We start from the raw sequence: 57,671 nt of genomic DNA on the forward strand, positions 1-57,671 counted from the left end.
GGACGCCTGGCCTGCCGCACTGCCCTCCCCCAGTGACGCCGGACGGGATATACTGTATATTCATACAGTTATCGCCGCCGCTGTCATTGCGCCCGCAGTGCCCTGGCCAGGCGTTCCAACCACTGTCTTTACTTAGCTTGAACACGTATGGCCACTAAAAAACCAGCATCCGACTACAGCGAATCATCCATCCGTGTCCTGAAAGGACTGGAACCCGTCAAGCAGCGCCCGGGGATGTACACCCGCACTGAAAATCCGCTGCACATCATTCAGGAAGTGATCGACAATGCCTCCGACGAGGCGCTGGGCGGTCATTGCACGCATATCGCCGTCACGCAAAACACGGATGGCAGCATCACCGTGGAAGACAATGGCCGCGGCATCCCCGTCGGCCTGCACCCGGAAGAAGGCGTGCCGACCGTGGAAATCGTGTTTACAAGGCTGCATGCGGGCGGCAAGTTCGACAAGGGTTCGGGCGGCGCCTACGCGTTCTCGGGCGGCTTGCATGGCGTCGGCGTATCCGTCACCAATGCGCTGTCCTCGCGCCTGGAAATCACCGTCTGGCGCAAGGAAAGCGACGGCAATGGCTTGCACCACATGGTGTTTGCGCATGGCGACGTGATCGAACCCCTGAATTCCCGTCCCGCCCCGCGCGACGGGAAGAAGTCGGGCACGCGCGTCACGGCCTGGCCCGATGCAAAATACTTTGATTCGCCGAACATCTCGCAAACGGAACTGCAACGCCTGCTGCGCTCGAAAGCCGTGCTGCTGCCGGGCGTCACCGTCACCTTGACCAACGCGAAAACGGGCGACACGCAGACCTGGCAGTATGCGGAAGGCTTGCGCGGCTACCTGACCGAAACGCTGGCGCAGGTATCGAATGGCGAAACCCTGATTCCCCTGTTCGAAGGCGCGCAGTACGCGGGCCCGGACTCGGAAGGCTTTGCCGAAGGCGAAGGCGCGGCCTGGGTGGTCGCATGGACGGAAGAAGGCGCCATCGTGCGCGAATCGTACGTCAACCTCATTCCCACCTCGAATGGCGGCACGCACGAATCGGGCTTGCGCGACGGCCTGTTCGGCGCCGTGAAAAACTTCGTCGAAATGCACTCGCTGCTGCCCAAGGGCGTGAAGCTGCTGCCCGAAGACGTGTTTGCGCGCGCCTCCTTCGTGCTGTCGGCGAAAGTGCTGGACCCGCAATTCCAGGGCCAGATCAAGGAGCGCCTGAACTCGCGCGACGCCGTGCGCCTCGTCTCGACCTTCACCAAGCCGCCGCTGGAACTGTGGCTGAACCAGCACGTCGACTACGGCAAGAAGCTGGCCGAACTCGTGATCAAGCAGGCGCAGTCGCGCCAGCGTTCGCTGCAAAAAGTGGAAAAGAAAAAATCGTCGGGCGTCGCCGTCCTGCCCGGCAAGCTGACCGACTGCGAATCGTCGGACATCGCGCGCAATGAACTGTTCCTCGTCGAGGGCGACTCGGCGGGCGGTTCGGCCAAGATGGGCCGCGACAAGGAATTCCAGGCGATTCTGCCCCTGCGCGGCAAGGTCTTGAACTCGTGGGAGACGGACCGCGACCGCCTGTTCGCCAATAACGAAATCCACGATATCGCCGTGGCCATCGGCGTCGATCCGCACAGCGTGGGCGATACACCCGACCTGTCCGGCCTGCGCTACGGCAAGATCTGCATCCTGTCCGACGCGGACGTGGACGGCTCGCACATCCAGGTACTGCTGCTGACCTTGTTCTTCAAGCACTTCCCTGCCCTGATCAACAAGGGCCACATCTGCATCGCCCGCCCGCCTTTGTACCGGGTCGACGCGCCCGCGCGCGGCAAGAAGCCGATCCAGAAAATCTATGCGCTCGACGATGGCGAACTGGTGGCCATCGAGGACAAGCTGCGCAAGGAAGGCGTGAAACAGGGCGCCTGGTCGATCTCGCGCTTCAAGGGCCTGGGCGAGATGAACGCGGAGCAGCTGTGGGAAACGACGATGAACCCGGACACGCGCCGTTTGCTGCCCGTGACCTTGGGTGAAGTCGACCACATGGCTTCGGCTTCCCGTTTCAATATGTTGATGGGCAAGGGCGAGGCGGCCGGACGCCGCGCCTGGATCGAGGAACACGGCAATGAGGCGGAGGCGGATATCTGATGATCATCGGCATCGACCTGGGCACCACCAACAGCCTGGTCGCCATCTGGCGCGACGGCAAGGCTGCCATCATCCCGAATGCGCTCGGCGAGCACCTGACGCCATCGTGCGTGAGCATCGATGACGACGGCACCGTGCTGGTGGGCCGCCCCGCGCGCGAACGCCTGCAGACGCACCCGCAGCTGACGGCGGCCGTCTTCAAGCGCTACATGGGCAGTGAAAAGAAGATCGCCCTCGGCACGCAGCAATTCCGCCCGGAAGAACTGTCGTCGATGGTGCTGCGCGCGCTGAAGGAAGATGCCGAAGCCTTTTTGGGTCACAAGGTCGAGGAAGCCATCATCACCGTGCCTGCGTATTTCAGCGATGCGCAGCGCAAGGCCACGCGCATCGCCGGCCAGTTGGCGGGCTTGCGCGTGGAGCGGTTGCTGAACGAGCCGACGGCCGCCGCGCTGGCCTACGGCATCCGCGACAAGGAACAGGAAAGCAAATTCCTCGTCTTCGACCTGGGCGGCGGCACCTTCGACGTGTCGATCCTGGAACTGTTCGAAGGCGTGATGGAAGTGCGCGCCTCGGCCGGCGACAATTTCCTCGGCGGCGAAGACTTCGTCACCGTGCTGGTCGACGCTTTCATGGAAGGCAGCGGCCTGCGCGACGCCGTCGGCAGCCGCCTGCTCGACCCGCGCCAGCAGCAGCTGCTGCGTGACGAGGCCGAGCGCGTCAAGCGACTGCTGTCGGAGCAGCCGTCCGTGCGCATGGCCACGCGCTACCAGGACAGGGAATACAGCTGGGAGATCGGCGAAGACAAGCTGGCGCAATTGTGCGAGCCGCTGCTGGCGCGCCTGCGCCTGCCCGTGGAACGGGCGCTGCGCGACGCCACCATCCGCGCCGCGGAATTGAATGAAGTGGTACTGGCCGGCGGCGCCACGCGCATGCCGCTGGTGCGCAAACTCGTCTCGCGCATGTTCGGCCGCTTCCCCGCCATCCACTTGGATCCGGACGAAGCCGTGGCGCTGGGCGCCGCCGTGCAGGCGGGCCTGAAAATGCGCGACGCGGCCCTGGACGAAGTGGTCATGACGGATGTGGCGCCGTATTCGCTGGGCATTTCGATCTCACGCCAGGTCGGCCCGAACCAGTATGAAGGCGGCCATTACCTGCCCATCATCGAGCGCAATTCCGTGGTGCCCGTCTCGCGCACGGAAAACATCACCACCATCCACGACAACCAGAAGGAAATCAACGTGGCGATCTTCCAGGGCGAGTCGCGCCTGGTGGCCGACAACGTTTTCCTTGGCAAGATCAGCTTCCCGATCCCCGCGAAAAAGGCGGGCGAGATCGGCATCGACGTGCGCTTCACCTATGACATCAGCGGCGTGCTGGAAGCGGAAGTAACGGTGCTGGCCACGCAGGAGCGCCACAAGATGATCATCAGCGACAACGCGGGCGTGATGACGCCGGAACAGATCGAGCAGCGCTTTGCGGAACTGGCCGACCTGAAGATCCACCCGCGCGAGCAGCTGGAAAACCGCACCCTGGTCACGCGCGCCGACCGCCTGTACGAACAGTCGCTGGGCGACGTGCGCCAGTATCTGGCGGCGCACACGGCCAATTTCCAGGCCGCGCTGGAGACGCAGGACCCGAACACCATCCGCAAGGCCCGCCAGGCGCTCGACGAGGTGCTGCGCCAGGTCGAGAGCGAGAGCTTCCTGTAGATGGACGGCGGCATGGACAAGGGGCAGCGCAGCCTGTGGGCAATCCTGGGCACCGAGCCGACGGGCGACGAGCGCGCCCTCAAGCGCGCGTATGCGAAACGCCTGAAGGTGACGCGTCCCGAAGACAATCCTGCCGCCTTCCAGGAGCTGCGCGACGCGTATGAATACGCGCTGCGCCATGCACACCTGTTTGCCGAGGAGTTTCCGGAAGCGCAAACGGCCGAAGCCGAAACGGTAACGGTGGAAACGCCGGCCATGGAAACGGCCGAGCTGTGGGGCATCGTCGACGAACCCGCGCAGGAAGCGCAGGAGCCGCCTGCGGAACTGTGGGGCGTCATTGCCCGGGAACCCGCGCCACCGCCGGAACTATGGGGCGTGGTCGCCATCGATCCTGTCCAGGAAGCGGCCAATCTGTGGCAAGGCTGCCTGGCGCTCGCGCGGCATGCGGATGCCGGCGAGGTACTGGCCGGCATCCTGCAGGACGACGCCATGCTGAACCTCGACGTGCGCGAGGAATTCGAGCTGTGCGCGCTGCGCTATTGCGCCAGCGCCGGCTATGAGCTGGCGCTGCGCCAGGCCCTGTTCGAGCATCTGGGCTGGGACCGTGATTTTTCCTACCTGGCGCGCAGCCATGGAGACCTGGTGCGCAGCGCCGTGCAGCGCTACCGGGCCGACCGCTCGTTCGCCCATTTCAGCGACAACCGCGACAGCTACCCGGGCTTGGACTGCATCACGTCGCAGCAGCCGCCGTCGGCCTACGCGCGCCAGCTGTTCGACCAAAAATTCACGCTGCAGCTGCGCGAGCTGCTGCACGCGATACGCTGGCAGCACGGCGAGATGCTGGCGTACAAGCTCGATACGGACCTGTTCGAGCGGTGGGAACAGGCCGTCCATGCCAAACGCTACTTCAAGCAGACGGCGCTGGCCTCGGGCGGCCTCGGTTTCGTGCTGCACTTCATGCTCGCGGGCGTGCTCGATGCGGCCGGCTTCAAGCTCGGCGACACGGCGGCCTATACCAGCCTGCTGGGCTTCCAGGCGCTCGCCTTTTCCCTGCTGGCCATGCATGCCTTGCGCTGGCCGGCATCCCTGTTCACCCGATTCGACACGCTGCACGAGGCGCTGCAGGACCGCCTGCCCGTGCTGTGGCAGCGGCCCGGCTTGCGGCAACTGGGCTGGATCGCGCCCTACCTCGTGCTGGCACTGCTGCTGTTCCTGCCCGAGCGCAACGACACCATGCGCCTCGTTACCGCCGCCGGCTTGTGCGCATCCGCCCTGCTCGCGTATGCGATGAACCGCCAGCTGCTGCATGGCATGCTGCTGCTCCTGTGTCTGGGCCTGTCGCTGTTCGCGGCCATGTTCATGAGCGGCAAAGGCCCTTCCGCGCTGGCCATCGGCGATGCCATGCCATTGATATTTTGCCTGGCGGCGCTGGCCTTGCGCAGCGCCACCGGCCTGTATGGCGATTGCGGCTTCCCCGAGGCGCTCTTGCCCCGCTTGCGCGCCGCATGGCTGATCGGCTGTGCGGGCTTGCTGTCCTTGTTGTATGTGCAGCAGTTGCCGGCCGCCCTCGTGGGCGCCGCGCTGTATGCCTGGTCGTGCGCCGGCTTGCTGTTTTCCCCCACCGATTTCAAATGGAAGACGATCTGGCCGGTCGTGCTGGTGCCGTCCCTCGCCAGCTTTGTACTGGCCGGCCACGCCCCTGCCATCCGCGCCATGCCGATGATGCATCACAGCGTCGAACTGACCCTGGCCGTGCTGTATCTGACCTTGCGCTACATGTATCTGACGTACGGCAAGTCCTTTTCCAAATCCAGGCTGTCATAATCGGCCCCACGAATTCAACCGCAACCACTCAACACCGAAACAAGCGCCATGTCCACACAAACCAATTTATTTGACGATGCCCAGCCTGAGCCAATCGAGCCGGATGAACCGGTATTCGACGGCGAAGCGCTGACCCTGTCCACCTTTGCCGAGCGCGCCTATCTCGATTACGCCATCTCCGTCGTCAAGGGCCGCGCCCTGCCCGACGTCTGCGATGGCCAGAAGCCCGTGCAGCGCCGCATCCTGTATGCGATGAACGAGCTGGGTCTGAATTCCACCGCGAAGCCCCGCAAATCGGCGGCCGTCGTCGGCGACGTGCTCGGTAAATTGCATCCGCACGGCGACCAGTCCGTGTACGACGCGCTCGTGCGCATGGCGCAGGATTTCTCGCTGCGCTACCCACTGATCGATGGCCAGGGCAACTTCGGCTCGCGCGACGGCGACGGCGCCGCGGCCATGCGTTACACGGAAGCGCGTCTGACGCCGATCGCCAAGCTGCTGATGGATGAAATCGGCATGGGCACGGTGGATTTCCAGCCCAACTACGACGGTTCGACGGAAGAACCGAAGCTGCTGCCGGCGCGCCTGCCGATGGTGCTGCTGAACGGCGCCTCCGGCATCGCCGTGGGCCTGGCGACGGAAATCCCGTCGCACAACCTGACGGAAGTGGCGAAAGCAGCCGTCGCCATGATCCGCGATCCGAAGATCACGCACGCCGAGCTGATGGCCATCATGCCCGGCCCCGACTTCCCCGGCGGCGGCCAGATCATCACGCCGCCATCGCAAATCCAGGACATGTACGCGAGCGGCCGTGGCAGCATGAAGGTGCGCGCGCGCTGGAAGATCGAGGAACTGGCGCGCGGCCAGTGGCAAGCCGTCGTGACGGAACTGCCGCCGGGCACCTCATCGCAAAAAGTGCTGGAAGAAATCGAGGAACTGACGAATCCGAAGATCAAGCTGGGCAAGAAGGCCCTGTCGCCGGAACAGGTGGCCCTGAAGGCGCTGATCCTCAATTCGCTCGACACCATCCGCGACGAATCGGGCCGCGCCGCGCCCGTACGCCTCGTGTTCGAGCCGAAGTCGAAGAACCAGGACCAGACGGAATTCATGCTGATGCTGCTGGCGCACACCTCGCTCGAATCGTCGACCTCGATCAACCTGGTGATGATAGGCGGCGACGGCCGTCCGCGCCAGAAGGGCCTGGGCGACATCCTGCGCGAGTGGATCGACTTCCGCTTCGAGACCGTCACCCGCCGCACCGGCTACAAACTGGGCAAGGTCAAGGACCGCATCCATATCCTGGAAGGGCGCGAAGCGATCCTGCTCAATATCGACAAGGTGATCCAGATCATCCGCAATTCGGATGAACCGAAGGCGGCCCTGATCGACGCGTTCAATCTGTCCGAACGCCAGGCCGACGACATCCTGGAAATCCGTCTGCGCCAGCTGGCGCGCCTGGAAACGATCAAGATCCAGCAGGAATTGGCCGAGCTGCGCAAGGAAGAAAAATCGCTGCAGGACCTGCTCGACAACCCGGGTTCGATGAAGCGCGCCATCATCCGCGAAATCGAAGCGGATGCCAAGCAATTCGGCGACGCGCGCCGCACCCTGATCGAGGAAGCGCAAAAGGCCGTGGCCGAGCAGAAGGTCGTCGACGAACCCGTCACCGTCATCATTTCGGAAAAAGGCTGGGTGCGCGCGCGTACCGGCATCGGCCACGATGCGGCGCAATTCACGTTCAAGGCGGGCGACAGCCTGCATGGCGCCTTCGAGTGCCGCACGGTCGACACCCTGCTGGGCTTTGGCAACAACGGCAAGATTTACTCGGTTCCCGTCTCGGCGCTGCCCAACGCGCGCGGCGACGGCGTGCCGATCACGACCTTGTGCGACCTGAGCGGCGGCACCCCGGGCAACGCCGTGCGCATCTTGCACTACTTTGCGGGCAATGGCGCCACCAATTTGCTGCTGGCGTCGAGCGCCGGCTACGGCTTCATCGCCAAGGCGGGCGACATGGTCAGCCGCCTGAAAGGGGGCAAGGCCTTCATCACCCTGGACGACGGCGACCTGCCGCTCGAACCGAAGGTCATCCCCGAGGCGGCCAGCGCCCTTGCCTGCCTGACGGAAGGCGCGCGCCTGCTGGTGTTCGGCCTCGATGAAATGAAAACCCTGTCCAAGGGCGGCACCGGCGTCAAGCTGATCGATCTCGACGCCAAGGACAAGCTGCTGGCCGTGCAGCCGATCACCCAGCGCGGCGTGGTCGTCTCGGGCATCGGCCGGGCGTCGAAACCGCAGGATGCGTCGCTGGGCGCCACGGCCCTGGCCGACCACTTCGGCAAGCGCGCCAAGAAGGGCAAGGCGCTGGCGGCCAAGCTGAAACCGGTGTCGATGGCGGCCATCGGCTGACCGGCATCGCGCCATACAAAAAAGACAGGTTCGCCTGTCTTTTTTTTCGCCTATCACCGCGGGAAAAATAGTTTTACAAATACGCGCCGCGTTTTCGTTATCCCTGCAGGCATGCCACCGGCATGCCGTCCACGGACAGGAGAACAGCGATGACAAACAACGTTTCAGGCAGGTCGCCATGCAGCGTTTGACCCCGGCCGAGCGGCTGGTGGCGGCCATGGCGGCCGAAGGTCTGCCCTACAAAAGCATCGCCAGGGAACTGGGCAAGTCGCCGGCCACCGTGCGCAACCAGCTGCACGCGATCTATCAGAAGCTGGACGTGGGCAACCGCACGGCGCTTGCGCACAAGCTGCGCGGCCAGGCTTAACGCCGCGACAGGCGCAGCACGTCGGGCGTCGCTTCGACGATGTCGATCACGTCCTGTGCCCCGGCGCCATCACCGAGCGCATAGCGGCCCATGCCCAGGGGCACGAGCCGGGTCACGGGGCCGGCGCGGGGCCGGTCGTCGGGGCCGGGCAACATCGACGTCAAGGTCGCCGCCCCTTGCGCTTGGGAGCCGGCCGGCGCGCCGAATTCCAGCACCTTGCGCCCCTTGCGGCTGGGAGGAAAGGCAAACGTGGCCGTGGGCCGGTACACCTCGATACCGTCCGCATCCTCCTCGAACGAGTGCGTCCAGCTGCCGCTGGGCAGTGCCGTTGTCATGCCATGCATGGCGATCCCTCCCTCAGAAGCACGATACCACGCCGCCCAGGCTTTCATAACCGCTCACGGAGGGCGACCAGGCCGTGCCGTTCCACGCCTTGTGGAACAGTGCGCCATTCGTGCCCGTGACAAAGACGTCGAGGCGGTTCGGCGCCCAGGCCGTGGCGCGCGGCCGCGAAGTGCACACGCCACCCAGGTTGTCAAAGCCAGTCAGGGACGGAGCCCAGGCGGATCCATTCCACGCCTTGTGATACAGGGCGCTGTCCGTGCCGATGACGAACAGGTCGAGCCGGTCGGGCGCCCACGACACGGCTTCCACCTCGCCCACGCAAACGCTGCCCAGGCGCTCGAAGCCGTCGATGGACGGCCCCCATTTCGCGCCATCCCACCATTTATGATACAGCGCGCCATCGGTGCCCGTGACGAAGACGTCGAGGCGGTTCGGCCCCCACGCCACCGCTTTCGGCGACGAGGTGCAGATGCCGCCCAGCCGCTCATAGCCCGTCAGCGACGGTCCCCAGGCCGTGCCGTTCCACCACTTGTGGTACAGGGCCCGGTCCGTGCCGACGACGAAGACATCGAGGCGGTTCGGCCCCCACGCCACGGCTTCCGGCTGGCCCAGGCACAGACCGCCCATGGCTTCGTACCCCGTCAGCGACGGCCCCCAGGCGGACCCGTTCCACCATTTGTGATACAGGCCACGGTCCGTGCCGACGACAAACACGTCGAGGCGGTTCGGCCCCCAAGCCACGGCGCGCGGGTCGCCCACGCACAAGCCGCCCATCGATTCATAGCCGGTCAGCGACGGTCCCCAGGCCGTACCGTTCCACCATTTGTGGAACAAGCCGCTGTCGGTGCCCGTAACGAACACGTCGAGACGGTTCGGTCCCCACGACACCACCTGCGGCGCACTGGTGCAGATGCCGCCTTGCGCTTCGTAGCCGGTGACGGATGGCCCCCAGGCCGTGCCATTCCAGGCCTTGTGGTACAGGGCGCGGTCGGTGCCCACCACGAACACGTCGAGACGGTTCGCGCCCCAGGCCACGACGGGCGAGGAACTCTGGCGCGGCGTGGCGCCCGTGCCGGCTCCTCCTGTGCCGATGCTGGCGCGCGGGCCATCGAGACAGGCCTGCATGCGCGCCACCTGGCCGGCCGTGAACATGAACATGGCGGGATCGTCGACATAATCCATGTAGTTCATGAACATGTCGCCATTCGGTCCGTTATTGCACGACACCTGGGGAAACGCGGGCTGGCCCGTGTTCGGCCCTCCCTGGTTCGGCGTGTCGGCCACGTTGTCCGTGCCCGAGCATCCGGTGCCGTCGTCGCCCCAGATATGGTTCAGGTTCAGCCAGTGGCCGATTTCATGCGTGGCCGTGCGCCCCAGGTGGAACGGTGGCGCCGCCGTGCCGGTCGTGCCAAACGCTGACTGCAGGATCACGACGCCGTCGGTGGCGGCCGGGCCGCCGGGAAACTGCGCGTAACCGAGCAAGCCGCCGCCGAGCTGGCAGACCCATATATTGAGGTAGCTGTCGGCCGGCCAGGCATCCATGCCGCCCGTCGCCTGCGACTTGACCGCATCGTCGGCGCCAAACGAGGCCACCGTCGTCTGGCGCCGCTCGATGCCGCTGGTGGCCGCGCCATGCGGATCGATCGTCGCCAGCGCGAACTCCACGCGCGCATCGGCCGTCAGCGGCAGGAACGGCGCCGGCGTGCTGTTGACGTCCGGGTTGACGCGCCGGAAGTCACGATTGAGGACATCGATCTGGCTGGCGACCTGCGCATCCGAGATATTCTGCACGGCCGTATTCCACACCACGTGCACCACCACCGGGATGTGCGTCACGCCGGAACGCCCCGCAATGCTGGCATCACCCTCGTAGAGCCCTGCCAGGTTTTCGATATCGGCGCGCACGCTCGCGTACGACGGATCTTCGCTCAGCAAACGGCGGTGCACGTCCATCGTGGCGCAGGTGCGCGTCTGCGGCGTGCCGCCGCCCTGCCCCCCATCACCGCCGCCGCCCATGCCGCCACTGCCGCCACCATCGCCGCCCATGCCACCGCCAACTCCCACCTGCATGCAACTGGCGCCGGCCATGGCCTGCGATGCCTGCTGCATGCCACCACCCGGCATGTCGCCAGCGTTCGCGGCCGTCGCGCCCTGGCCGAGCGCCGCCTGGTCCGCGTACGACACGCCCAGGCGCGGTCCCTGCATGGCGTCGCCGCCCGCCGCCTCGGCGACGGCCTGCACATCGCCCTCGACGGGCATGGCCTGCATGGCGGACATGACCGGCGCGCCTTCCGCCGAACCGGTAGCCGGCGATTTTTTCGTTTTAGCGGTGCTCATGATGTCTCCCTTCGTCTGTTTGCCAATTCACTATGGCACGGCGAAAAGAGGAGCATTTGCGGCAGATCAAGACTGGCAAACGGCGCCAGGGAAAAGTGGCGGACGAAAAAAAAGACAGCCGAAGCTGTCTTTGGGGCTTGCAGGCCGAAGCCCGCAAACGGTGCATTACTTGGCGGCGGCGGCCTTGACTTCAGCGTCGGCCTTGGCCTTGGCTTCTTCCGTCTTGGTGGCGGCAATGGCTTTATCCTGGTTCGCTTCCACTTTTTCCTTGGCCACTTTGGCATCCGCATTCACGGCGGCCTTGTGCGCTTTCGCATCGGCTTTGGCCGCGGCCTTGTCAGCCTTGGCCTGCGCCTTCATTTTGTCTTCCGGATCGGCGTCGACCACTTTGTCGTGGGCCTTGGCCTTGGTTTTATTTGCCTTGTGCTGGGCGTCGGCTTTCTTTTCGTCGGCCTTCATTTCCGCCTTGGCGACGTTCGCGTCAGCCTTGGCATCGACTTTGGCTTCCTTGTTGGCGGCCTTGTTGATGTCATGCTGCGCAGACGCCTGGGCGCTGGCAACGGCTGGGGTGACTGGCGCCGTTTGCGCGATGGCAGCGGTGGCGAACAGGGTAGCGATCAGGGTGGCGAGTAATTTGTTCATGATGAGACCTTTCAATATGGATTCGAGTTATTTTTACTAAAGGCGGGCAAAATGTTCCAAATTTGCCAGGCACCGCGCTGTTTCTTGAGGTAGCGCGATGGCATGACTTCATAGTAAAGATAACTGGCACTCCCCACAGTGCGTTAGCGCACTCAAGGGGAAATATGTTCATTTCGGCAAATTTCCCCTTGAGCGCGCCAATGCATCCAACAACCTCAGGCGCCCACGGCCAGCGCCGCGTGGCGGGCCGCCACCCACTCCTCGTTGGCCGGCTCCACGCCCACGACGATGTGGCTATCCGGCGTGGAAATAAGGCTGGCATTGCGCGCATTGGCATCCGCATCGAGCACGGGGCCGATGAATCCCAGCTCGGCGCAGATGCGCTGGCGCAGTTCGGCGCTGTGCTCGCCGATACCGGCCGTAAACACCAGCATGTCCAGCCCACCCAGCACGGCCGTCAGGGCGCCGATCTCACGCACGATGCGGCGGATGTACAAATCCAGCGCGGCGCGGATGCGTTCGCCCGTCGCGTCCTGCCGGTCCTGCTGCGCCAGCAAGATGGGTGGGTCGGCCGACACGCCCGACACGCCCAGCAAGCCCGACTCGTGGTACAGCACGTGCGCCACTTTTTCCAGCGACAGTTTTTCGATCTCCATCAGGTAGATCACGGCGCCCGGGTCGAGCGAGCCGCAGCGCGTGCCCATCATCAGGCCGTCGAGCGCGGAAAAGCCCATGGTGGTGGCCACGCTGTGCAAATTGTCCATGGCGCACAGGCTGGCGCCGCTGCCCAGGTGGGCGACGATGACCTTGCCGCGCGCGACTGAGCCGAAGCGCTGCTCCAGCACCAGCGACTGGTATTCGTACGACAGGCCGTGGAAGCCATAGCGGCGCAAGCCCCGCTCCCACGCATCGTATGGCAAGGCCAGCATCTGCTCGACCTGCGGCACCGTGTGGTGGAAGGCCGTGTCGAAGCACGCCACCTGGGCGATGTCGGGCCGCGACTCGAGCAGCACCTCGATCGCCTCGAGCGCGAACGGCTGGTGCAGGGGCGCGAGCGGCACATAACTTTTCAGGTCGGCCAGCACGGCAAAATCGATGCGCACGGGCGCAAAATACTTGCTGCCGCCATGCACCACGCGGTGCGCGACGGCGCGCAAGTGGCGCCCCTCCAGCTGCGCCACCACTTGCGCGCGGATGTATTCGAGCGCCGCGTGATGCGGCTGCTCCGGGTCCAGCTGCAAGGCGACGGCAGGCAGGCCGCCGGCGCGGTAGGTGGCGTTTTCACGGCCGATGCCTTCGACCTTGCCGCTCCATTGCGCCTGCTGCGGCAGCACGCCGCCGCTTTGTTCGAACAGGGCGAACTTGATGCTCGACGAACCGCAATTGAGCACGAGGATCAGGGCGCCATCGGCATGTTGGACTGCTGCGTTCATGGCGGCGTGCTCCGGTAATGGTTGGCCAGCATCACGGCGATGGCGCACGAGGCGATGCGGCTGGCGCGCGAATCGGCGCGGCTGGTGAGGATGACGGGAATCTTCGCGCCCAGCACGATGCCGGCGCTGTCCGCGTCGCCCATGTATTCGAGCTGCTTGGCCAGCATGTTGCCGCTTTCCAGGTCCGGCACCAGCAGGATGTCGGCGCGGCCCGCCACTTCCGAGACGATGCCCTTGACGGTGGCGGCGGCGATCGAGACGGCATTGTCGAAAGCCAGCGGGCCGTCGAGGATGGCGCCCGTGATCTGGCCACGGTCGGCCATCTTGCACAGGGCGGCCGCGTCCAGGGTGGCGGGCATGTCCGCATTCACCGTTTCCACGGCGGCCAGAATGGCCACGCGCGGGCAGGCCACGCCGATCACGTGCGCCAGGTCGATGGCGTTGCGCACGATGTCGGCCTTCATGGCCAGGTTGGGCGCGATATTGATGGCCGCATCCGTGATGATGAAGGGACGCGGGTACGCGGGTGTCTGCATCAGGAAGCAGTGGCTGATGCGGCGCTTGGTGCGCAGCCCGGCGCTGGCCGACAGCACGGCCGACATCAGTTCATCCGTGTGCAGGCTACCCTTCATCAGCGCTTCGACTTCGCCCTTGCCCGCCAGTTCGGCGCCGCGTGCGGCGGCCGCATGGCTATGTTCGACGTCGTCGATGGCGATGCCGGCCAGGCTCAGGCCCGCCTCCAGCGCCACGGCTTCCAGGCGCGCGCGCGGCGCCACCAGCACGGGCGTGATCAGGCCGGCCGCATAGGCGTCAAGCGCGCCCGACAGGCTCAGCTCATCGCAGGGGTGGATCACGGCCACCCTGATCGGGCCCAGGGTGCGCGCGTGTTCCAGCAGGCGCCGCGTGCCGTCGCCGTTATGCAGGCGCACTTCAGGCAAGGTGGCGCGCTTGCGTTCGATCTGCTCGGCGGGCGCGATCACCTGCGCCTCGCCATCGAGCACCACGGCGCCATGCTGGTTGACGCAGCGGCAAGCCAGGGTCACGTGGCGGTTACGCGGCTCGAGCGCCGTGACGGTGACGCTGATGGCCAGGGTATCGCCCACGCGCACGGGCTGCAAGAAGCGCAGGGTCTGGCCCGTGTAGACGGTGCCGGCGCCGGGCAGGCGCGTGCCCAGCACGGCGGAAATGAGGGCCGCGCCCCACATGCCGTGGGCGATCACGCCCTCGTAGCGGGTGGCGGCGGCAAATTCCGTATCGAGGTGCTGCGGGTTGTCGTCGCCCGACATCACCGCGAACAGGGCGATGTCGTCCATGCTCAGGGTGCGCGTGATGCTGGCCGTATCGCCGATGGCGATCTGGTCGAAGGTGCGGTTGCGTACGATATTCAAGTCATCGTTGTGGGTAGTAGTCATCGTGGCCTTCTATACGGGAGTAATGTGTTTGGCCGGTCTGGCTTTGGGGCCGGTAGCGGATGTGCGCGCGTCCGGCGGCTGCGCCTTCGTTTGCGCCTTGACCGCGCGGTCGAAGACGTCCAGCATCTGCTGCAGGCTCGCTTCCTCGTCCGGCGTCGGCGCTTCGGGCACTTGCAGCACTTGCTGCAGCCACTCGGCCAGCGCGCCGATATCGTCCGGGTCGGCGCGCGACAGCAAAACCGGCAAGGCGGCGATGGCCGCGTCGAAATCATGCAGCATCAGGCGCGCCTGCTGGCGCACGATACCGCGGAATTCCTCCATGCCGACATCCTGCCGGTATTGCGGCTTGATCAGTTTGAGGGCCAGGTTGACCCTGCGTTCGTCGGCGATCATGCGGAAGCGGTAGATGTAGAACAGCGCGCGCACGGCCGCTTCCACCAGGCCGCCCCGCTGCATGTCCTCGTCCATCTTGCGCGTTTCGCAGCGCACGTACTCGCAATGCTCTGGCGAGATGCCGGGATGGGGGCGCGGCGGCGTCGTGTCGCCGATGGCTTGTCCCGTCAGCGCCTGCACCAGGGGCGAACCGTACACCAGGTCGAAGGTCGTTTCCTGCACCATGTCGCGCCAGTCGCGCCAGCCGTTCAAGCCGGCCGTGATGGCGCCGGAGACGGCTTCCTGCATGGCCAGCAGCGGATTGTCGGGCGCTACCGGCTGGCGCTGGGCGCGCACTTTTTCGGCCTCCCTGGCCACCAGCCTGGCCAGTGGATTGTGATCGGTCCAGCGCTCGTACGACACGCGCAGCGGGTGCGCGAGCTGCAGGAAGCGCGCCGTCTGCGGCGTGACCATGGCGCGCACCCACGGCTGCGCGAACGTGCGGTACAGGGCCAGGTTCACCTCGGACACGCGCGCGGCGGCGGCGAACTTGCGGTCGTTTTCCACGCTGGGCTGCACGATGGCGCGCACGTCGTCGATGCCGCGATGCTCGACCTGCAGCACATAGTCGCCGCTGGCCAGGTCCGCGTTCGGCGTATCGGGCGTCTTGTCGACGATCCTCGCTTCATAGATACCGGCCGGCAGCAGGTTGATCAGGTCGATATTGCTGGCGAATTTCTGGTGTTCCTTGTGCCCCACCTTGGCCGACACAAAGATGCCCAGGTGGCCGATGCTGTCATGCACGGCGTAGACGATGGTCTGGTCGTGCATCAGTACGTCCTTGTCGTCGCGGTACAGGTCCGTGATCCAGCCCAGGGCCTGCGGCGGCGGCGTGATGTTGTCGCCGTTCGAGCAGAACACGACGATGGGCGAACGGATATTGCGCAAGTCCAGGCGCACGCCGTCGGAGGTGATCAATTCGGCCGTGGCCAGGCGGTTGCCGATGAACAGATTGTCGACGATGTACTGCATCTCGACGTCGTTCAGAAAAACGTGGCCGCCCCAGTATTTTTCAAATTCCAGGTAACGGGGCGCTTCCGTGTCGATGTTCGCGTACAAGTTGTACTGCTTGCTCCACAGCGTATTGGCCGGGTTCAGCTTCTCGAAATTCTGCACCAGGCTGGCGCCGTCGAAACGGCCGTTGCCCAGGTCGCCCGCCAGCGCCGTGGCCCAGCTGCCGCCCATCAGGCCGCCCGCGTAGCGCATCGGATTGCGGCCATGCCAGCCGGCCCAGTACGACACGGGCGCGCCGGCCACGATGATGGGACCGAACAATTCCGGGCGCATGGCCGCCGTCATGAGGATTTGCCAGCCCGCCTGGCAATTGCCGATGACGACGGGTTTACCTTCGCTGAGCGGATGCAGGGCGATGACTTTTTCCAGGAAGGCCGCCTCGGCGTGCATGACGTCTTCCACCGTCTGCCCCGGCACGGGATCGGGCAGGAAGCCGATGAAGTAGCACGGATGGCCGGCGCGCAGGGCCACGCCGATCTCGCTCTCGGCCTTGAAGCCGCCGATGCCGGGACCGTGTCCGGCGCGCGGGTCGACGACGACGAAGGGCCGTTTCGATGGATCGGGTTCGGGCGCATCGGGCGTCAGGATGCGCGCCAGGCCGTAGTTGACGGGACGCGCCAGTTCCAGGCCCGACATCACCAGTTCGGCGGGGAAGTCGAGCACGTTCGGCACTTCCTCGGCCATGTGCTCCTGGTACTGGTTGCCGCGCCGGCGCATCACGTCCGCGTACAGCACGATGCGCTGCCACGAGTCGCGCGCATAGTCGCCCAGCACGCCCAGCGACGGCAAGCCGCCGGCGGAAAAAAATGGTGCAGCTTCGGTCTTCATGGCTATCCTTTTCATGCAAACACACGCCGGACCATTCCGGCGCGGGGGCTACGCCATCTGGCTGATGGTCTTGCGAAAACGGGCAAGGGCAAACGTGAACAGCGCCGTGCCGATGGCCAGCAGGGCCAGGAACGGTTTCCACACGACGTCGATGCCGGCGCCCCGGTACAAAATCGCCTGGCTCAGTTCGACGAAATGCGTGGTCGGGGCGATCAGCATGATGTTCTGCACCAGTTCCGGCATGCTTTCGCGCGGCGTGCTGCCGCCCGACAGCATCTGCAGCGGCAGCAGCACGAGGATCAAGAGCATGCCGAACTGCGGCATGCTGCGCGCCACGGTGGCGAGGAAAATGCCCATCGACGTCGTGGCGAACAGGTGCAGGGCCGCGCCGCACAGGAACAGCGCGATCGAGCCCTCGATCGGGACGTGCAGCATGCCGCGCACCACCAGGTTCAGCGACAGGGCGGCGGCCAGCAGCACGACGAGGCCCATCGACCAGACCTTGCCCAGCATGATTTCGGCCGGCGTCACGGGCATCACCAGCAAGTGCTCGATGGTGCCGTGTTCACGTTCGCGTATCAGGGCCGCGCCGGTGAGGATGATCGACAGCATCGTCACCTGGTTGATGAGTTCCATCAGCGAGCCAAACCAGGCCTGGCTCAGCGACGGATTGAAGCGCGCGCGCATCACCAGCTCCACAGGCGAGACGGTTGCGCCCCGGTAGCGCTTGGCGAATTCCGATATCTCGCCGGCGACGATCTGCTGGATGTAGCCGCTGCCGCTGAAGGCCTGGCTCATGCGCGTGGCGTCCACGTTCAGCTGCAGCTCCGCCTGGCGTCCGCCCAGCACGTCGGCCTGCAGCTTGGGCGGGATCGTCAGCACGAAGGTGTACCGGCCCGCGTCCAGGCCCGTGTCGACCTGGCTCTGGTTGATCATGGCCGGCGGCGTGAACTGGGGCGGGAAGAAGGCCGAGGCGATGCGCCCGGACAGCGGCGAGCCATCCTCGTCGACGATGGCGATCGACGCCATGTGCAGGGTTTCCGGCTTGGCCGTGGCGGCCACGTAAATCGCCAAAGTAAACGTGTAGAGGATCAGGATCAGCATCATCGGATCGCGGATCAGGCTCCAGATTTCCTTCACGCCCAGGCGGTAGATGTTTTCAAGGTGGCGCATATCAGCTCTCCTGCTTCTTCAGCAGCGCCACCGTCACGCCGAGGATCACGGGGATGGCAATGATCAATGGCCAGAACGAGGCGTGCAGGTCGCCCAGTCCCAGCGCCTTGTTGAACACGCCGCGGCTGATATTGAGCATGTGCGTGGCCGGGTACATCAGGCCGATGGCCTTGCCCACGCCCTCCATCGACGAGACGGGATTGAGCAAGCCGGAAAACTGGATGGCCGGGATCATGGTGCCGATCATGGTCACGAACAGCGCCGCGATCTGGCTACGCGTAAACGTCGAGGCGAACAGGCCGATGCCGGTGGCGCAGATATTGAAGATGAACGTGGCGCCGATCAGGGTCGGCAAGCTGCCCTTGACCGGCACGCCGAAGGCGGTGACGGCCAGCAGCGCCATGAGGAGGAAGTTGAACATGGCCAGCACGACGTAGGGCACCTGCTTGCCGAGCAAGAATTCCAGGCGAGTGACGGGCGTCACGTACAGGTTGATGATGGAGCCCAATTCCTTTTCGCGCACGACGGACAGCGCCGCCAGCATGGCCGGCAGCATCAGCAGCAGCAAGGGAATCACGGCCGGCACCATGGCCGGCAGGCTTTTCACGTCGGGGTTGTAGCGGTAGCGCGTCTGGATGGCGACGGGATTGCTCATCGTGATGCCATAGCGGTGCAAGGCCTGGTCGGCCAACCACAGCTGGTGCATGCCCTGCACGTAGCCCTGCACGGTTTCCGCGCGCATCGGCATGGCGCCGTCGATCCACGCGCCCACCTGGGCCGGCGCGCCGCGCTGCACGTCGCGCGCGAAGCCGGGCGGGATCTCGATGGCCAGCGACAGTTCTCCGCTGCGCATGCGCTTGTCGATATCGGCATAGTCGCGCAGCGGCGCTCGCTCGATGAAGTAGCGCGAGCCGGCCAGGTTGTTCGTGTAATTCTGGCTCAACGTCGTCTGGTCATGGTCGAGCACCGCGTAACTCAAGTCTTCGACGTCGAGGCTGATGCCGAAGCCGATGACGAACAGCAGCAGCACGGAGCCGCCCAGCGCCAGGGTCAGGCGCACGGGGTCGCGGCGCAGCTCCAGGGTCTCGCGCCACATGTAGCTGAGCATGCGGCCCAGGCTGAAGCGGCTGCGCCGGTGTTGTTCCTGCTGCGGCGGCGCGGCCGCTTCCACCTTCCGCACGGGCGCCGGCGTTTCCCCCACCGTCGCCGCTGCCGTACCACCGCCCGCCTCTTCCAGGTAGGCGATGAAAGCCGCTTCCAGCGAGGGCGCGCCCTTCTTGCGCACCAGTTCGGCCGGCGCATCGCTGACCAGCACTTTCCCCGCATGCATCAGCGAGATGCGGTCGCAGCGCTCGGCCTCGTTCATGAAGTGGGTGGAAATGAAAATGGTGACGTGGTCGCGCCGCGCCAGCTCGATCATCAGACGCCAGAAATTGTCGCGCGCGATCGGGTCGACGCCGGACGTCGGTTCGTCGAGGATCAGCATTTCCGGCTTGTGCACCATGGCCACGGCCAAGGATAGCCGCTGGCGTATGCCCAGCGGCAGGCTGTCGGGCAAGTCGTCCATCACCGCGCGCAAGTCGAAGCGCTGCGCCATCTCGTCGATGCGCGCAGGTATCTCGCCCTCTGGCACGTGGAACAGGCGCGCGTGCAGCACCAGGTTCTGGCGCACCGTCAGTTCGCTGTACAGCGAGAAGGCCTGCGACATGTAGCCGACCCGGCGGCGCGTATCGATATCGCTGGAATCGACCTGCTTGCCGAACAGCCAGGCCTTGCCTTCCGTGGCCGGCAGCAAGCCCGTGAGCATCTTCATGGTGGTCGACTTGCCGCAGCCGTTCGAGCCGAGAAAACCGAAGATTTCGCCGCGGCCGATGCGGAAATTCACATGGTCGACGGCCGTGAAATCGCCGAAGCGCATGGTCAGGTCCTGCGCCTCGATGGCGACGTCCTGCGCGCTGGCCGCGTCCAGCGGCGTGATGACGACGGGCTGGTGGCCCGCGCGCTTGGCTTCGGGCAGCAGCTTGATGAAGGCCGCTTCCAGGTTGCCGCTGTCCGTGCGCGCCAGCAGTTCGGCCGGCGTGCCCGTATCGAGCACCTTGCCGTCATCCATGGCCACCAGCCAGTCGAAGCGCTGCGCCTCGTCCATGTAGGCGGTGGCCACCATCACGCTCATTTGCGGGCGCTGCACGCGGATGCCGGCGATCAGGTCCCAGAACTGGGCGCGCGCCAGCGGATCGACGCCGGTGGTCGGCTCGTCGAGAATCAGCAGGTCGGGATCGTGGATCAGCGCGCAGCACAGGCCCAGCTTCTGCTTCATGCCGCCCGACAGCTTGCCCGCCGGGCGCGCGAGGAACGCTTGCAAGCCCGTGCTGCGGGTCAGCTGGTCGATGCGGCGGCGGCGCTCGGCCGCGTCGTGGCCGAACAGGCGCGCGAAAAACTGCAGGTTTTCCTCGACCGACAGGGTCGGATACAGGTTCTTGCCCAGCCCTTGCGGCATGTAGGCGATGCGCGGGCAGACGTCGTCGCGGTGGCGCGCATCGCGCATGTCGCCGCCCAGCGCCATCACCGTGCCCTGCTGCACGGCGCGCGCGCCCGCCACCAGCGACAGCAAACTCGATTTGCCCACGCCATCGGGTCCGATCAAGCCCACCATGCGGCCGGCCGGCACGTCGAGGTCGATGCCGTCCAGCGCCACCGTCTTGCCGTAATGCTGGCTGACGCCGCGGATGCTGACGACTGGGGAAGTGGCAGCCACGGTCACTGCGGAACCTTCGCCGTCAGTTCAGCGGGCCAGGCCTGCTTCGCATCGAGACGCACCCAGGCCACGCCGGGCAAGCCCACTTTCACCAGCGCCAGATGCTTTTGCAGCAGTTCGCGGCTGATCTGCGCCTTCACACGGAACATCAGTTTCTGGCGTTCGCTGGCCGTTTCCACGGTCTTCGGCGTGAACTGCGCGCTGGCGGCGACGAACGAGATCGTCGCCGGTATCACGTACTGGGGCGCCGCATCGAGGATGATGCGCACTTCGCCGCCCAGCGCCACCTTGCCGGCCGCCGTCTCGGGCAGGAAGAAGGTCATGTAGACGTCCGACAGGTCGACCAGGTTGAGCACCTTGCCGCCGCCGGCCAATACTTCGCCCTGCTGCGCCACCAGGTATTGCACGCGGCCGTCGCGCGGCGCCGCCAGCTGGCCGTCGGCCAGGTCGGCGTCGATGCGCGCCGTCGTCGCCTCGGCCGCCACGACGGCGGAACGCGAGCCGACCACCTGCGCCCTGGCCGCGTCGATGGCCGCCTGCGCCGCCGTCACCTGCGCCCTGGCAGCATTCAGGGCGGCGGCCACGCTGCGCACGCGGGCGCGGTCGTCGTCGAGTTCCTGCACCGAGGACGCGCCTTCTTTCGACAGGGTTTCGGAGCGTGCCAGGCGGCGGCGCGCCGCATCGAGTTCGCTTTCGCGCTGCGCCACCATGGCCAGCGCGGCCGCCTTGTCGCTCTCGCGCACGGCCACCTGCGCCTGCGCGCCCACCACCGCATCGGATGCCTGCTGCTGGCGCGCACGCGCCTCGTCGCGCTGGGCCGCCAGGGAATCGACCTGCATGGTGGCCAGCGGCTGGCCCGCCTTGACGAAGTCGCCCTCGCGCACGAGGATCTCCTTGACCCGCCCGGCCAGCTTGGTGGCGACGTCGATTTCCGTCGCTTCGATGCGGCCATTGCCGCTGACAAAACCTTCGCCAGGACCGGTGGGACGCATTTTTTGCCAGGCCACATAGCCCAGCACGAGAACGGCCACGACGAGTGCCGCGGGGATGAGTTTTTTCTTCAGTTGAGCATTCATGGTATCGGGGGGATCAAATTAGTGGGTGGAAGCGGCGGTGGAGGTGACGGGTGCGCCGCCGCCCAGGGCCGCATACAGGCTGACCTGGCTCGACAGCAGCGCGCGGCGCGTCTGCACCAGCTGCTGCTCGACCGTCAGCAAGTCGCGCTGCGCGTCGAGTACTTCCAGGTAGGGCGCGGCGCCATTGTCGTAGCGCAGCTTGGCCAGGCGTGCCCGTTCGCTCTGTGCGGCCAGGGTCGTCTTGCCGATGTCGACCTGCAGCGCCAGCCAGCGCCGGTTCGACAGCGCGTCGGCCACTTCGCGGAAGGCGCCCTGCACGCTCTTTTCATAGTTGGCCACGGCCACGTCGCGGCGCACTTCGGCCAGGTCCATATTGGCGCGCAAACGGCCCGCGTCAAAGATCGGCAGCACCAGGCGTGGCGCGACATTCCAGGCGCCGCTGCCAGAATCGAACAAACCGCTCAATTCCGCGCTGGCCGTGCCGTAGGCGGCCGTCAGCGAAATCGTCGGGAAGAAGGCGGCGCGCGCGGCGCCGATATTGGCTTGCGCGGCGCGCAGCTGGTGTTCGGCCGCGATCAGGTCGGGGCGCTGCGTGAGCAAGGCCGAGGGCAGGCCCGCATGCAGCGGCTGCAGCACGCTGGCGTCGTCGAAGCGGCGCACCTCGCCAGCCACCGGCGTCAGATCGACGGGGCCGCCCACCAGCTGGGCCAGCGCGTGCGCCTGCACGGCGCGCGCCTGTTCCAGCTGGGCCGACAGCGAGAGGGCCTGGCTGAGCAGGGTTTCCACCTGCGTCAGGTCCAGCTTGGAAATCGACCCGACTTCAAAGCGGCGCGTGAAGATGCGCAGCGATTCGGCGCGGCTGTCGACGGTGGCGCGCGCCAGTTCCACCCTTTCGTCGAGTTCACGCAAGCCCAGGTAGCCATTGGCCACCTGCGCCACGAGGGCCACGCCGACGGCGCGGCGCGCCTCGTCGCTGGCCAGCAGGGTTTGCAGCGCGCTGTCCTTCAGGCTGCGCACCCGGCCCCAGAAATCGAGTTCCCACGCGCTCACGTTCAAGCCCGCCTGGTACTGCGCGCTCGTCATGGCGCGGCCCGTCGGACTCAGGTCGTCTGGCACGCGTGCGCGGCTGCCGGAGGCGCCCAGCGCGATGGTGGGAAATTGCTCCGCGCGCTGGATGCCGTACGCGGCGCGCGCCTCTTCCACGCGCAGCGCGGCGATGCGGATATCGCGGTTGCTGGCCAGCGCCTGCGCAATGAGCGCCTGCAGGCGCGGGTCGGCGAAATAGCTTTGCCAGGCGACGTCGGGCGCATGCGCGCCGGCCGGATCGCTCTCGGGATACTGCGCCGCCACGGGCAGCGGCGGTGGCGCATACGGCGGCGCCATCGAGGCGCAGCCGGCCAGGGCCAGCGTGGTGGCCAGCGCGGCCAGCATGGCGCGGTGTGGCAAGGTAAAAACAGCCATGGTCATCATCTTCCAGTCAATTCAGAATGTTGTAGCCGCCATCGACGTACAGGGTGCCGCCCGTGATGGCACGCGCGCCGTCGCCGGCCAGGAAGGCGCACAGCGCGCCCACGTCCTCGATGGTGGCCAGGCGGCGCATGGGCGAGCGTTCGATGGCGTCGGCCATCAGGCGGTCGAAATGGGCGATGCCGGAAGCGGCCCGCGTTTCCAGTGGCCCCGGCGAAATGGCGTTCACGCGGATGCCTTGCGGGCCCAGTTCGGCGGCCAGGTAGCGCACGGACGCTTCCAGCGCCGCCTTGACGGGCCCCATCAGGCCGTAGTCGGCGATGACTTCCTCGGCGCCCAGATAACTCATGGTCGTCAAGCTGCCGCCGTCCCGCATCAGGGGTTCGGCCAGTTTCGCCATGCGCATGAAGGAGTGGCACGAGACATCCATCGCCTGCGCAAAGCCGCCGGCCGAGCTGTCCGTCACGCGGCCATGCAAGTCGTGTTTCGGCGCATAGGCGATGGAATGGACGACGAAGTCGATGCGTCCCCACTGCCGTTCGATCTGCGCGAACAGCGCCTCCAATTGCCCCGGCACGGCCACGTCGAGCGGCGCCATGATGGACGCCTGCACCTGCAGCGCCAGCGGCTCCACGTGCGGCCTGGCCTTGTCATTGAGCCAGGTGACGGCCAGTTCGGCGCCGGCCGCGCGCAGGGCGCTGGCGCAGCCCCAGGCGATGCTTTGCGCATTGGCGATACCCACCACCAGCCCCCGCTTGCCCTGCAAGGGCAGGTGCGGCAAGGGGGCCGTCATGCCGGGACCGGACGCAGGGCGGGCCACGGCGTGGCCGCATGCACGGATCGCACGGCGCCCGCATGCAGGGCGGCGGCGCACATGGCCAGGGTGACGCCGCCGGCGCGCGCATACGGCAAGGTAATCGGTGTATGGGGGTGGAGGGTACTGCACGCGTCGGGCGCGGGGGTCTGCATCTTCATGAATCGGCTTCCGTCACTGAAATTCGAGGCCGGCACCAGTGCATTCTCGGGGAACTGGTACAGGGCGAAAATTACTCTACAGCATTTAGATACGTGATTCGCGATGAGTCCGGTCCGCATGCTTATCGTTTTGAGCTAGGTCAACTATAAGTGCGATTGCGGCAATGCAACATTGATATACATCAAATTCTACATCAATATTATTTAAATGAACTAATTGACAAGCAAGCGAATCGCAGTGCTTGTTTGATAACATCGTGGGGCTGGCGCACAGAAAGGCGGCCGTGCAAAAGAAGGGGAGATTGCCTGGAAAACAAGCAATGGGGCGACCTGGCGCAATGTACCAGGCGGGGGAAGGAAATAAATGGGGGCCATGCTATTGCGATGCAACATGGCCCGCCTTGCTTTGCTGCTGGCTAAAACATCAATGGCCTTATTTGCCCGGAACCGGGGCCGGACGCGAATACAGGTCGATGATGGTGCTGATGCCGTCCTGGCATACGGAGCAGAACGTCTCGCTGCGGTCGAACATGATGCACTGCATCTCGGGCCGGTAATAGCCGGACGACTCGTAATGCGCGCCTTCGAAGGCGCCCACCGCATGGCGCTGCGGCGCCTTCGAGAACAGCTGCTGCGTGTATGCCAGGTCGGCCTTGAACAAGCCGCTCATTTCACTTTCCGGGCGGTTGGCCGCGCGCAGGGCCGCGCGCTGCTTCTGGTATTCGCGCGCATGGCTGTCGTACGCTTCCTTCGGCCACGGCGTCGGCAACGGCGTGCCCGCCTTCACGTGATTCTTCCATTTCAGCCTGGCCGGATCGCGCAGCGCCGTGGCGTTCGGCTCCCACGGTTCCTGGCGTTCGCCATTCGACTGATAGGCCACGGGCGAGGTGTAGTACTCGTCGGCCAGGCCGGCGAAATGGTGGCCGAATTCGTGCACGAACAGGTAGTTGGCCCAGTCGTTGTTGGCCGCCGCCGTGCTGAACTGGCCGAAGATGCCGCCTCCGCCGTAGGTATCATTGTTGACGAGGATTTCGATGAATTCATACGGCGCGTACTGCGCCAGGTCGCGCAGCGCGCGGTTGTCCGTCGTCAGCACATAACGCTCGCTGCCGAAGATATCGTAGCGCGTGCCCAAGGGCGATGCGTGATGCACGCCCGTCGAGGGACGCGACACGCCCGACTCCGGCGTCGGCGCGGCCATGGCCCACACGTTGAAGTCATTGGCCCGCTCGCGGAACGGCGAGACGGTAAACAGATGGTCGGCCAATTTGCGCGCCGTCGCTTCGAACTTGCCCATTTCGGCGGCCGTATAGCCATCGCCCATGATCAAGAGGTCGACCTTGTCGCTGGAAGGTCCACTGATGCGTATCGGGATCGGCTTGACGGGGGCCGGCGGCTGCTTGCGGATCACGTCCTGCCCGGCCGGATCGACGTCCGTGCTCCACACGATGGAAAACAGGCCGCGCTCGTCGCGCTTGAGGATGCGCACGCGCACGGGCTGCTCGGGCTGCGGGAAGCGCACGGATTCCTGGAAGGCGCGCGTGGTGGTTTTCGCTTCATCCGTGCTGGCCCACTCGCCGAAGATGGTGGAAAAGCCGCGCGAATACAGCACCTTGCCCGACTTGATGTCGACCACTTCCAGCATATTGTTGCCACGGTTGCTGTCGTCGATGGGACGCGCCAGGTTGCCCGGCCATGGCAGGGGCTCGACCAGCACGCGCTCGACCGCGTAATGCTCGCCCAGCGCATTGCCGCTGTGCTGGTAATCGAGGCGCATGGTGGCCGGCTGGGCGGCACTGGCAGCTTGCGCGGCAGGGACGATGCCGGCGGCCAGCGCCAGCGCGCAGAGGAAGGATCGAATCGGAGTCTGCTGCATGTCATTCCTAAAACGGTAGAAAAACAGGTGAAGGGATCGGTTTTCCAAACAATCGGCGGGCCTGCCGGCAGGCGCGGGAAAAACCGCTGCGGCACATTGTAGCGACAGGAAGCGAGCGTGCAAAGCGGCCAGCTTGACCAGGCAAGGCAATCGGATTATATTAGACTGACTAGTCGATTAATTAAAGGAGGGAACCATGCGCACCATCGATCCCGATAAACACGCGGCCCGCCGCGACGCCATTCTCGCCGCCGCGCGCCACTGCTTCGCGCGCAAGGGCTTTCACCAGACCAGCACCGCCGCCATCTGCGCGCAGGCGGGCATGAGTCCCGGCAACCTGTTTCATTACTTCCCCACCAAGCAAGCCATCATCGCCGCCATCGTCGACCAGGAAGGCAGCGAGACGGCCGCCTATTTCGCTGGCGTGCAAGGCGGCGCCGATGCCTACGGCGCCCTGCTCGATTTCATGGACCTGGTGCTGGCGCTGGCGGCCGATGCGGACTTTGCGGGACTGGCGCTGGACATCGCCGCCGAAGCGATGCGCGACACGGACATCGCGGCCAGGGTGGCGCGCAACGACGCCAGCCTGCGCCGCGGCGTGCAAACCTTGCTGGAAGAAGCGGCCGCGCAGGGCCAGACGGACGCCGCGCTGGACGTCGCGCAAACGGCCGGCTGGATCGCCGCGCTGATCGACGGCATCTTCAACCGCGTCGCCGTCGATCCCGATTACGCGCCGCTGGCGCAGCGGGCCAGCCTGCACCTGTTATTGGCGCGCTTCCTGCGCCCTGCCCTGGCATGAGCGCCTCCATGCAGACCCGGCCCACGCGCATCGCCGACGTCGACGCCCTGCGCGGCTGCGCCCTGTTCGGCATTTTGGTCGTCAATATCGGCGCCTTCGCCACGCCGTGGTTCGGCCTGGGCTTGACCGATCCCGCCTTTCCCGGCGGCGTGGACCGCGCCACGCATTTTCTCGTCGCCCTGCTGTTCGAGACCAAGTTCTACCTGCTGTTTTCCTTTTTGTTCGGCTACAGCTTCACCCTGCAGATGCAGGCGGCCGCGCGTGCCGAGGCGCCGTTCGCGCCGCGCATGCTGCGCCGGCAAGCGGGCCTGTGGCTGATCGGCGCCCTGCACGCCGTGTTCCTGTTTCATGGCGACATACTGACCACCTATGCTCTGCTGGGCATCGTGCTGCTGGCGCTGCACCGCTGCGGCGAACGGCCCGCCCTGACCCTGGCCTTTATCCTCATCGCCGTCTGCGTGGCATTCTGGGTTGGCATGGCATGGTTGCAAAGCCTGCAGCCGGCGGGCGACGCCGCCGACAACGCCGTGGCGATGGCGCAAAAGGCGGCAAGCGCGCTGGCCGCCTACCGCGCCACGCCGACCGCCGTCGTCCATCAGCACCTGCGCGAACTCGCTGACATCTGGATCGTCCTGCTGCTGGTGCAGGCGCCGTGCGCGCTGGCCATGTTCCTGTGCGGCCTGGCCGCCGGCAAGCGCGAGATGCTGCTGCACGCCGCCGACTATCTGCCGCTGCGCCGCCGCCTGCTGCGGGCCGGCGCGCTGGTCGGTTTGCCTGGCGCCGCCTTCTATGCGTGGACCTCCGTGTATGGCGACAGCCAGGCATGGCAGGTGGCGGGACTGGCCGTGGGACTGGCCACCGCGCCGCTGCTGGCGGGCGCCTACCTGGCATTGGCGCTATCGCTGTTCGAGCGCCTGCGCGACGGCACGCTGTTTGCGCTGCTGGCAGACACGGGCCGCATGGCCCTGTCGAACTACCTGCTGCAGTCGGCCATCTGCGCCGTGCTGTTTCTCGCGTATGGGACGCGGCTGATGGGCAGTGTGTCGCCACTCGGTGCCCTGGCGCTGGCCGCCATCATCTTTGGCGCGCAGCTGCCGCTGAGTCGCTGGTGGCTGCGCGGCCACTCTTATGGACCCGTCGAATGGCTGCTGCGGGCCCTGACGATCGCCGCGTGGCCGCGCTGGCGGCGCACTGGCGCAGCTTATTTGTAGCGGTACAGCGGCTGGCGCAGCTGGATGGGGCGGATGTCGAGGCGCAGCTTCAGCACGGAATACGCTTCCGCCTCGGTCGAACTGTAGCCGACGCTGTTGACCGTTTTACTGAAGCGGAACTCGAAGCCCAGGTCCGGATACGGGTCGCGCGGGTTGCCGAAGGCGATGCCGATGGCTTCCTGCTGCGCGTTGTCGATCAAATTGCCCATCAGGTCGAGCACGGCGTTGTTGCCGAGGATATCGTTGGTGAACACGGGTTCGCGCATGTCGGGCTGGTTCGGATCGAGCTTGTTGTCGGCCTTGTCCGGCGATGGCGTAAACACCCGCGTGACGAGGTTGAATTTGTCGCCCCGGTCCAGATAGCTGATGGCAGCGTTGCTGATATTGAAGTTTTTCACGCCACGGTCGCTGATGGCGCCCGACAGGTCGATCAGCAGGGCGCCGCTGTAGCCGATGACTTCCACGTCGCGCATGGCGTCGACCACCATGGCGCTGTTTTCATCGATGCCCAGGCCCAGGTGATAGCCTTTTTTCAGCATCACGGGAATCATGCGGGCAAAGCGCCCGCGCACCAGCAGATGCTGGTCGACGAACACGTCGCTGCCGATGAAGCCCAGCCCCGGCGCGATTTCGCGGCCATCCGTCACGCCCATCTTGAGCATGTCGAGCACGGGCTTGGCGTCGTAAAACATGGTGGTGCTCATGATGGCCGCGCCCGCGCTGGAACCGGCGATCACGCCACCGTTGCGGTAGACCGACCAGATGGCTTCCAGCGCGGCCGTGCGGCTGCCGTCCGGGCGCAGCAGGGCTTGCGTGATGCGCCCCTGGTCGCCGCCGGCAAAATAGATGCCGGTGGCCGACTTGATCTGCGTGACGATGACCGGGTCTTCGGCCGCCTTGCGGTAATCGCGATTGGCCAGCTTGACGGCCAGCGGCACGAAAAAGGCGTCGGCGCCATATTGATTGAGTTTCTTGATGATGCTTTCGCCCGATTTTTCCGGGTTCATCGCGGCCGACGCCAGTACGGCGATGCGCGCCCCCGGCCCGCCCGACAGCTTGACGATGCGCTGCCAGACTTCGGCATTGTCGGCGCGCAAGCCGCCGCCGATGATGACAAGGGTGCCCTGCGGCGCGTTGCCGATGGCGCTGCCGGCCGGCGCCGCCACGGCATGGAAGCTGCACAATGCCAGCGCGAACAGCAGCGCGGCGCACAATGTGTGATACAGGCTGGAAGATGATTTCATGATGCCTTTCAAATACAGGGAAAGTGGCGCGCACTTGTCGATGCCGGCGCGCGCCCTTGCTGCCAACTGCTGCTTGCAACCCAACTCCATCGAACCACGATACTACTTGGCGCATATGACAGCGTTGTTGCGGTATCTCCACGCTTCTATGTAAAACTGCTTACTTGAAGCTGTAATTGGCGCTCGCATAAAAGCGCCGGCCGCGCGGGTCCGTGTAGCTGGGATCATAGCCGGAGAGGAAAAAGTAGGCCTGGTTCGAGTACGGCGGACTGGTATTGAACAGGTTCTGTATGCCCGCGCGCAGCTTGAACTGCTTGCTGAGCGCATATGCCGCCGACATGTCCCACAAGGTGTACGCCTTCACCCGGTTCGCCTTGACGACGCTGCCATCGTCCGTGTTGATGGCCGAGTTCTGGTCATCGTAGCCGCTCGAATACGTGTTCGACAGGCTGGCCGAATACGGGCCCTTGTCCCAGTCCAGCGTAATCGTATGGCGCCAGCGCTGCACCACGCCATCCGTCACGAAGCGATTGAGGTTGCTGACAAAGGTGTCGCCAGGGCTGGTCTGGATTTTCGAGTCGAGCACGTACGTGCCGCTCAGGTGCCCGCCGAAACGTCCCCATGCCGTTTGCACGCCATGCAGGTCGGCCGTGATATCGATGCCCGAGGCTTTTTGCGCGCCCCGGTTTTCCTTGCGCAGCTCGATGTAGTCGATTTCATTGTCCCCGTTGCGGTGTACGAGGTCGCCGTATTTGGCCAGGTTGCCCAGGATGATGTCGTCGCCGATTTCGCTGATCAGGTCCGTGCGCTTGATGTTCCAGTAATCGAAGCTGAAGGTCCAGTGCTGGCTCGGCTCGAGCACCAGGCCGGCCGAGAACTGGCGGCTACGTTCCGGTTTCAGCTTGTCGTTGCTGTAGCGGCGCGTGTCCCAGTTCTGCGCGCAATCGGCATAATTGTTGTCCACGGTGGCGCACAGCACGGGGTCGGGCAAGGTCGCCGTGCTGCTGTAGACGGTGGGACGGTGCAGGTCCGACATCGACGGCGCGCGGAAGCCCTTGCCGGCGGAGGCCCGCAGCAGCACCTGCTTGCTGGGCATGTAGGTCAAGCCCACCTTGGGACTGAGGGCGCCGCCCACCTGCTCGTAATGGTCGTAGCGGCCCGACAACTGCGCCTGCCACTGCCTGGTGAACGGCAGCAGCAATTCGCCGTAGACGGCTTGTACGTTGCGGCTGTCGCTGGTGCCCTTGCCCCCTTCCGGCGCCGCATCGTTGTTGATGTTGTCGCTCATCAGCAGTGCCGATGGGCGGAACTCGGTGCGTTCGCGCCGCACTTCGCCGCCCACGGCCAGCGCCATGTCGCCGCCGCCCATGGCCATCAGCGCGCGCGAAGCCTTGAAGTCGATCGCATCCATGGTGCCGCGCGCGTGGCGCACCTCGTCGTTGATCTGGATGCTGTCGAGCAGCGCCCGGCCTTTCGCGCCGGACGGGCCGAACGGGTTGATGTCGCCGGCGGCGATCCCTTCGATCAGCTTGTCGTACAGGACGTAGCCATGCGTATCGCGGTCCTTCACGACGTTGACGCTGTGGTTCAAGCCCACGTCGTAATCCCAGCCGGCGAGCGTGCCGGTGGCGCCCACCACGAAGCGCCGGCTTTCGCTCGTCAGTTCACTGGTGCGCATGCCCGCCTCGTTCAGGCGCATGCGCAGTTCCAGTTCGCGCTCCACCTGCTTGCCATCGTCATCGAGCAGCGTATCGAAGCCCGCATTGGCCAGCTGCGGCACCTTGCTGTAATCGAGAAAACCGGTCACGCGCGCCGACGAGCCCACGTAATGGCTGCGCGAGCGGCTCAGCGCCACTTCCGCGTACAGCTGGTGGTCGTTATTCAGTTTCAGCACGCCGCGCGTGAGCAGGTTCTGCTTGTCCGTCTTCGGATACAGCTCCGTGTCGCCCATGTAGTCGTAGGTGCAGGCATCGACGCCGCCCGTGCCCGCCGGCAGGTACAGATTGGCCGGCGGCGCGCAGTTCGGGATGCCAAAATTGATCTGGCGGTTGGTGATCGGCTGGCCATTGAGCAGGAAGCCATTGTCCTGCAAGTGCTCGCGCTGGGCGCTGGACAGGCGGATATTCGCCGGACTGGTAAAGTTCGACAGCAAATGCCCGAGGCGCTGCGGAATTTGCAGGTTCGGGATGAACTTGCGCTGCGAGGAGCGCAGGGGGTCCGTTTTTTGCAGGTCGACCACGGCAAATATATTGTAGCCATCCGCCGCCAGGTCGCCCGTGCCGGCCGTGATGCTGGCCGTGCGCTTGCCAGCGCCCCCTTCATCGGTGCGGCTGCCGTAGACGTTCAGCTCCACGCCCTGGTAATCCTTGCGCGTGATGAAATTGATGACGCCGCCGATGGCGTCCGTGCCGTACAGGGCCGAAGCGCCGTCGAGCAGCACTTCCACGCGCTGCAGGGCGGCGGCCGGGATGTTGTTCAAGTCCACGCCCGCATCGTCGCCAGGCGAGGCAAAGTTGGCCATGCGCCGGCCATTGAGCAGCACCAGGGTCGATGACGTGCCCACGCCGCGCAGGTTGGCGCTGTTGAAGCCGCGCTGGTCGCCGCCCACGTTGATGCTGGCGCCATCGGTCAGGCCGCCCACGTTGGCCGACACGCGCGCCATCAGCTCGGCCGCCGTCGTCACGCCCGCCTTTTCGATCTCGGCGCGCGTGATGATCTGCACGGGCAGCGCCGTTTCCGACTCCAGGCGCTTGATGGCCGACCCCGTGATTTCCACGCGCTGCATTTTTTTCGGCGCAGATTCAACATCCCGCACCTGCTCCTGTTCCTGCCCCCGCGCGCCATTGCCCAGCATGCCCAGCGCCGCCGTCACGCTCAGGACGCCCAGCGCCAGTCGCACGCCTTGCGCCAGCACCGACTCGCGTGGCAAGGAGCCGTCCTGTCTTTTCATGTGCATCGTCACTCTCCCCTGATGTTGATGCCTGATTTTTATAATGTTTTTGCGGCTGCCTTGCGCTGCTTTGCCGCTGTTTTTCGTGGGCCTTGCACGCCATGTTCGCCGCCATACAGATAGGCGGCGATGACGTCGCTCAAACGGGCCGCTTTTTCTACGTTCTTTTTGTTCGATACCATCAGCGCCACGGCCAGCGCCTCGATCATGGCCAGCGCCGTGCTGGCGCTGCTGGGCAGGACGGGATGCGTGCTTTGCGCATACAGCGCGTGATCGGCCAGTTCGGCCAGGGGCGAGGCGGGCGAATCGGTGAGCGCCACGATGCAGGCGCCGCGGTCGCGCGCGAAGCTGGCCAGGCCGATGCAGTCGAGCGTATAGCGGGGAAACGAGATCACCACCAGCACGTCGTGCGCCGTCAGGTTGACGAGGTGGCCGGCCGCCACTTCCGAGCCGCCGATGCCCACCACTTCCACCACATGCGGGCAAAACGGCTGCAGGTGCTGCACCAGCATGCCCGCCAGGTTGGCCGACAGGCCAAAACCCATCACATACACCACCCTGGCGCGCGTCAGGCGGCGCACCACGGCCTGCATGGCTGGCGGTGACAGGGCGTCGGAGGTGGCGGCGATGTTTGCGGCCGCATATTCCAGGCTTTGCGTGACCGGCGAGGTGGCCCGTGCGCGCCGCTCTATCGTATGGCGCAGCTTGTCGACCGGCTGCAACAACGATTGCAGGGTTTCGGCCATGGCGCCGCGCATGGCCGAATAATTCTTCTGGCCGATATCGCGCGCGAAGCGGCTGATGGTGGCCGTCGATACCTGGCAGCTGTCGGCCAGCTCCTCGATACCGAGCGCAATGACGCGCATCTGGTTGCGCAACAGATAATCGGCGATCTGCCGCTGCGACGCCGAGCCGCCGGCCAGCACGTGCATCAGCGCCTGCCCCAGCGGCGATTGCGCGAACGCGGCGTCGGGCGAGGCCAGCGTGGTGGCCACTGGCATGGATGCGCCGCTGCGGGCAGGACTGGCGGATGCTTTCATATCACTGGCGGCCTGTATTCTTGGGCACTGCGGATCACTGGCGGAAGGCGAAATCGGGTCGCTGGAACTTACTGTACTCATATCAAAAAGAAAACTCAACAAATATTTGTAAAAGGATTTTCATTGATTTACTTCGTGAAAATATTGCTACATAATCGACCGGAATCCATCAACCATGCACCTTTTCGGGGCACCCACCATGCAAGTACAACAGCATCCCATCTCCACCGCCCACGCCGGCATGTCCTGCCAGTTGAGCAGCTTCCACTTCGGCACGGCGGCCGCCGGTAGCCGCAGCGGCAAGAAGGTGTACATCCAGGCGGCCCTGCACGCGGACGAGGTGCCGGGCATGCTGGTGTCGCAATTTTTGCGCCGCGAACTGCTGGCGCTGGAAGCGGCGGGCAAGGTGCACGGCGAAATCATCCTGGTGCCGGCCGCCAATCCGATCGGACTGGCGCAAGCCATCCATGGCGCGCCGTTCGGCCGCTTCGACCTGACCACCGGCATCAACTTCAACCGCGCCTACCGCCACGTGGCCGACGAATTGAAGACCACGCTGGCAGGCCTGCTGGGACAGGATGCGCAAGCCAACGTGGCCCTGATACGCGAGCACGCGCGCGCCGCCGTCGCCGCCTGGCGGCCGGGCACGGATGCGGAAACCTTGAAGAAAACCTTGCTGGGCATGGCCATCGACGCCGACATCGTGCTCGACCTGCATTGCGATAACGAGGCCGCCCTGCACATCTATACGGGCACGCCGCTGGCCGCGCAGATCGCGCCCCTGTCCGCCCTCCTGGGCGCGCGCGCCGTGCTGCTGGAACTGGCGGCCGGCGAAGAGCCGTTCGACGAAGCGTGCAGCCGCTTGTGGTGGGACCTCGACGCGCACTTCGGCGGCCGCTATCCGATTCCCGCCGCCTGCCTGTCGAGCACCGTCGAATTGCGCGGCGAAGTGGAAGTGAGCTACGCCCTGGCCGAACGCGACGCGGCCGCCCTGCTGCGCTTTCTCGCCATCGAGGGCGTGCTGGAGATAGCCGGCGCCGGCGACGACCTGCCCGCGCCGCAATGCCAGCCGACGCCGCTGGCCGGCGTGGAACCGATCCTTGCGCCGCATCACGGCGTGCTGGTCTACCTGCGCGAGATGGGCGAGGTGCTGGCCGCCGGCGACGCGGTGGCCGATCTGATCGACCCCGTCAGCGGCGAGACGACGACCTTGCGCTGCACCGTCGCCGGCGTCTTTTTTGCGCGCAGCGCCCACCGCCACGTCTTGCGCGGCATGAACGTCGGCAAGGTCGCCGGCAGCATCGCCTACCGCGGCGGCAGCCTGCTGAGCCAATAAATGACACCCATGAGAAAATTCAAGCTCCCCAATACCTTCGTCCTGCTGTGCGCCATCCTGGCCATGATCGCCGTGGCGACCTGGCTGGTGCCGGGCGGGAAATTCGACACCCAGCTGGTGAACGGCAAGCAGCTGATCATCCCCGGCACGTTTCACTATGTCGACAACAAGCCGCAGGGCCTCGCCGCGCTGATGATGGCGCCCATCAAGGGCTTCGTCGACGCCAGCCTGATCATCGGCTTCGTGCTGATCGTCGGCGGCGCCTTCGCCGTGCTGCAAAAGACGGAAGCCTTCGATTCGCTGATCAAGGCCATCGCCAAGGCGCACACCAGTTCGCGCTTCGTGCGCGCCGCCATCATCCCCGTCTTCTTCACCATGTTTTCGCTGGGCGGGGCCACTTTCGGCATGAACGAGGAAGCGATTCCCTTCATCCTGATCTTCGTGCCGCTGGCCCTGGCCCTGGGCTATGACACCATCACGGGCGTGTCGATTCCCTTCATCGGCTCGCAGGTGGGCTTTTCCGCCGCCTTTTTGAATCCGTTCAACGTCGGCATCGCGCAGGGCATCGCGGGCGTGCCTATCTTTTCCGGCATCGGCTACCGACTGATCGTGTGGGCCATCGCCACGGCGGTCAGCATCGTATTTTTGATGTGGTACGCGGCGCGCATCAAGCGCCATCCGGAAAAAAGCCCGACCTATCTGCTCGATATCGAAAAGCGCAGCGAGCACTCGATGGACCTGGACAGCTTTGCCGGCATGACGCGCACGCACCGCGCGGTGCTGTGGATTTTCATGGCGACCTTGCTGACGATGGTCGTCGGCGTCGTCAAGTACGACTGGTTCATCGATGAAATCGCCGCCCTGTTCCTGGTGATGGCCATCATCGTCGGCCTGGTCGGCCGCCTCGACATGGACAGCCTGGTGGCGTCCTTCGTGCAGGGCGCGCGCGACATGGTCAGCGTGGCGCTGGTCATCGCGCTGGCGCGCGGCACCATGATCCTGGCGCGCGACGCGCAGATCATCGACACCATGCTGCATGCATTGACGCCCCTGGTGGCCTCGTCGAACCCCGTCTTCGCCGCGCAAAAGATGTTCTTCATGCAGTCGGTGATCAACTTCTTCATCCATTCCGGCAGCGGACAGGCGGCGCTGACCATGCCCATCATGGCGCCGCTGGCCGACCTGGTGGGCGTGACGCGCCAGACAGCCATCCTGGCCTTCCAGTTCGGCGAATTCACCACGCCGATGATTCCGACCTCCGGCATCACCGTCGGCGTGCTGGCGCTGGCGCGCGTACCCTGGATTACCTGGGCCAAGTGGATGATCCCGCTGCAGCTGATCTACCTGGTGCTGGCGCTGCTGCTATTGATTCCACCCTGCCTGATGCATTGGCAATAAAAAAGCCACGGCGATGCACGGTCGCCGTGGCTTTTGCTTCATTTGCGATACGCCTGTCCGTAATTTCCCTGGACCCGGCCCTTTGCCCAGTCGGCCATCAGGTCGTAAAACCCGGGCGTAATGACGGTGGGCTTGCGCGTGCCATCCGGTGCCTGGGCGTAGCTGCGCATGCCGTGATCGGCCTGCGGGAAGAGGTAGAGCGAGATGGCCTGGCCCTGGCGAAATATCCCCGTCTCGCAAGGCGCCGGGCCCAATGCCTCCGGCATGGGTGCGCCAGTCGCCGTCATTGAAACGGCAAGGAGAGGCCAAAGGAAGGAAGATGTCATGGAATCAGGGTCCGATAGCAGGCTGTCGCGTTGTTGATCAAGAAAATCGGGATATCCGAACAATACCGGGGCCACGCGCTAACCGCGCCAGCTGTCAACGCTGGTATATGTCCGGGAAATACCGCTCCATCAGGGTCCCTGGCCTGAGCGGCGCAGTAAAGCCGTAGCGTGCATACAAATCATGCGCCGTGCTGGTGGCCAGCATGAAGCGGCGCAGGCCCTGCAAGTCGGGATGCGCCATCACGGCCTCCATCAGGCGCTTGCTGTAGCCGCGGCCGCGGTATTCTTCCAGCACATACACGTCGACCAGGTAGGCAAACGTGGCGTAGTCGCTGACCACGCGGGCGAATGCCACCTGGCGGCCGTCGATATAGCCGCCCACGCAAAGCGAATGCTCGATGGCGCGCTGCACGGTGGCCAGCGGGATGCCGATGGCCCATGTCGATTGGGTACTGAGAAAATGATGGATGGCTGGAACGTCGAGCTCCGCCTTGTCGCTGCTGATATTCAAATGTGGCATCGCACTGTCCGCCTGTCGTGAAAACATATGATCATCGGCGATTTGCGCGTTGCTGTCATCCGGGCTGGCTAGGACCGGGGGCGCCGCCCGTCCCGACTGCCGGTGATGGTGTACTGCCTGCTGCGACTGATCATGCCGGCGTTACGCCGCCGCGCTTACAGGGCCGCCTTTTCTTCCGCGCTCAAACGCTTGGCGCTGACGTACACGGTGTGCATGGTGGCTTGATCGGCGCTGGCGGTGATGGGTGCCGGCGCGGCGCGGAACTTCGGCACGGCGGCGGTGGCCAGGCTGGTCGCGGCGGCGACGGCGATGATGGCAACGAAGATGGCTTCCATGTTTTTAGCGATGTTCATGATGGTGTCCTTTGAGTGGCTGGTTGTGTGCTGCGATGATTGAACTGTAGGCCGATCCCCCCTGAACTGCCATCGGATTGCGACCAAACGCCCGATTCGCGGGACAGAATACAAAAAGCCCGGATGGAACGCGCAACAGGCCCGCACCGTGGCATTTGAGGCTTGCCGGCCCCATTCCTGGCCATTTCAGCGCCCTGCAAGCCCCTAAAAGCCCTACCGCCGGCCAACCTTGTTTATAATCGCCGTACACTAAAGGACTTCTTTCATGACTGATCAATTCTCCAAAAAGGGCGAAGCCTGGTCGGCCCGGTTTTCCGAACCGGTCTCGGACCTCGTCAAGCGCTACACAGCTTCTGTATTTTTTGACAAGCGCCTGGCGCTGTTCGACATCGAAGGTTCGCTGGCCCATGCGGAAATGCTGCATGCGCAAGCCATCATCAGCCCGGCCGACTACGCGGAAATCCAGCGCGGCATGGCGCAAATCTCGCAGGAAATCGCCAGCGGCCAGTTCGAATGGCTGCTGGACCTGGAAGACGTCCACCTGAATATTGAAAAACGCCTGACCGAACTGGTAGGCGATGCGGGCAAGCGCCTGCACACGGGCCGTTCGCGCAACGACCAGGTGGCCACCGACATTCGCCTGTACGTGCGCTCCGCCATCGACGACATCACCGCCCTGCTGGCGACGTTCCGCAGCGCGCTGACGGACCTGGCCGAACAGCATGCCGATACCATCATGCCGGGCTTTACCCACATGCAGGTGGCCCAGCCGATCACCTTCGGCCACCATATGCTGGCGTATGTCGAAATGTTCGGCCGCGACGCCGAGCGCATGGCCGACTGCCGCAAGCGCGTCAACCGCCTGCCGCTGGGCGCTGCCGCCCTGGCCGGCACCACATTCCCCATCGACCGCCTGCGCGTGGCCAAGACGCTGGGCTTCGACGACGTGTGCCACAATTCGCTCGACGCCGTCTCGGACCGCGACTTCGCCATCGAATTTTGCGCCGCCTCGGCCGTGCTGATGATGCACGTGTCGCGCATGGCCGAAGAACTGGTGATCTGGATGAGCCCACGCATCGGCTTCATCGACATCGCCGACCGCTTCTGCACCGGCTCGTCGATCATGCCGCAAAAGAAAAACCCGGACGTGCCGGAACTGGCGCGTGGCAAGACAGGGCGCGTCTACGGTCACCTGACTGGCCTGTTGACCCTGATGAAAGGCCAGCCGCTGGCCTACAACAAGGACAACCAGGAAGACAAGGAACCGCTGTTCGACACCGTCGACACCGTCATCGACACCTTGCGCATCTTCGCCGACATGGCCGGCGGCATCACGGTGAAACCGGAAGCGATGCGCGCGGCCGCCCTGCAGGGCTACGCCACGGCGACCGACCTGGCCGACTACCTGGTCAAGAAGGGCTTGCCCTTCCGCGACGCCCATGAAGCGGTGGCCCTGGCCGTGCGCGCCTGCGTCGACGCCGGCTGCGACCTGGCCGACCTGTCGCTCGAGCAACTGCGCGCGTTTTCCCCGTTGACGGACGAAGACGTGTTTGCCGTGCTGACACTGGAAGGCTCCGTTGCCGCGCGCGACCACGTGGGCGGCACCGCGCCACGCCAAGTGCGCGCCGCGATCGCCCGCGTGCGTACGCAGCTGGAAAAATAAACGGGCTGCGTCCCGCCAGCGCCCCGCTGCAGCGATGCAACGGGGCGTTTTTCATTGGCTATGTCACCGTCAGGTGTGGGAATGCGCCCAGTGTTGCTTTCAATAACGTTTCAGGCGAGCGGATGCGCCTGGCATCGAGGATCCAGCGCCATCCCAGATAGTTCGGCAGATAGCGCGTCGCCACGCCGTGAAACGGCCCCAGCCATTGTCGTAATCGGCTGTGATACGCATTGACGTTCTGCACGTGGGCGGCGCCCTGCACGCGGATGCCGGCGCGCAAGTTGACGGCCTGATGACTGATGTCCGCTTCCCTCGCAAAAGCCCGGTAGGCGGCATGGCTGTCGGTCACCAACAAGATATCCTTGTCGATCATGGGCAACAAACAGTGGTGCAACTGCGCCTTGGTTAGCGCTCCTTTGCCCGTGACGAAATCGAGCGTCTGGCCCGTGCGGTCACGCGCCACCAGAATGCAGACCTGTTCATTGGATATGCCGCGCTTGTGGGCATGGCCGCCCCGGCGGCGGGCCGGACGCGTCATTGTTCTGGCCCCCTTTTCCGATTCCAGCAGATATAACTCGTCGGCCTCAGCGATGCCATGCAGGCCGTGCGGCCGGTCCGTCTTTGCCAACGATAAAAACCGGTGGCGCCAGCGAAAGGTGGTGTTGCGGTGCACGCCCAGCTGCAATGCCGCCTTGCGCACGGAATCCGATGCCAGCAGACAATCGGCGTAGTCGAGCCACAGCGCCTTGTGGCGCAAGCGGGCCAGCGGCGTGCCGGTGAGCGCATTGAAGGTGCGCCCGCAGGGAACGCAGCGGTAGCGTTGCAAGCCGTGCGCATGGCCGTGCCGGTGAGCCTGGTTGCTGTTGCAGGCAGGACAGTGCAATCGCTGCCGGGCCACGCCTTCGACCAATGCCACGGTGACGTCTCGCGATGCGGCCCCGCGCAGCAGAGCGATGCCCGCCAGGCGCTGGCGGCGGTTCAGTTCGGCGAACTGGGCGATAAAGGTTTTCCATTGGGCTGGCTGCACGGAAGGCTCCCGTTTGTCTGGTATACACAGTCAGACAGCAGGGACACAGGAAGATTCCAGGGCTCCCCTTACTTAACGGTGACAGAGCCTTTTCATTGCGCGACGATTTTCGACAGCACGGAAAATGCCGCCCCCGTCTGCGACGCCTCGAGCAGCAAGGTCAGCTCCGTGTAGGTGCAGATGATGTTGATCAAATTGATGCGCTCCCACGCCAGGCGCTTGAGGATGGCGTGATACACGCCCGGCGTGTAGCAGGTTTCGGGCGCCAGGTGCAAGGTCACGGCCGTCACCCGCTCCAGGCGCGCCAGTTCCTGCTCTTCGCCGAACACCTCTTCCACCAGCGCATGCAGCGTACGGCTGCAGATCACCATTACCTCGTTGACGCCGCGCGTGACGGTGATGAAGGTGCCGCGCTGGGGTGCGGCCAGCGCCAGCAACTGTCTCTGGCAGGCATACGTCTGGTCGGAATAACGGTAAGTAAAAATCATCAATTCGCCGCGCGTGGACAATTCTCCCGCGCGGTGCGCCAGCACGATCTCGCCGCTTTTCTGCTGCGGCATGCGCTCGGCCAGGCGGCGCAGCGCCATCACCACGGCGGCCTGCCCCACCGGTTTCCACAAGTCGCTCTGCAATTGCGGTTGCAGCTGGCGCGCCAGTTCCGACAGGTTAAGCAAGCCCCGGCCCAGCCCCTCGCTGAGAAAGGCCGATTCCATCACGATCTGTTCCACTTTGGTCGCTATCGAAAGCATAGTTCTTCGGGCCGGTGATTCCGGTGCACGCACCAGGAGCCGGCAACCCTTCCTGAAAAAAGGATGCACTGCGCCAGCGGCCGCGCCGGGCGGCGCGGTCGGACTCGCGAAAAAGAACCCCCTGGCGGGGGGAAGAGCCGGCGGATGGCCGCTAGGAAGGCGGATGCAGCATGAATGCCGCTCCAGAGGGGAAATGGCTGAAACCCACAGCAGAAAACAGAACTGACGTCATGTGAAACTCCCGATTTTTTTTCCCGATGCGCTGTATCTGGACGCGGTCATTGCCGCGTGCGCTTTTTTTGTCTTCGCGCGATCCGTTTGGGACAACGCGAAGAGCTAGTGTAGATCGCAATATTTAGAAAAGGCAACAGTGTTTTTCCAACAGAGCGCGCCATTAGGGGAAGTAGTCCAGAACAAAAGTTGCATCTTGTGGTAGATCAAACTTTCCAACGATGCAGCGCCGAGAAATGTTCAATTCTTAACAAAAATCCGCGTAGTGACCCATTTCTTGAATTTTTTGACATGGCGATCTCGACAAGTTTAGTGTCCCCCTACCCGGCGTCATGCCACCACAAAACGGCAGGCTATCCGCCAGCCGCCAGGCGCACCGGGATGGCCATCAGGCATCGCGGCCAGCTCATTCACCATTTCCTTAACCGATACCATGGAGCAGAAATGAATTTACGTTTGACGATAGTTGCCGCATCCATCGCCGCCCTGCCGCTGATGGCCACCACGGCCGATGCCGCCACGCCGCTGCCACAAACCCTGATGGCCGCCCCGGTCAGCCTGGCATCTCCACAAGAGACCGCCAGCCTGGTCAACAAGCTGGCCGCGCAGGCGCGCAGCCGTGGCCTCAATACCGAACATGGTTTTGCCGTCGGCGCCCAGCATCCGGGTGTCAGCGGCACGCGCGTGAGCCGCGTACAGCACACCTACAAGGGCTTGCCCGTCTTCGGCTCCGAGACGGTCGTGGTCAGCAACAGCGCCGGCGACATCGTCAGCGAGTCCGTGTCGGACCGCGCGTCCGGCCTCGGTAGCGGCGGCGTCAATTCCGTCACCCGCAGCGCCACCACCGATATCGACACCACGCCGGCCGTCAGCGCCGCCGCCGCCATCGCCGCCGCCGTGAAAAGCATCGGCGTGCAGGCCGTCGACCACGTGCCGCCGCATGCGCAGCTGCTGATCTACCCAGTGATGAAAACCGTGCGCGTGGCCGGCGCCGAGAACAAATCGGAAGCCGCGCTGAACGCGCTCGACGTGCAGGACGTGGTCGACCACTACGAGCTGGCCTACCTGGTGCAGACGCGCATGATCAGCGGCAGCAAACCGGTCTACTACGACACCGTCGTCAGCGCCAGGGATGGCCGCATCCTGCGCCAGTGGAAAGCCCTGAAAACCGTGGCCGGCGTCGGCAACAGCCAGTACAACGGCCAGGTGCCGCTCAACACCACGCTCACGGGCAGCACCTACACCATGAAGGACCCCAGCCGCGGCACGGGCGGCAGCTTCGGCGGCATGGCCATCACGAATGCCAACCACGGCACCACCTCGGGCAGCGTGTACAGCAGCACCAGCAATACCTGGGGCGACGGCCAGCAATACATCAGCGGCGGCAGCACCACCAACGCCAACGGCCAGACGGCTGCCGTGAACGCGATGTGGGGCCTGATGAACACCTACGATACGCACAAGAACGTACTGGGCTGGTCCAGCCTGGACGGCAACAACACGGCCACCCACATCGCCGCCCACGTCAACACGGCCTACGACAACGCCTACTACGACAGCAACTGCAAGTGCATGTACATCGGCGACGGCGGCAGCTCGTTCAACAACCTCGGTTCCATCGACGTGATCGGCCATGAAATGGGCCACGGCATCACGGACGCCACCTCGGGCCTGATCTACTCGCAGGAATCGGGCGGCTTGAACGAATCGAGCTCGGACATCGCCGGCGAAATGGTGGAAGCGTATGCGCGCGCCGGCGGCACGGGCACGACGATTCCGAACACGGGCAACGATTGGATGACGGGCAAGGAAATCGCCAAGAATGGCCAGCCGCTGCGCTGGCTGTACAAGCCGAGCAAGGATGGCAGCAGCCCGAATGCGTGGAGCAGCACCATCAAGAACCTCGACGTCCACTACAGCAGCGGCCCGAACAACCGCATGTTCTACTTCCTGTCGCAAGGCTCGAACTCCACGTCCAGCAGCGACTACTACAGCTCCTACCTGAACAAGAGCCCGCTGGCCATGACCGGCATCGGCAGCGACAAGGCTTACCGCATCTGGTTCAAGGCGGCCACCACCAAGTTCACCTCGTCGACCAACTACGCGGACGCGCGCAACAAGGTGCTGCAGGCAGCCGAGGAATTGTATGGCGTGGGCAGCGCCGAGTCCATCGCCGTCAAGCGCGCGTATGCGGCCATCAACGTGGGCGCCGACGTCGATGAATCGACGACGGGCGGCGCGGTGACGATCACCAGCCAGCCGGCCAGCATCTCCGTCGCACCGGGCGCCACCGCCTCGTTCGCCGTGGGCGCGGGCGGCGGCACGGCGCCGTACACCTACAAGTGGTTCCGCAACGGCGCCGTGATCAGCGGCGCCACGTCGCCCGCCTACAGCTTCACGACCGTGGCGGCCGACAACGGCGCCGTCTTCAAGGCCACGGTGACGGATTCGTCGTCGCCCGCCGTGACGGCCACGTCGAACAACGCCACCCTGACGGTGGGCACGAGCAGCGCCACCGAGCGCGTGACGAATGGCGGCTTCGAGTCCGGCGCCACGGGCTGGAGCGGCACCACGGGCGCCATCGGCACCTTCACGGGCCAAACCGCGTACGAAGGCACGAAGTACGCCTGGCTCGGTGGAAATGGCACGACGGCCAGCGAATCGCTGACGCAAAGCGTGGCCATTCCGGCCGCCGCCACGTCCGCCAGCCTGAGCTTCGCGCTGCATATCGACACGGCTGAAACAGGCAATACCGTGTACGACAAGCTGGTCGTCACCGTGAAGAACAGCGCCGGTACGGTGCTGGGCACCCTGGCTTCGTACTCGAACGTGAACAAGGCGGCCGGCTACCAGATCCGCACCTTCGACCTGATCGCCTACAAGGGCCAGACCGTGCAGATCTCGTTTGCCGCGACCGAGGATGCATCGCTGCAAACCTCGTTCGTGATCGACAAGGTCAGCCTGGTTACCCAGTAAGCGGCTGAATTGCGGGCAAGCCGGATACAAGGCTTGCCCGCACGGCACGATTGATTTCCTGGCAATTCCAGTCTACCCTGAGGCAGTCATTGCATCTTGCCTGCTGCCGGTACCCGCGACGAATTGCACTTTTTTTGGATGGTTCCTGACCGATGCCTACTTCGACCTTGTCCGCACGCGCCTTCCCCTTTTCACATCACCCCATTTTCACGCCCCAGGCCCTTACCATGCTCGCCTGAGCCGACGATGCAGTTCCACCTCCAGGTGCAGGGCCCGGCGGGCAGCCAGGCGCTGTCCATCGACGCCGCCAGCGAGGCCGAGGCGATCCGCGCGGCCGTGCGCGGCGGCTGGCGCGTGCTGGCCGTCGATGACGGCGCCGCGCAGGACGCGGGCGCCGCGCTGCGCCCCGGCAAGCAGGGCCTGCCCCTGCTGCAATTCAGCCAGGAGCTGCTGGCCCTGCTCGAAGCGGGCCTGAACCTGGGCGAGGCCATGGCCACCCTGCACAACAAGGAAACGCGCGCCGGCGCCAGGGCCACCCTGGCCGCCATCGTGCTCACCCTGCAGCAAGGACAAAGTTTTTCCGACACGCTGGCAGATTTTCCCGACATCTTCCCCGACATTTACATCGCCACCGTGCATGCGGCCGAACGCTCGGGCAACCTGCCCGAGGCGCTGGCGCGCTTCGTCGCCTACCAGCTGCAGTTCGACGCCATCCGCAAAAAACTCATTTCCGCCGCCATCTACCCGTGCATGCTGCTCGTCGTCGGCGGCCTCGTGACCCTGTTCCTGCTCGGCTACGTGGTGCCCAAGTTCAGCGTCGTCTACGAAAGCTCGGGCCGCGAAATTCCATGGATGTCGCAAATGCTGCTCGGCTTTGGCCAGACCCTGGCCGCGCATCCGCTGCTGTGCGCCGGCGCGCTGGCCGCCGTGGTCGGCAGCGTGATCTTTGGCGTCGCCCATGCCGGTACGCGCCAGGCACTCGTCTTGCGCCTGTTGCGCCTGCCCGTGCTGGCCGCGAAGGCGGCGGAATTCCGCCTCGCCCGCTTCTACCGTGCCCTCAGCCTGCTGCTGCACGCCGGCATCCCGCTGCACAAGGCGCTGGCCATGGTCGGCCCCATGCTGCTGCCGGCGCAGCAGGAGCAGCTGGCGCGGGCGCGCCGCGCGGTACAGGAAGGCATGCCGTTTTCCACGGCGCTGGAGCAGGCGGAGATGGCCACGCCCGTGGCGCAATCGCTGCTGAAAGTGGGAGAGAACACGGGCCGCCTGGGCGACATGCTGGAACGCTCGGCCAAGTTCCACGACGAGGAATTCGCCCGCTGGGTGGACTGGGCTTCGCGCCTGCTCGAACCGCTCTTGATGACCATCATCGGCGTCGTCATCGGCGGCGTGGTGGTGCTGATGTACATGCCGATCTTTGAACTGGCGGGGAGCTTATCGTGAGAGTCATGACATGAACGCACGCGACGAAGAACGGGCCGTGCTCGATGCGACCATGCTGCGCCGCGCCCACGCCAGCGCGCTGCAACAGGGGCGTCCGCAGATGGCCGTGCTGCAGGAAACGGCGGCCCTGCCGCCCGAAGTCTTCTTGCGCCAGCTGGCCGCCCTGTTCCGCTACCCGGCCTGGACGATGGCCGAACTGCAGGCCGCCCTGCCCGCCTTTGCCCTGCTGCCCTACACGGACTGCGCCCAGCGCGACTGCGTGCTGCTGCAACCTGGCGTTCCCGGCACGCCGCCCGTGCTCGTCATCGGCAATCCGTTTGCCGAAGATTTGCTGCAGTGGGCCGACTTCGCCCTGTCCACGCCGTTCACGGTGGCGCTGGCCCACCCGGACGACCTGGCCGCCTACTTGCTGCAGCAGGAAAGCGTGCAGCAGGCGATGCAGGAAATGCAGCACGGTGATGATGTTCCGGGCCTGGACCAGAGCATCGAGGACATCTCGCTCATTCGCATCAGCGAGGACAGCAGCCCGGTGGTAAAACTGGTGAACTCCACCATCTACGACGCCCTGAAATTCCAGGCCAGCGACATCCACCTCGAATGCGACGTGGCCAGCCTCGTCATCAAGTACCGCGTCGACGGCGTGCTGGTGCAGGCAGGCCAGGTGCAGGGACTGGCGATGGCCGAGCAGATCATCTCGCGCATCAAGGTCATGGCCGATCTCGATATCGCCGAGCGGCGCATCCCGCAAGATGGCCGCTTCAAGGTGCGCGTGAAAGGGGCGGAGATCGATTTCCGCGTCTCCATCATGCCCAATATCTTTGGCGAAGACGCCGTGCTGCGCCTGCTGGACCGGCGCGCGCTGACGGAAGCGGCGCAGGCGCTGCGCCTGGAAAGCCTGGGCCTGAACGAGGACGCCATCGAGCAGATACGCCGCCTGGCCGCCAAACCGCACGGCATGCTGCTGGTGACGGGACCCACGGGTTCCGGCAAGACCACCACCCTGTACGCGGCCATCACGGAAATCAATACGGGGCGCGACAAGATCGTCACCATCGAAGACCCCGTCGAATACCGCTTGCCGCGCGTGCTGCAGATCCCCGTCAACGAAAAGAAGGGACTGACGTTCGCGCGCGGCCTGCGCTCCATCCTGCGCCACGACCCCGACAAGATCATGATCGGCGAAATCCGCGACGATGAAACGGCGCAGATCGCCGTGCAGGCCGCGCTCACGGGCCACCTGGTATTTACCACCGTGCACGCGAACAACGTCTTTGATGTGGTGGGGCGCTTCCTGCACATGGGCGTCGACGCCTACAGCTTTGCGGCGGCCCTGAACGGCATCGTGGCGCAGCGCCTGCTGCGCCTCAATTGCGCCCATTGCGCCGTCGACGCCAGCGCCGAGGTGCTGGCCGATGCACAGCAATTGCGCGACAGCGGCCTGGCCCTGCACCAGGTGCAGGACTGGCAATTCATGGCCGGCAAGGGCTGCGGCCATTGCCGCGGCACGGGCTACAAGGGCCGCAAGGCCGTCGCCGAAGTCTTGATGCTCAGCGACGCCATGCGCGAAATGATCTGCACGCGCGCGCCACTGAGCCAGATGAAGGAAGAAGCGGCGCGCAACGGTTTCCGTCTGGCGCGCGAAGCGGGCCTGGATCTGGTGCGGCGCGGGGAAACCACTTTAGCGGAGCTCAATCGTGTCACTTATTGAACGCCTTGCCCGCGCCACCGTGTGCCTGCACCTGGCGCCGCACGGGCTGCACGGCGTGCTGCGCCGCGCCGGCCGCCCCTTGCCCGACAGCGCCTTCCACCTGCCCATCGCGAATCCCGACGCCAGCTGGGAAGTGGCGCTGGCCGCCCTGCGCGGCTGGCTCGAACAGAACAACGAAAAAAAACTGCCGCTGGCCGTCAGCCTGGCCAGCCGCTGGTGCGCCATGCAAGTAGTGCCGTGGAGCGGCGCCCTGCTCGAACGGGCCAGCGCGCAGCGCTTCCTGCACAGCCAGTTCGCCGCCGTCTACGGCGATGGCGCGCGCGGCTGGCGCCTGGCCGCCGACGACGCCCCCTACGGCAAGCCGCGCCTGGCCTGCGGCATCGATGCGCCCTTGCTGCAAGGCGTGCAGGATGCGGCGGCCGCGCATGGCCGGCGCTGCCTGTCCATCGAACCGATCGCCGGACCGGCCTGGCGCAGCATCGCCGGCGGCAAGCCCGCCGCCTTCGCCCTCGTGGAAGCGGGCCGGCTGCTGCTGGCAACGGCGGCCGGCGGGCGCATCACGGCGCTGCACAGCCAGTCCTGCTCCACGGACTGGGGCGATGAACTGGAGCGGGCCTGGCGGCGCTGGAACTTGCGCGCGCCGCAGCTCGACGCCATCGAACAGGTGGCGCTGCTCGACTTGAGCGGCGTGCCGCAAGCGAACGTGCCGGAGCGCTTCGCGCCCGTCGCCGTGGCCAGCGGCGCCCACCTGATGCGGGAGGCCGCATGGGCCTGAGCCGCCTGGAATTTTTGCCGCCGGGAGCGGTGCAAACCTTCAAGGGCTGGCGCCTGGGCCTGTGCCTGGCGGGCGGCTTGATGCTGCTGCCGGCCGCCGGATACTGGCTGGTGCAGGCGCAGGAAACGCGGCGCCTGGAAGCGCAGCTGGCGCAGCTGCAGCCCGCGCGTCCCGTGCGCGCCCCCCTGTCGGCCAGCGCCCAGCGCGAACGCGACCTCGAACTGAAACAGGTGGCCGCCGCCGTGCGCCAGCTTAACCTGCCCGTCACGCGCCTGATCAAGACGGTGCAGGCGCCGCGCGACGTGCGCGTGGCCCTGCTGGGGCTGGACCTGAACGCGCAGCAGGGACAGGACGGCACCAGCGTCCTGAAGATCGCCGCCGAGGGGGAAACGCCGCAGGACATGCTCAATTACCTGGCCTTCCTGAACCAGCAGCCCATGTTCAGCTCCGTGTATCTGCTCAAGCACGAGATGAACGCGAACGCCCCCGAACACCCTTACCGTTTTCAGCTGGAGGCGCAATGGCGGCAATCAAACCCGTATTGAAAGCCGGCGCGCCCGTGACCCGCGCGCGCCTGCAGCTGCACGTGCCGCCGCGTCTGGCGTGGGAAGCCGCGCGTCTGTGGCGCACGCTGGGCTGGCCCAGCGCCATGGGTGCGGCCTGCCTGGCGCTGGCCGCTTTCGCCGTGCGGCAGGGCGATGCCCTGGCCGAACGGCAGCAGCAATTGCGCGCGCAGTTGGCCTTGATGGCGAAACAATCGGTGCTGCCGACGGCCCCCGTCACGCTCGATGCGGATGCGGACAGCCTGGCCGCCTTTCACGCCTACCTGCCCGCGCATGACAGCATTCCCGACCAGCTGAAGGCCTTGCTGGAAGTGGCGCAAAAGAGCGGCGTCACCCTGGCCAAGGCCGACTACAAGCCGCAGGAAGACGGCAACACGGCCTTCCTGCGCTACCAGATCACCCTACCCGTCAAGGCCGAATACGCGCAGCTGCAAACCTTTATCGTCGACGCCTTGCAGGCGCTGCCCACCCTGACCTTGGACTCCGTGCTCTTCAAGCGCGAGCAGATCGAGGCGGGCGAGATCGACGCGCGCATCCAGTTCATCCTGCTGGTGAAGAAGGCGGAGGTGCGCCGATGAAAAAAGCCGTACTGGGAGGCGCCGCCGTGGCGACCTTGCTGGCCGCCCTCTTCGCGCCAGAGGACGAAGGCAGCATCGTGGGACCGGCCACGGCCACCACGCGCCAGGTGGAACGGGTGGCGCCGCCCCCCTTCGTCGTCGCTGCGGCTCCACAAACGAATCGCGCGCTGGCCATCGAACCGCGCCGTGGCCTCGACGACGAGGAAGCGGCCACCCTGTTCGCCAAGCAAAGCTGGCAGCCGGAGACGCCAAAAAAGATCATGCTCGACCAGCAGGCGGCCCAGGCCGCGCTGCCCGTCGCCCACGTCGATGCGAACGCGCCGCCACCGCTGCCATTTCAATTCCTGGGCCGCTTTGTCGACGAAGGCAAGGCCGCCTACTTCCTGCAAGCGGGCGAACGCAACGTGGTGGCGCGCCCAGGCGACACGCTCGAAGAACGCTACCGCTTCGACGGCGTGGTGCAGGGCGCCCTGCAATTTACCTATCTGCCGCTTAACCTGAAACAGACACTCGCCGTAGGGGACCTCAATTGAAACGACGCGCCGCACCCATGTCTCGTAATCTCATCACCCTGCTGCCGATGCTGTCCCTGCTGGCTGCCTGCGCCGGCAACCAGGCCTATAACGATGGCCAGGCCATGCTGGGCGCGGGCCGCACGGAACAGGGCCTGGCCCTGCTGGAACAGGCGGCGCAGGCCGAGCCGACCAACGCCAAATACCGCATCGCCGTGACGAATGGCAGGATGCGCGCGCTGAACAAGCTGAATGGGGCTGCGGAAGCGCTGCGCCAGCAGGGCAAGCTGCCCGAAGCGCAAGCGCTGTACCAGCAGGCGCTGACGCTGGACGCCAGCAACGACGTGGCGCAGCGGGGCATGGCCAGCGTGGCGCAGGATGAACGGCACCGCAAGCTGGTGCAGGAAGCGCAGGCCAGCTACCAGCGCGGCGGCGAGGCGAATATCGTGCAGGCGCAGGAAGCCTTGCGCCAGGTGCTGCAGGAACGCCCCACGCAGCGCGAGGCGCTGGCCCTGAAAAGCCGCATCGGCGAGGCGCAGTCGAAAAGCCTGCCGGCCGGTGGCAAGCTGGCGGCCGCCTACAGGAAACCCGTGACCCTCGAATTTCGCGACGCGCCGCTGCGCTCCGTGTTCGACTTCATCAGCAAGGTGTCGGGCCTGAATTTCGTCTTCGACAAGGAGGTCGACCCGGCCCTGCGCGCCACGATCTCCGTGCGCGACACCAGCATCGAAGAGGCGATCGCCATGCTGCTGGGCGCGAATCAGCTGGAACAAAGCGTCACCAGCGACAAGTCGATCACGATCTATCCGAACACGCCGCAAAAGGTGAAGGATTACCAGCAGCTCGTGGTGCGCACCTTCTTTCTGGCCAATGCCGACGTCAAGACGGTGGCGTTTTCCATCAAGACCCTGCTCAAGGCCAAGGATGTCGTCACCGATGAACGCCTGGGCATCATCATGCTGCGCGATACGCCGGAAATGGTGCGTATGGCCGAGCGCATCATCAATGTGCAGGACCTGGCCGACCCGGAAGTGATGCTGGAAGTGGAAGTACTGGAAGTCAAGCGCACGCGCCTGATGGAACTGGGCGTGCGCTGGCCGGACCAGGCCAACCTGACACTGGCCGGCGCCGCAGGTATTACGGGAGGCCTGGGCGGCCTGAAGGTGGCCGACCTGCACCGCATCAACGGCGACAATATCAACCTGGCCATCGGCGGCGTCACGCTGAATGCCAACAAGACGGACAGCGACAGCAATATCCTCGCCAACCCGCGCATCCGCGTGCGCAACAAGGAAAAGGCCAAGATCCTCATCGGCGACCGCGTGCCCGTCATTACCGTCACGACGAACAACGGTGTCAGCTCCGACAGCGTCAACTACATCGAAGTGGGCTTGAAACTCGACGTGGAACCGAACGTCTACCTGGACGACGAAGTGGCCATCAAGATCAACCTGGAAGTGTCGAACGTGGTCAAGGAAGTGATCAGCAAGACGGGCACGCAGGCTTACCAGATCGGCACGCGCAGCGCGTCCACGGTTCTGCGCCTGAAGGATGGCGAGACGCAGGTGCTGGCTGGCCTGATCAGCGACGAAGACCGGGGCACGGCCAACAAGGTGCCGGGCGTGGGAGAACTGCCCATGCTGAACCGATTGTTCGGCAGCCAGAAGGATGACGCCATGCGCAGCGAGATCGTGCTGTCGATCACGCCGCGCCTGCTGCGCAGCATCCGCCGCCCGGACCTGATGACGGCCGAATTCAACTCGGGCACCGAGGCATCCGTGGGCGGCCGCGCCAGCGTGGGCGGCTCTCCCGAGGCGATCGCCGCGCCCGAGCCGGCCGCGCCGCGCACCGGCTCGCCCATGACGGGCGGCGACGAAGCGCCCGCCGCCGGCGAAAAATCAGGCAAGGGTGGCCAGTGAAGCCAAGGGGATTTACCTTCATCGAGCTGATGATCACCCTGGCCATCATGGCGACCCTGGCCACGGTAGCCGTGCCGATGGCGCAGGTGGCCTTGCAACGGTCCAAGGAACAGCAATTGCGCAGCGCCCTGATCGAGATGCGCGAAGCGATCGACGCCTACAAGCGCGCCTCGGACAATGGCCGCATCAAGCTGTCGCTGGGCGCCTCCGGCTATCCGAAAAAACTCGAGGAACTGGTCGAGGGCGTGCCCGACCAGCGCAGTCCATCGAAGCAGAACATCTATTTTTTGCGCCGGCTGCCGCGCGATCCGTTCCAGCCCAGGCAAGAAGGCAGCGCCGCGGACAGCTGGAGCAAGCGCGCCTATGCCTCGCCGCCCGACAATCCCGGCGAAGGAGAGGACGTGTTCGACGTCGCCTCGCGCTCGACCAAGGTGGGCCTGAACGGCGTGCCGCTCAATCAATGGTGAACCCGATGCCTGCCTCTTCTCTACGCCGCGGCTTTACCCTGGTCGAACTGCTGGTGGTGCTGGCGATCATCTCGCTGCTGCTGACGATCGCCATCCCCCGCTATTTCGGTTCCGTGGAAAAATCGAAGGAAGTCGCCCTGAAAGAAAACCTGCAGGTGCTCAGGAGCGGTCTCGATAAATACTATGCCGACAAGGGAGAATATCCGGCCGCGCTGGCCGACCTGGTGACCCACCATTACTTCCGCAGCGTGCCGCTGGATCCCGTCACGGAGTCCGCCGCCACCTGGCAGCTGATCCCTTCGCCCAATGGCGAGATCGGCGGCGTGGCCGACGTGCGCAGCGGCGCCAAGGGCAAGACGCGCGAGGGCATCCCCTTTGAGCAGCTCTGATTTTCGGCGCCGCGCACGGGGCTTCGCGTATATCTGGACCCTGATGCTGGTGGCCTTCATGGGCGTGGGCCTGGTGCTGGCCAGCGAACTGCATGCCACGGCCGCGCGGCGCGACAAGGAGCGCGAGCTGCTGTTCATCGGCCATGAATTCCGCAATGCGCTGGGCCGCTACTACGACAGCACGCCGGGCGACGGGCGGCCCCGCTACCCATTGACCCTGCAGGAACTGCTGCGCGACCCGCGCTTTGCCAACGCCCGGCGGCACTTGCGCCGCCTGTATGCGGACCCCGTCACGGGCAAGGCGGAATGGGGCCTGCTGCGGCAGGAGGGACGCATCGTCGGCATCCATTCGCTGTCGCCGCAGCTGCCCATCAAGCAGGATAATTTTCTCGACGAAGACGCCAGCCTGCGCCGCAAGCAGCGCTACGCGGACTGGCACTTCACGTATCCGCACGACCTGGTGCTGGCCCCGCCCGATGCGGCCGGCGGCGCGCCCGGACTCAAGCCGAAAGGCGCGAACTGATATCATGCCCGCATTCCATATTCAGCATCGAACAAAGGAGCAGGCATGAGCATAGGTGGCACTTCCATCGAACAGGCATTGGCATCGCTGTCGGACATGACGGGCGGCATGGTCGCCATCGGCAAGGACGAACATGCGCAACGCATCGCCAGGGCACAGGCGTTCATGCGCCAGCAGGGCATCGCCGCCATCTACCTGAACGCGGGCGCCAACCTCACCTATTTCACGGGCACCAAATGGTATGCCAGCGAACGCATGGTGGGCGCCATCCTGCCAGCCAGCGGCGACATCGAATACATCGCCCCCGCGTTTGAGGAAAGCACCTTGCAAGGCTTCATGCTCATCGAAGGCCGTGTCAATTGCTGGGAAGAGCATGAAAGCCCGTACCAGCTGTTCGTCGACGTGCTGGCGCGCATGGGGATAGCCCAGGATGCGGCTGCACCGCCGCGCGTGGGCATCTGCGAAAGCGCCGCCTTCTTCATCTACGACGGCATCAAGCCGCTGGCGCCCGGCTATGCGCTGGAAAACGCGCGCACCGTCACGGCGTACTGCCGCAGCCGCAAGTCGCCGGCGGAAATCGCCCTGATGCAGCGCGTGATGGACATGACCCTGGCCGTGCACGTGGCCACGGCCAGCATGCTGGTCGAAGGCATCACGACGGTGGAAGTGGAAGAATTCATCCAGCGCGCGCACCGCAAGGTAGGCGCGCCCCGCTCGTATTTCTGCATCGTGCTGTTCGGCGAGGCGACGGCCTACCCGCATGGCGTGAACTACGTGCAAACCCTGAAGGCGGGCGACACGGTGCTGATCGACACGGGCTGCCAGGTGATGAACTACATCTCCGACATCACGCGCACCTACGTGTTTGGCGCCATCAGCGAACGCCAGCGCTCCGTGTGGAACAGCGAAAAGGCAGCGCAGGCCGCCGCGTTCGCGGCCGCGCAGCTGGGCGTGCCCTGCGGCGACGTGGACCGCGCCGCCCGCGTGTCGCTGGAAGCGGACGGTTTCGGTCCCGGCTACAAGCTGCCCGGCCTGCCGCACCGCACGGGCCACGGCATCGGCCTCGATATCCACGAGTGGCCCTACCTGGTGGGCAATGACACGACGCCGCTCGACGTGGGCATGTGCTTCTCGAACGAGCCGATGATCTGCATCCCCGGCGAATTCGGCATCCGCCACGAAGACCATTTCTACATGACGGCAGACGGCCCGCGCTGGTTCACGCAGCCGGCGCATAGCATCGACGATCCGTTCGGGCTGCGGGCCTAGCTTGACGCCCTTGTGTTGGATTACGCTGCGCTAATCCAACCTACGTCTTCGCCAACGCCAACGCCAACGCCAACGGCCGTGGCACGGGCATGCTGGACAAACCGCCCTGCGCCAGCTTGAACACGGCCAGCGCCGTGCCCAGTTGCACGGCCTGTTCCTGCAGCGACTCGGCGGCCGCCGACGCTTCCTCCACCAGGGCGGAATTTTGCTGCGTCATCTGGTCCATGCTGCCGATGGCCACGCCGATGTCGCCGATGCCGGCGCTTTGCGCCTGGCTCGCGGCGCTGATCTCGGCCATGATGTCGGCCACCTTTTTCACGGAATCGACGATCTGGCCCATGGTCAGCCCCGCCTCGTCGACCAGCTTCGAACCCACGTTCACCTTGGCCACCGAGTCGCCGATCAGTTGCTTGATCTCGCGCGCCGCTGCCGCGCTGCGCTGCGCCAGGCTGCGCACTTCGGACGCCACCACGGCAAAGCCGCGTCCCTGTTCGCCCGCGCGCGCCGCCTCCACGGCCGCGTTCAAGGCCAGGATGTTCGTCTGGAAGGCGATGCCGTCGATGACGCCGATGATGTCGACGATGCGTTTGGATGAATCGTTGATCTCGCCCATGGTGGTGACCACCTGGCTGACCACCTGCCCGCCCTTCACGGCCACGGACGATGCCGACACCACCAGTGCGTGCGCCTGGCCCGCGTTGGCGGCGTTGTCGCGCACGGTGGAAGTCAGGCTGTCCATGCTGCGCGCCGTCTGATCCAGGCTGCCCGCCTGCGATTCCGTGCGCGCGGCCAGGTCCGCATTGCCCTGGGCGATTTCCGCGCTGGCCACCTGGATGGTGTCAGCCGACGCCTTGATACCGGACACCATGCCGGCCAGCCGGCCACGCATCTCCTTCAGCGCCGCCAGCAAGCTGGCCTGGTCGCCCGCCTCGGTGACGATCTCCATCGAGAGGTCGCCATCGGCCACGGCGCGCGCGATCTGGCGCGCGTATTCGGGTTCGCCGCCCAGCTGCTGCCAGATGGCGCGCACGACGAAATGCGACACGGCCACCAGGCAGACGATGACGGCCAGCGCCACGGCGATGCTGGTATTGAGGGCATTGCGCACATTGGCCGCACTGCGCTCGATCCCCTGCTTGAACTGCGCTTGCGCCCGTTCGTTGGTCTTGGCCAGGTCCGTGTTGAGCACCGCCAGCGCGCCCTGCATGCGCGCCACGGTGGCCTGCGGGTCGCCCTCTTCCATTTCCAGCATGATGCGCGCCGCGCTCAGGGCCGGCGCGTAATAGGCATCGAATTCACTGGCCAGGCGCTGGCCCTGCTCGCGCTGGCCGGGGATGGCCGCAAAGGCGGTCAATTTTTCGCGCAGCTTGACTGCCAGGCCGCCGACTTGCCCGATGCGCTCCTTGTCGCCTTCGCTGACGGCGTCGCGCAAGGCGTCGCCGACGGCAGCCACGTCCAGGGTCAGCGACTTGGCCATGTCGAGCACGGGATAGTCGGCGCTTTCGGTCGCGTGGATGGAATTGAGCGTGGCCGTGGACAGATAGGCGCTGACGGCCAGCCCCAGCCCGAAAATCACGGCCGAGACGACAGGCAGCGCCCATATCTTGCGTTTGATGCTCATTGCTGTCTCCTGATGTATGTGTACCGGGCCGCCGCATGGCGGGCGGCCCGGGCCGGCTTTATGGCGCCGTCAGCACCACTTTGACGGTGCCGTCGACGGCACTCTTTTCGATGTAGCCGATGGCTTTCGGATCGGCGGCGACCGCCTTCCTCACGTCGGCGCTATTGGCCACTTCCTTCGGCAAGGTGGCCTTGCCCGTGAAGACCAGCTTGGACCACAGGGCCTTCGCCTGCGACGGTTCCTTGTCCGTCACCTTCTTGTAGAATTCGGCGCGCACGGGAGCGCTTTCCGGCTGGTCGATCGGCGTCATGGCCGTCGATTTACCGAGGAAGAATTGCGCCACCTGTTCATTCGTCATGGCGCCGGCGGCGTTCCTGGCATTGACCACCACGACCACTTCGGCCATGACGGGAACAGCGGTCGACAGCGCCAGCAAGGCAGCCAGATTCAAGATCAATGGTTTCATGCGGCGCTCCTTAGAAAACGAAATCGATGGAGGCGGCAGCCACCGTGACGGGGCCATGGAAACCCGGCTTGGCTTGCACGAACAGGCCCGGACCATTCTTCGGCCTGATGCGGTCGATCTGCACCTTCAGCGCGGCCGAGCGGTGGAAATCCCAGCGCACGCCGATGCTGTCCGTCGATTGCTCGAGCTCGTTGCGCGTGGTAGCCAGGGTGTCGACGCCGGCCGACAGGGCGCGCAGGGTCGGCGTGCAGGCGGCCGGATAACCGGCAGGGCAAGATGCGGGCACGGTATTGTTCACGCGGCCATCGGCCTTCAGGCTGGCGTGGCTATAGTAGGGCAAAAAGGCGCCGATACGGTAGCCGCCCATCAGGTACCACGAGGTGCTGTCGCTGACGTAGCTGTCCGTCTTGCGCTTCGCATATTCGGACTGCAGCAGCACGTTGTTCCAGTCCAGGCCCAGGCCCACGGACGTAAACGACGCCTTCTTGTCCTTGACTTCCAGCGCATCGGCCAGGGCGCCCAGCTGGACCATCCTGTAGCCGCTGCCTGCCGCGCGCAAGCTGCTCATCAGGGTGTTCAGGCTCGGCGAATCGTTGATCGTCAGCTTGGTCTCGGCACGGCCGAAGCGCACGGTGACGGGGCCATGTTCGGCCACCACGTTCAGGGCGACGATGGACTTGCCTTCCACCTGCACCGTCGAAGCGGGGCCCGTGGCCAGGGTGGCCTTGGTGCGGCCCAGCGCCAGCTGCGTGGTGATGCTGGTGTCGCCCGCGCTGAACTGGTAGGTACCGTCGATGCCGTCGATGCTGTTCAGCGGTACCTGCGAATACATTTCGCCGGGCGGACGCAGCATGGTGTTGGCATAGCCCACGTTGCGGTAATCGGAAATCATGAAGACGGGCAGGCCCATGCGGCCGACGCGCACGCTGAAGCTGTCCGACACCTTGGCCTTGGCGAAGGCCCACGCCAGTTCGGCGCCGAAATCGTCCTCGCCATCCTTGCGCGCCAGGCCCTGCACCGTGGCCGACAGCCACGGGTTGACGGTGACATTGGCCTGCAAGCCCAGGTTGGAATCGACGCCCGTGCGGGCAGTGCGGCCGGCGCCGGCCGCCTGGTTCGGACGCGCGAACTGCGCGTTGTCGGTATCGGCCATGGTCAGGGCGGCACTGCCGTAACCGCTGATCTTGACCGCGGGGCCGGTGGGCTCTTCGGCATAGGCATGGCTGATGGCCAGGGGCATGGCCATCAGGAAAATCAGGACGTGTTTATTCATAGTAATTAAATACCCGTAGCGGTGAACGTGGAGTTGGGCTCGAGGTCGATGGCTCACCGGCCGTAAAAGGCCGGGTCCGTTTTTTTCGCGCCGCCATCGCCTTGGGCGTGATGGCGGCGTAACCAGTGAGTA

The 57,671-nt window shown here is 65.3% G+C and carries 47 protein-coding genes; 23 read left to right on the forward strand and 24 right to left on the reverse strand.

The genetic code is table 11. The annotated features are described in order from the left end of the window. The first annotated feature begins 147 nt into the window (after positions 1-147). The 5 genes from CLU90_RS14900 to CLU90_RS14920 all read left to right on the forward strand — a co-directional run bounded on the left by CLU90_RS14900 (position 148) and on the right by CLU90_RS14920 (position 8,448). Positions 148-2,145, forward strand: a complete 1,998-nt coding sequence (locus CLU90_RS14900; protein ID WP_092711568.1) for a DNA topoisomerase IV subunit B — start codon at positions 148-150, stop codon at positions 2,143-2,145. After that, positions 2,145-3,854 (forward strand): molecular chaperone HscC, encoded by a 1,710-nt coding sequence (locus CLU90_RS14905; RefSeq protein ID WP_100428280.1) that lies wholly within the window; start codon positions 2,145-2,147, stop codon positions 3,852-3,854. The genes CLU90_RS14900 and CLU90_RS14905 overlap by 1 nt, the downstream gene beginning before the upstream one ends. Positions 3,855-3,866: 12 nt before the next feature. After that, positions 3,867-5,678 (forward strand): J domain-containing protein, encoded by a 1,812-nt coding sequence (locus CLU90_RS14910; RefSeq protein WP_139178197.1) that lies wholly within the window; start codon positions 3,867-3,869, stop codon positions 5,676-5,678. 48 nt (positions 5,679-5,726) lie between these two features. Beyond that, a complete protein-coding gene (gene parC / locus CLU90_RS14915; RefSeq protein WP_092711574.1) occupies positions 5,727-8,081 on the forward strand; it encodes a DNA topoisomerase IV subunit A in 2,355 nt (784 codons plus the stop codon). 178 nt (positions 8,082-8,259) lie between these two features. Further along, positions 8,260-8,448, forward strand: coding sequence for a helix-turn-helix domain-containing protein (locus tag CLU90_RS14920; RefSeq protein ID WP_072455022.1), 189 nt, complete (start codon positions 8,260-8,262; stop codon positions 8,446-8,448). Here CLU90_RS14920 and CLU90_RS14925 read toward each other — a convergent pair. The 13 genes from CLU90_RS14925 to CLU90_RS14985 all read right to left on the reverse strand — a co-directional run bounded on the left by CLU90_RS14925 (position 8,445) and on the right by CLU90_RS14985 (position 26,213). Next, the gene (locus tag CLU90_RS14925; protein ID WP_139178199.1) at positions 8,445-8,792 is read right to left on the reverse strand and encodes a hypothetical protein; all 348 of its coding nucleotides are present in this window, start codon (positions 8,790-8,792) and stop codon (positions 8,445-8,447) included. The genes CLU90_RS14920 and CLU90_RS14925 overlap by 4 nt on opposite strands. Positions 8,793-8,805: 13 nt before the next feature. Next, on the reverse strand, positions 8,806-11,130 hold the full coding sequence (locus CLU90_RS14930; RefSeq protein WP_198511218.1) for a M43 family zinc metalloprotease: 2,325 nt from the start codon (positions 11,128-11,130) through the stop codon (positions 8,806-8,808). A gap of 165 nt (positions 11,131-11,295) precedes the next feature. Further along, the gene (locus CLU90_RS14940) at positions 11,296-11,772 is read right to left on the reverse strand and encodes a hypothetical protein (protein WP_092711578.1); all 477 of its coding nucleotides are present in this window, start codon (positions 11,770-11,772) and stop codon (positions 11,296-11,298) included. A 215-nt stretch (positions 11,773-11,987) separates the two neighbouring features. Next, positions 11,988-13,205, reverse strand: a complete 1,218-nt coding sequence (locus CLU90_RS14945; RefSeq protein ID WP_100428281.1) for an acetate/propionate family kinase — start codon at positions 13,203-13,205, stop codon at positions 11,988-11,990. Further along, entirely contained in the window at positions 13,202-14,617 is a 1,416-nt protein-coding gene (locus CLU90_RS14950) for a bifunctional enoyl-CoA hydratase/phosphate acetyltransferase (protein WP_100428282.1), read from the reverse strand. The genes CLU90_RS14945 and CLU90_RS14950 overlap by 4 nt, the downstream gene beginning before the upstream one ends. Before the next feature lie 9 nt (positions 14,618-14,626). Then, entirely contained in the window at positions 14,627-16,891 is a 2,265-nt protein-coding gene (locus tag CLU90_RS14955) for a DUF3141 domain-containing protein (protein WP_092711584.1), read from the reverse strand. 48 nt (positions 16,892-16,939) lie between these two features. Then, the gene (locus CLU90_RS14960) at positions 16,940-18,064 is read right to left on the reverse strand and encodes an ABC transporter permease (protein ID WP_092711586.1); all 1,125 of its coding nucleotides are present in this window, start codon (positions 18,062-18,064) and stop codon (positions 16,940-16,942) included. Between the two features lies 1 nt (position 18,065). Then, on the reverse strand, positions 18,066-20,819 hold the full coding sequence (gene rbbA / locus CLU90_RS14965; protein WP_269800020.1) for a ribosome-associated ATPase/putative transporter RbbA: 2,754 nt from the start codon (positions 20,817-20,819) through the stop codon (positions 18,066-18,068). 2 nt (positions 20,820-20,821) lie between these two features. Continuing rightward, positions 20,822-21,895, reverse strand: coding sequence for an HlyD family secretion protein (locus tag CLU90_RS14970; RefSeq protein WP_092711590.1), 1,074 nt, complete (start codon positions 21,893-21,895; stop codon positions 20,822-20,824). A gap of 18 nt (positions 21,896-21,913) precedes the next feature. Next, positions 21,914-23,362, reverse strand: coding sequence for an efflux transporter outer membrane subunit (locus CLU90_RS14975; RefSeq protein WP_100428283.1), 1,449 nt, complete (start codon positions 23,360-23,362; stop codon positions 21,914-21,916). Positions 23,363-23,372: 10 nt separating this feature from the next. Continuing rightward, the gene (fabI, locus tag CLU90_RS14980) at positions 23,373-24,155 is read right to left on the reverse strand and encodes an enoyl-ACP reductase FabI (protein ID WP_198511327.1); all 783 of its coding nucleotides are present in this window, start codon (positions 24,153-24,155) and stop codon (positions 23,373-23,375) included. Next, on the reverse strand, positions 24,152-24,337 hold the full coding sequence (locus tag CLU90_RS29325) for a hypothetical protein (protein ID WP_139178201.1): 186 nt from the start codon (positions 24,335-24,337) through the stop codon (positions 24,152-24,154). The genes fabI and CLU90_RS29325 overlap by 4 nt, the downstream gene beginning before the upstream one ends. Before the next feature lie 433 nt (positions 24,338-24,770). Then, on the reverse strand, positions 24,771-26,213 hold the full coding sequence (locus CLU90_RS14985) for an IgA Peptidase M64 (RefSeq protein WP_092711592.1): 1,443 nt from the start codon (positions 26,211-26,213) through the stop codon (positions 24,771-24,773). Between the two features lie 196 nt (positions 26,214-26,409). On the opposite strand from CLU90_RS14985, the gene CLU90_RS14990 reads away from it, so the two are divergent. Beyond that, positions 26,410-27,012, forward strand: a complete 603-nt coding sequence (locus tag CLU90_RS14990) for a TetR/AcrR family transcriptional regulator (RefSeq protein ID WP_092711594.1) — start codon at positions 26,410-26,412, stop codon at positions 27,010-27,012. 8 nt (positions 27,013-27,020) lie between these two features. Continuing rightward, on the forward strand, positions 27,021-28,223 hold the full coding sequence (locus CLU90_RS14995) for a DUF418 domain-containing protein (protein ID WP_232731207.1): 1,203 nt from the start codon (positions 27,021-27,023) through the stop codon (positions 28,221-28,223). Here CLU90_RS14995 and CLU90_RS15000 read toward each other — a convergent pair. From CLU90_RS15000 to CLU90_RS15010, 3 genes are all read right to left on the reverse strand, one after another. Continuing rightward, positions 28,214-29,467 carry a cyanophycinase gene (locus tag CLU90_RS15000; protein WP_100429467.1) on the reverse strand — a complete coding sequence of 418 codons (1,254 nt, stop codon included), beginning with the start codon at positions 29,465-29,467 and terminating at the stop codon, positions 28,214-28,216. The genes CLU90_RS14995 and CLU90_RS15000 overlap by 10 nt on opposite strands. 160 nt (positions 29,468-29,627) lie before the next feature. Then, positions 29,628-32,423, reverse strand: coding sequence for a TonB-dependent receptor (locus CLU90_RS15005; protein ID WP_100428284.1), 2,796 nt, complete (start codon positions 32,421-32,423; stop codon positions 29,628-29,630). Positions 32,424-32,455: 32 nt separating this feature from the next. After that, complete coding sequence (locus CLU90_RS15010; RefSeq protein ID WP_100428285.1) at positions 32,456-33,418, reverse strand: MurR/RpiR family transcriptional regulator; 963 nt, start codon at positions 33,416-33,418, stop codon at positions 32,456-32,458. On the opposite strand from CLU90_RS15010, the gene CLU90_RS29330 reads away from it, so the two are divergent. The 3 genes from CLU90_RS29330 (at position 33,417) to CLU90_RS15020 (ending at position 36,191) form a co-directional block, all read left to right on the forward strand. Further along, a complete protein-coding gene (locus CLU90_RS29330; RefSeq protein WP_157808827.1) occupies positions 33,417-33,569 on the forward strand; it encodes a hypothetical protein in 153 nt (50 codons plus the stop codon). The two genes, CLU90_RS15010 and CLU90_RS29330, sit on opposite strands and share 2 nt — an antisense overlap. A gap of 87 nt (positions 33,570-33,656) precedes the next feature. Then, entirely contained in the window at positions 33,657-34,793 is a 1,137-nt protein-coding gene (locus CLU90_RS15015) for a succinylglutamate desuccinylase/aspartoacylase family protein (RefSeq protein WP_100428286.1), read from the forward strand. 9 nt (positions 34,794-34,802) lie between these two features. After that, positions 34,803-36,191: a YfcC family protein gene (locus CLU90_RS15020; RefSeq protein WP_232731208.1), complete on the forward strand. Its 1,389-nt coding sequence runs from the start codon at positions 34,803-34,805 to the stop codon at positions 36,189-36,191. Between the two features lie 38 nt (positions 36,192-36,229). Here CLU90_RS15020 and CLU90_RS15025 read toward each other — a convergent pair whose 3' ends face one another. The 3 genes from CLU90_RS15025 to CLU90_RS15035 all read right to left on the reverse strand — a co-directional run bounded on the left by CLU90_RS15025 (position 36,230) and on the right by CLU90_RS15035 (position 37,390). Further along, positions 36,230-36,592, reverse strand: coding sequence for a hypothetical protein (locus tag CLU90_RS15025; RefSeq protein WP_157808828.1), 363 nt, complete (start codon positions 36,590-36,592; stop codon positions 36,230-36,232). 19 nt (positions 36,593-36,611) lie between these two features. Continuing rightward, positions 36,612-37,037, reverse strand: a complete 426-nt coding sequence (locus CLU90_RS15030) for a GNAT family N-acetyltransferase (protein WP_100428289.1) — start codon at positions 37,035-37,037, stop codon at positions 36,612-36,614. Between the two features lie 155 nt (positions 37,038-37,192). After that, positions 37,193-37,390: a hypothetical protein gene (locus tag CLU90_RS15035; RefSeq protein ID WP_092711610.1), complete on the reverse strand. Its 198-nt coding sequence runs from the start codon at positions 37,388-37,390 to the stop codon at positions 37,193-37,195. Positions 37,391-37,655: 265 nt separating this feature from the next. Here CLU90_RS15035 and argH point away from each other — a divergent pair, with 265 nt between their 5' ends. Then, positions 37,656-39,053 (forward strand): argininosuccinate lyase, encoded by a 1,398-nt coding sequence (argH, locus tag CLU90_RS15040; protein WP_034746418.1) that lies wholly within the window; start codon positions 37,656-37,658, stop codon positions 39,051-39,053. Positions 39,054-39,111: 58 nt separating this feature from the next. On the opposite strand, the gene CLU90_RS15045 is transcribed toward argH, so the two are convergent. Continuing rightward, positions 39,112-40,080 (reverse strand): IS1595 family transposase, encoded by a 969-nt coding sequence (locus CLU90_RS15045; protein WP_100428290.1) that lies wholly within the window; start codon positions 40,078-40,080, stop codon positions 39,112-39,114. A gap of 92 nt (positions 40,081-40,172) precedes the next feature. Further along, positions 40,173-40,829 (reverse strand): hypothetical protein, encoded by a 657-nt coding sequence (locus CLU90_RS15050; RefSeq protein ID WP_092711614.1) that lies wholly within the window; start codon positions 40,827-40,829, stop codon positions 40,173-40,175. 675 nt (positions 40,830-41,504) lie between these two features. Here CLU90_RS15050 and CLU90_RS15055 point away from each other — a divergent pair. The 12 genes from CLU90_RS15055 to CLU90_RS15110 all read left to right on the forward strand — a co-directional run bounded on the left by CLU90_RS15055 (position 41,505) and on the right by CLU90_RS15110 (position 54,179). Then, on the forward strand, positions 41,505-44,036 hold the full coding sequence (locus CLU90_RS15055) for a M4 family metallopeptidase (RefSeq protein WP_100428291.1): 2,532 nt from the start codon (positions 41,505-41,507) through the stop codon (positions 44,034-44,036). A 246-nt stretch (positions 44,037-44,282) separates the two neighbouring features. Next, on the forward strand, positions 44,283-45,476 hold the full coding sequence (locus CLU90_RS15060) for a type II secretion system F family protein (RefSeq protein WP_092711618.1): 1,194 nt from the start codon (positions 44,283-44,285) through the stop codon (positions 45,474-45,476). Positions 45,477-45,486: 10 nt separating this feature from the next. After that, on the forward strand, positions 45,487-47,184 hold the full coding sequence (locus CLU90_RS15065) for a GspE/PulE family protein (RefSeq protein ID WP_100428292.1): 1,698 nt from the start codon (positions 45,487-45,489) through the stop codon (positions 47,182-47,184). Next, positions 47,171-47,959, forward strand: a complete 789-nt coding sequence (locus tag CLU90_RS15070; RefSeq protein WP_157808829.1) for a hypothetical protein — start codon at positions 47,171-47,173, stop codon at positions 47,957-47,959. The genes CLU90_RS15065 and CLU90_RS15070 overlap by 14 nt, the downstream gene beginning before the upstream one ends. Then, entirely contained in the window at positions 47,950-48,504 is a 555-nt protein-coding gene (locus tag CLU90_RS15075) for a hypothetical protein (RefSeq protein ID WP_100428294.1), read from the forward strand. Before CLU90_RS15070 ends, CLU90_RS15075 begins: the two co-directional genes overlap by 10 nt. Then, positions 48,480-49,100 carry a type 4a pilus biogenesis protein PilO gene (pilO, locus tag CLU90_RS15080; protein ID WP_100428295.1) on the forward strand — a complete coding sequence of 207 codons (621 nt, stop codon included), beginning with the start codon at positions 48,480-48,482 and terminating at the stop codon, positions 49,098-49,100. Before CLU90_RS15075 ends, pilO begins: the two co-directional genes overlap by 25 nt. Next, complete coding sequence (locus tag CLU90_RS15085; RefSeq protein ID WP_100428296.1) at positions 49,097-49,633, forward strand: hypothetical protein; 537 nt, start codon at positions 49,097-49,099, stop codon at positions 49,631-49,633. The genes pilO and CLU90_RS15085 overlap by 4 nt, the downstream gene beginning before the upstream one ends. 17 nt (positions 49,634-49,650) lie before the next feature. Next, complete coding sequence (locus tag CLU90_RS15090) at positions 49,651-51,531, forward strand: secretin and TonB N-terminal domain-containing protein (RefSeq protein WP_100428297.1); 1,881 nt, start codon at positions 49,651-49,653, stop codon at positions 51,529-51,531. Further along, positions 51,528-51,998 (forward strand): type II secretion system protein, encoded by a 471-nt coding sequence (locus CLU90_RS15095; RefSeq protein WP_269800021.1) that lies wholly within the window; start codon positions 51,528-51,530, stop codon positions 51,996-51,998. Before CLU90_RS15090 ends, CLU90_RS15095 begins: the two co-directional genes overlap by 4 nt. 5 nt (positions 51,999-52,003) lie before the next feature. Further along, positions 52,004-52,387, forward strand: coding sequence for a type IV pilin protein (locus CLU90_RS15100; RefSeq protein WP_092712201.1), 384 nt, complete (start codon positions 52,004-52,006; stop codon positions 52,385-52,387). Next, positions 52,374-52,910, forward strand: a complete 537-nt coding sequence (locus tag CLU90_RS15105) for a type II secretion system protein (RefSeq protein ID WP_232731209.1) — start codon at positions 52,374-52,376, stop codon at positions 52,908-52,910. Before CLU90_RS15100 ends, CLU90_RS15105 begins: the two co-directional genes overlap by 14 nt. 45 nt (positions 52,911-52,955) lie before the next feature. After that, the gene (locus CLU90_RS15110) at positions 52,956-54,179 is read left to right on the forward strand and encodes a M24 family metallopeptidase (protein WP_092711634.1); all 1,224 of its coding nucleotides are present in this window, start codon (positions 52,956-52,958) and stop codon (positions 54,177-54,179) included. 40 nt (positions 54,180-54,219) lie between these two features. On the opposite strand, the gene CLU90_RS15115 is transcribed toward CLU90_RS15110, so the two are convergent. Genes CLU90_RS15115 through CLU90_RS15125 form a run of 3 tightly spaced genes read right to left on the reverse strand, consistent with a single transcriptional unit; the run spans position 54,220 to position 57,539 of the window. Continuing rightward, complete coding sequence (locus CLU90_RS15115) at positions 54,220-55,800, reverse strand: methyl-accepting chemotaxis protein (RefSeq protein WP_100428298.1); 1,581 nt, start codon at positions 55,798-55,800, stop codon at positions 54,220-54,222. Between the two features lie 58 nt (positions 55,801-55,858). After that, on the reverse strand, positions 55,859-56,266 hold the full coding sequence (locus CLU90_RS15120) for a hypothetical protein (RefSeq protein WP_100428299.1): 408 nt from the start codon (positions 56,264-56,266) through the stop codon (positions 55,859-55,861). A gap of 10 nt (positions 56,267-56,276) precedes the next feature. Continuing rightward, positions 56,277-57,539, reverse strand: coding sequence for a hypothetical protein (locus tag CLU90_RS15125; protein ID WP_092711640.1), 1,263 nt, complete (start codon positions 57,537-57,539; stop codon positions 56,277-56,279). Positions 57,540-57,671: the final 132 nt, after the last annotated feature.

It is taken from the genome of Janthinobacterium sp. 67 (assembly GCF_002797895.1).
In the GTDB taxonomy this organism is placed as follows: Bacteria; Pseudomonadota; Gammaproteobacteria; order Burkholderiales; family Burkholderiaceae_D; genus Janthinobacterium.

Bases quoted from the DNA above. Each gene is read 5' to 3' on its own strand.
- CLU90_RS14940 (WP_092711578.1), bottom strand. From the start codon at position 11,772: ATGAACAAATTACTCGCCACCCTGATCGCTACCCTGTTCGCCACCGCT.
- CLU90_RS29325 (WP_139178201.1), bottom strand. From the start codon at position 24,337: ATGAAGATGCAGACCCCCGCGCCCGACGCGTGCAGTACCCTCCACCCC.
- CLU90_RS14900 (WP_092711568.1), top strand. From the start codon at position 148: ATGGCCACTAAAAAACCAGCATCCGACTACAGCGAATCATCCATCCGT.
- argH (WP_034746418.1), top strand. From the start codon at position 37,656: ATGACTGATCAATTCTCCAAAAAGGGCGAAGCCTGGTCGGCCCGGTTT.
- CLU90_RS15020 (WP_232731208.1), top strand. From the start codon at position 34,803: ATGAGAAAATTCAAGCTCCCCAATACCTTCGTCCTGCTGTGCGCCATC.
- CLU90_RS14975 (WP_100428283.1), bottom strand. From the start codon at position 23,362: ATGACCATGGCTGTTTTTACCTTGCCACACCGCGCCATGCTGGCCGCG.
- CLU90_RS15090 (WP_100428297.1), top strand. From the start codon at position 49,651: ATGTCTCGTAATCTCATCACCCTGCTGCCGATGCTGTCCCTGCTGGCT.
- CLU90_RS15075 (WP_100428294.1), top strand. From the start codon at position 47,950: ATGGGCCTGAGCCGCCTGGAATTTTTGCCGCCGGGAGCGGTGCAAACC.
- CLU90_RS15000 (WP_100429467.1), bottom strand. From the start codon at position 29,467: ATGAAATCATCTTCCAGCCTGTATCACACATTGTGCGCCGCGCTGCTG.
- CLU90_RS14990 (WP_092711594.1), top strand. From the start codon at position 26,410: ATGCGCACCATCGATCCCGATAAACACGCGGCCCGCCGCGACGCCATT.
- CLU90_RS14930 (WP_198511218.1), bottom strand. From the start codon at position 11,130: ATGAGCACCGCTAAAACGAAAAAATCGCCGGCTACCGGTTCGGCGGAA.
- CLU90_RS14985 (WP_092711592.1), bottom strand. From the start codon at position 26,213: ATGCAGCAGACTCCGATTCGATCCTTCCTCTGCGCGCTGGCGCTGGCC.
- CLU90_RS14950 (WP_100428282.1), bottom strand. From the start codon at position 14,617: ATGACTACTACCCACAACGATGACTTGAATATCGTACGCAACCGCACC.
- CLU90_RS15060 (WP_092711618.1), top strand. From the start codon at position 44,283: ATGCAGTTCCACCTCCAGGTGCAGGGCCCGGCGGGCAGCCAGGCGCTG.
- CLU90_RS15120 (WP_100428299.1), bottom strand. From the start codon at position 56,266: ATGAAACCATTGATCTTGAATCTGGCTGCCTTGCTGGCGCTGTCGACC.
- CLU90_RS14970 (WP_092711590.1), bottom strand. From the start codon at position 21,895: ATGAATGCTCAACTGAAGAAAAAACTCATCCCCGCGGCACTCGTCGTG.
- CLU90_RS14910 (WP_139178197.1), top strand. From the start codon at position 3,867: ATGGACAAGGGGCAGCGCAGCCTGTGGGCAATCCTGGGCACCGAGCCG.
- fabI (WP_198511327.1), bottom strand. From the start codon at position 24,155: ATGACGGCCCCCTTGCCGCACCTGCCCTTGCAGGGCAAGCGGGGGCTG.
- CLU90_RS14960 (WP_092711586.1), bottom strand. From the start codon at position 18,064: ATGCGCCACCTTGAAAACATCTACCGCCTGGGCGTGAAGGAAATCTGG.
- CLU90_RS14920 (WP_072455022.1), top strand. From the start codon at position 8,260: ATGCAGCGTTTGACCCCGGCCGAGCGGCTGGTGGCGGCCATGGCGGCC.
- CLU90_RS15035 (WP_092711610.1), bottom strand. From the start codon at position 37,390: ATGAACATCGCTAAAAACATGGAAGCCATCTTCGTTGCCATCATCGCC.
- CLU90_RS15010 (WP_100428285.1), bottom strand. From the start codon at position 33,418: ATGCCAGTGGCCACCACGCTGGCCTCGCCCGACGCCGCGTTCGCGCAA.
- CLU90_RS14955 (WP_092711584.1), bottom strand. From the start codon at position 16,891: ATGAAGACCGAAGCTGCACCATTTTTTTCCGCCGGCGGCTTGCCGTCG.
- CLU90_RS29330 (WP_157808827.1), top strand. From the start codon at position 33,417: ATGGATGCGCCGCTGCGGGCAGGACTGGCGGATGCTTTCATATCACTG.
- CLU90_RS15110 (WP_092711634.1), top strand. From the start codon at position 52,956: ATGAGCATAGGTGGCACTTCCATCGAACAGGCATTGGCATCGCTGTCG.
- CLU90_RS15015 (WP_100428286.1), top strand. From the start codon at position 33,657: ATGCAAGTACAACAGCATCCCATCTCCACCGCCCACGCCGGCATGTCC.
- CLU90_RS15125 (WP_092711640.1), bottom strand. From the start codon at position 57,539: ATGAATAAACACGTCCTGATTTTCCTGATGGCCATGCCCCTGGCCATC.
- CLU90_RS15030 (WP_100428289.1), bottom strand. From the start codon at position 37,037: ATGCCACATTTGAATATCAGCAGCGACAAGGCGGAGCTCGACGTTCCA.
- CLU90_RS15050 (WP_092711614.1), bottom strand. From the start codon at position 40,829: ATGCTTTCGATAGCGACCAAAGTGGAACAGATCGTGATGGAATCGGCC.
- CLU90_RS15100 (WP_092712201.1), top strand. From the start codon at position 52,004: ATGCCTGCCTCTTCTCTACGCCGCGGCTTTACCCTGGTCGAACTGCTG.
- pilO (WP_100428295.1), top strand. From the start codon at position 48,480: ATGGCGGCAATCAAACCCGTATTGAAAGCCGGCGCGCCCGTGACCCGC.
- CLU90_RS14995 (WP_232731207.1), top strand. From the start codon at position 27,021: ATGCAGACCCGGCCCACGCGCATCGCCGACGTCGACGCCCTGCGCGGC.
- CLU90_RS14905 (WP_100428280.1), top strand. From the start codon at position 2,145: ATGATCATCGGCATCGACCTGGGCACCACCAACAGCCTGGTCGCCATC.
- CLU90_RS15065 (WP_100428292.1), top strand. From the start codon at position 45,487: ATGAACGCACGCGACGAAGAACGGGCCGTGCTCGATGCGACCATGCTG.
- CLU90_RS15005 (WP_100428284.1), bottom strand. From the start codon at position 32,423: ATGCACATGAAAAGACAGGACGGCTCCTTGCCACGCGAGTCGGTGCTG.
- parC (WP_092711574.1), top strand. From the start codon at position 5,727: ATGTCCACACAAACCAATTTATTTGACGATGCCCAGCCTGAGCCAATC.
- CLU90_RS15085 (WP_100428296.1), top strand. From the start codon at position 49,097: ATGAAAAAAGCCGTACTGGGAGGCGCCGCCGTGGCGACCTTGCTGGCC.
- CLU90_RS14925 (WP_139178199.1), bottom strand. From the start codon at position 8,792: ATGCATGGCATGACAACGGCACTGCCCAGCGGCAGCTGGACGCACTCG.
- CLU90_RS14945 (WP_100428281.1), bottom strand. From the start codon at position 13,205: ATGAACGCAGCAGTCCAACATGCCGATGGCGCCCTGATCCTCGTGCTC.
- CLU90_RS15055 (WP_100428291.1), top strand. From the start codon at position 41,505: ATGAATTTACGTTTGACGATAGTTGCCGCATCCATCGCCGCCCTGCCG.
- CLU90_RS15115 (WP_100428298.1), bottom strand. From the start codon at position 55,800: ATGAGCATCAAACGCAAGATATGGGCGCTGCCTGTCGTCTCGGCCGTG.